We start from the raw sequence: 56,944 nt of genomic DNA on the forward strand, positions 1-56,944 counted from the left end.
ATCACCAGCTGGGCGATCCGGTCGCCACGGCGCAGCTCGATGGGCTCGACAGGGTCGAGGTTGACCAGGGCGACCTTCACCTCGCCGCGGTAGCCGGCGTCGACGGTGCCGGGGGCGTTGACGATGGAGAGCCCGTGCTTGGCGGCCAGCCCGGAGCGCGGGTGCACCAGGCCGACATACCCCTCCGGCAGCGCCATCGCTATCCCGGTGGGCACCAGGGCACGCTCCCCCGGCTTCAGGGTCACGTCGACGGTCGTGCGGAGGTCGGCTCCGGCGTCCCCCGGATGGGCGTACGCAGGTGGCGGCAGCTCCGCGTCGAGACGTACCAGGGCTACTTCGAGATCGGACACATCCCGCACCTTAGATGCTCACCCGATTCGTGGCCGGCTTGACCGGCGTGAAAAACTCACGATTCGTGAGCACCCCGGCGTACGACGAGCGACTGACCGTGCCGCTGAGGTGGTGGGTCCAGGGCGTCATGTTCCTGGCGACCCTGTGGATCGCGGTCATCCTGTGGGTGCCGGCCGCGCTCGCCTGGGGCATCACCGCCGCGACCGTCGGCCTCTTCGCGCTGGCCATGATCGTCTACGGCAACGCCCGGATCACGATCGCCGACGGTGTCCTGCGTGCCGGCCCCGCGCGGATCGAGGCGCGCTTCCTCGGCGAGGCGGTCGCGCTCGACGAGACCGAGTCGCACCACCTGGCGGGCCGCGACGCCGACGCCCGGGCGTACCTGCTTCTTCGCCCCTACCTCAAGCGCGCGGTGCGGGTCGCCATCGAGGACCCGGCCGACCCGACGCCCTACTGGCTGCTCTTCACCCGCCACCCGGTGGCGCTCGCGAAGACGGTCAACGCGCTCCGAGCGAGTCTCTGAGCGGCATCCCCGCGGGCATGGCCTAGGCTCGACACATGTCCAAGTCCAACAAGGCTGACAAGGGCGACAAGATCTGGGCGATCATGGCCCTCGTCAGCGGAATCGGGGCCGCCAAGGTCACCAACAAGGTCCTCTCCTCCGGCTGGAAGGCGTCCACCGGACGCAAGCCACCGGCCAACCCCGCCGACCCCGACGTACGCCTCGTGGAGGCCGTGCTCTGGTCGGCTGCCACCGGCGCCACCGTCGCGCTCGCGCGGATGTTCGCCCAGCGTCGCGCGGCCAACTACTACGTGAGGTCGGTCGGTCGGTTGCCTAAGCAGCTGGAGAAGGACGAGTCCTGATCGCCTGAGAAGCAGAAAGGCCGCACGGTTTGCCCGTGCGGCCTTTGCTTTCCAACCTGGCTTGCGCCGGGCTTTCGCCGAGTCGGCGCGTTTGTACAGAACGCTTGCTAGCACAAGCTATACAAACGCGCCGACTCGGCGCTTTTGACTGCGCTTACGCGCAGTCAAAGCAGATCATCTTCTTCTCGTCAGCCAGCTGGCTGCGGTGGTGGACCAGGAAGCAGCTCATACAGGTGAACTCGTCCTCCTGCTTCGGCTTCACCTCGACCGCGAGCTCCTCGTGGCTGAGGTCGGCTCCCGGGAGCTCGAACGACTCGGCCGCCTCGGCCTCGTCCTCGTCAACCTTGCCCGAGTTCTTGTCATGACGACGAGCCTTGAGCTCTTCGATGCTCTCCTCGGACTGGTCCTCTTCATTCTTACGCGGTGCGTCGTAGTCCGTCGCCATCTGCGCCACTCCCCTTCTCACTCATCTTCAGTCCCCCCGCGCGCCCCCGAGGGCAGCGGCACGGCCCGTGATTGTGCACTATTCACGTGCATTTCGCACACTCAACCGGAACCGCGTCGCCGAAACGTTCTGTCATCTGGCGGTATTCCCTATCACGGGGATAGATGATCAGTGAGTTTCGGGTGGGTGAACGCGGCTGCGTCCAGCGGGGCTCCGGGACCGTCCCGGCCGCTGGCCGTCATACATCTACATCAACCAGCGGCTTTCAGTCGGGTACGACACCCGGGACCGAGTCAACTGGCAGAAAACCGGCCTGAACTGCCGCTTCTCGTAGCTCGTCGTAGCCGTGGGCGGGTGCGACGACGACGAACCGGCGGCCACCGGCACCGGTCGTCGCCTCCCAACGGGCACCGGCCGCCTCGGCCACCAGGCAGGCGGCCGCGTGGTCCCAGAGGTGCAGGCCCTCCTCCAGGTAGCCGTCGAGGGTCCCCTCGGCCACGCCACAGATGTCCAGGGCCGCGGAGCCGATGCGACGAACGTCACGGACGACGGGCAGGAACCGCACCAGCGCCTCGGCCTGGACGCGACGGAGACCGGCGTCGTAGGAGAAGCCGGTGGCGATCAGGCGCTGGCTCAGCTCGGCCGGCGGACGCACCATGACGGGCTCGCCGTCCCTGACCGCGGCCGCCGATCCGTCCGGCTGGCGGAAGGCCGCGTAGAGGGTGCCTGCGGCCACGTCGACGACCGCTCCGGCGACGACTTCCCCGGCGTACTCCGCCGCGATGGAGACGGCGTAGCGCGGCAGGCCGTAGAGGAAGTTCACCGTGCCGTCGATCGGGTCGACGATCCAGCGGACACCGCTGGTCCCGCCGGTCTCCTCGCCCTCCTCACCGAAGAAAGCGTCCTCCGGACGCTGTTCCGAGATGAGCCGCCGGATCAGCGCCTCGGTGTCCCGGTCGGCCTGGGTGACGACGTCGGTGGCGGTCGACTTGGTGTCCGCCACCTCGACGACGCCGGCGGCCCGCTCACGGACCAGGTCGGCTGCTGCACGGGCGGTCGCCACGGCGAGCGCAAGCAGGTCTCCGGCCTTAGGAATCGGGCGCTGTGGGGCGGGCTGGGCAGACGGTTGCTCTGTCATGGGGCCGACCCTATGCCGCAGGTGATCACTCCGAGTACTGGGGCGAGTCCTCCCCGGCCAGGGTCGGCAGCTGGGAGCGCTGGTTGAAGCAGCAGCCCGCAGGGCATCGGTCCGGCACGGGGCCCAGACCGCCGACGGTGGGCCGCTCAGCGGCCTCACCACGCTCGACCGCGGCGCGCTCGAGGAGCAGGTCGCGTACGGCTGCCACGAAGCGCGGGTCCTCCCCCGCGGTCGGGCTGCGCCGGGCGTGGATACCGAGCTTCTCGGCGGTCGCCAGCGCCTCCGTGTCGAGGTCGTAGACGACCTCCATGTGGTCGGAGACGAAGCCGACCGGACACATCACCACGGCCATGCCCTCGTTCGACAGAGCCTTCTCCGCCAGCTCCTCGAGGTGGTCGTTCACGTCCGGCTCGAGCCACGGGATGTGCGGGGCGCCGGAGCGGCTGCAGTAGACGAGGTCCCACTCGTGGGTGACCCCGCGCCGCTGACCCACCTGCTCGGCGATCACGCCGGCGACGTCGAGGTGCTGGGCGACGTACGCGTTGCCGTCGGGGCCGGAGTTGTCGTTCATCGACGTCGGGATCGAGTGGGTGACGAACAGGATCCGCGCGCTGTCGCGGGCGTCCTCGGGAAGGTCCTCGATCGAGGCGACCACACCGTCCACGACGGGCGCCACGAAGCCGGGGTGGTTGTAGTAGTGCCGCAGCTTGTCCAGCACCGGCGCGCCCTCGACGCCGCCGGTCCTGTCGCACGCCTCGAAGAGGTTCTCGCGGTACTGCCGGCACGAGGAGTAGGACGAGTAGGCGCTGGTCGCGAAGACCGCCGCCCGCTTGATCCCGTCGGCCCGCATCTGCGCGACCGTGTCGCTCAGGTAGGGGTCCCAGTTGCGGTTGCCCCAGTAGACCGGCAGGTCGATCCCGTGCTCGGCCAGGTCGCTGCGCAGCGCCGCCAGGAAGGCGCGGTTCTGGTCGTTGATCGGCGACTTCCCGCCGCGGTCGAAGTAGTGCTGCCCGACCTCGACCAGGCGCTCCCGCGGGATCCCCCGCCCCCGGGTGACGTTCTCCAGGAACGGCACCACGTCCTCGGTCTTCTCCGGCCCCCCGAAAGAGACGAACAACAGGGCATCGTAGGGAGATACGTCCACCGGTCCATCGTATTTCACCGGGCTGAGACGCGGCTGAGCGGCTCTCCTACTCGACGACGGAGGAGTAGGCCACGACACCTCGCTTGAGGAGATCCATGGTCTGCCGAGCCGTACGCCTCAGCGGGATGTCGCCGGCGGCGTCGGCGACCTGGCCGCAGAGGTCGATGAGCTGCTTGACCCAGCGGACGAAGTCACCGGCGGCGAGCTCGACCTCGCTGAGCACGTCGTCGAGCTCGTCGCCCTCGGCCCAGCGGTAGGCGGCCCAGGCGAAGCCGAGGTCGGGCTGGCGCAGGAAGTCGAGCTTGTGGTCGCGCTCGAGGGCGTCGAGCTGGCCCCACAGGCGTACGGTCTCGGCGATGACGTCCTTGACCCGGCCGCCGGGGATGCGGGGCGGGGTGGCGTCGTCGGCGCGCCGGGCCTCGTAGACCAGCACCGAGAGCGCGGCCGCGAGCTCCGAAGGGGTCAGGTCGTCCCACAGGCCCTCGCGGAGCGCCTCGGCGGCGACCAGGTCCATCTCGGAGTAGAGCCGCATCAGGTGGGTGCCGCGCTCGGTGACGGTCTCGCCCTCGAGGTAGTCGAGCGCGACCAGCACGTCACAGACCCGGTCGAAGGTGCGCGCGACGGTGTTCGTACGCGCCTCCACCCGGCGCCGCAGCGTGTCGGTGTCGCGCGACAGCTTGAACCAGCGCTCGGCCCAGCGGGCGTGGTCCTCGCGGTCGGGGCAGTCGTGGCAGGGGTGCATCTTCAGCTCGCGGCGCAGCTCGGAGATCTGGGTCTCCGCCGAGCTCTTGCGCTCCTTGCGGGCGGTCGGCGAGCCCTCGTAGGGCACCGGACGCAGGTCGCGGGTCTTCTCCCGCAGTCGCGAGGCCATGTCGCGGCGCATCTGCGGGTTGCGGCCGTTGAACGACTTCGGCACCCGCAGCCGGGTCTGGGCGGCGATCGGCACGTTGAAGTCCATCATCGCCAGCCGCCGGGCCTGCCGGTCCTGGGTGACGACGTAGGGGCGCGGGCCGTCGGGGTCGAAGCCCGGGTCGACGATCACGGCGTAGCCGGCGAACTTGCCGGTCGGCACGTCGATCACGTCACCGACCTTCAGCTTCGAGAGCGACTCGATGATCTCCTCACGCCGGTCGGCGCGCCGCTCACGCGAGGACGACTTCTCGATGTCGGAGATCTTGCGGCGGATCGCGGCGTACTCCATGAAGTCGCCACGGTCGCAGGTCGCGGCCTCCCGGTAGCCGTCGAGGGCGTCCTCGGCCTTGCGCACCTGGCGGGCCAGCCCGACGACCGCCTTGTCGGCCTGGAACTGCGCGAACGACTGCTCCAGCAGCTCGCGCGAGCGCGCCCGGCCGAACTGGTGGACCAGGTTGACCGCCATGTTGTAGGACGGCTTGAAGCTCGACCGCAGCGGATACGTACGCGTCGAGGCGAGGCCGGCGAGCTCGCGCGGGTTGAGCCCCTGTTGCCAGAGCACGACGCCGTGGCCCTCGACGTCGAGGCCGCGCCGGCCGGCGCGACCGACGAGCTGGGTGTACTCCCCCGGCGAGAGGTTGACGTGGGCCTCGCCGTTCCACTTCGAGAGCTTCTCGATGACCACCGTGCGGGCCGGCATGTTGATGCCGAGCGCGAGCGTCTCGGTCGCGAAGACGGCCTTGACCAGGCCGCGCAGGAACAGCTCCTCGACGACCTGCTTGAACGCCGGCAGCAGCCCGGCGTGGTGGGCCGCCACGCCGCGGGTGAGCCCGTCGACCCAGTCGTGGTAGCCGAGCACGTGCCGGTCCTCGTCGGGCAGGTCGGCGCAGGCCTCCTCGACGTAGGCGAAGATCTCGTCGCGCTCGTCGGGGGTGGTCAGCCGCAGGTTGGCCTGGATGCACTGCTGCACCGCCGCGTCGCAGCCCACCCGGGAGAAGACGAAGTTGATCGCCGGCAGCAGGTTGTCGCGCTGCAGCGCGTTGATCACCTCGACGCGCGACGGGATCCAGACGCGCCGGCCGTTGCCCACGCGCCGGTTGCCGTTCCCCTTGCGCCTGTCCTTCGGCGTACGCCGGTCCGTCATCCGTCCGGCAGCCCAGTCGTCGCGCGCCAGCCTCATCAGCTCGCCGTTGACCGGGGCGCCCTCCTTGACGAACCCGGCCGCCGCGTCGACGTCGGAGGAGGCGAACAGGTCCATGATCCGGCGACCGGCCATCACGTGCTGGTAGAGCGGCACCGGCCGCTTCTCCTCGATGATCGTGGTGGTCTCACCACGCACCGTGGTCAGCCACTCGCCGAACTCCTCGGCGTTGGAGACGGTCGCCGACAGCGACACCACGGAGACCGACTCGGGCAGGTGGATGATGACCTCCTCCCAGACCGCGCCGCGGGAGCGGTCGGCGAGGTAGTGGACCTCGTCCATGACCACGAACCCGAGACCCATCAGGGTCTGCGAGCCCGCGTAGAGCATGTTGCGCAGCACCTCGGTGGTCATCACCACGACCGGCGCCTCGCCGTTGACGACGTTGTCGCCGGTCAGCAGGCCGACCTGGTCGGGGCCGTAGCGCTTGACCAGGTCGTTGTACTTCTGGTTGGAGAGCGCCTTGATCGGGGTGGTGTAGAACGCCTTCCGTCCGGTGGCGAGCGCCAGGTGGATGGCGAACTCGCCGACGATCGTCTTGCCCGAACCGGTCGGCGCGGCGACCAGGACGCCCTTGCCGTCCTCGATCTCCCTGCACGCCTCGACCTGGAAGTCGTCGAGCCCGAAATCGTAGAGCGCGGCAAAGTCCCGGAAGACGGGGTAGTCCTTGTCACGCTTGTAAGCGGCGTACTTCTCCGCTGGCGAGGCGTCCATGGTGCCGAGCCTATCGACCGACACCGACAACGATGCCCTGGGCTCAGGAGAGCGACGGCACCAGTACGCCGAGAGCGGACGGCACGCACTCGACCTCGAGCGGCAGCGGACCGAGGCGCTCGCCGTCGCTGTAGGCGATCACGCCGGGCGCGGCGGCGGTGATCCGGCGGGCCCGGATGCGCTCGAAGGCGGGGTGGGTGAGGTGCTTCGCGTCGCGGACGCCGGGGAAGACCCGGAGGAACTCCAGTCGGGAGACCGGCTTGATGAGGATGGCGTCGAGCAGGCCGTCGGCGGGGTCACAATCGGCCGCGATCCGCAGGCCACCCCCGTAGGACTCGGTGTTGGCGATCGCCAGGAGCATCGCCTCCTGCTCGCGCACCACCCCGTCGATCTCGAGCCGGTAGGGAACCGGCGTCCAGCTGCGGATCACCGACAGCGCGGCGAGCGTGTAGCGGAGGTCGCCGTGGGGCCACCGCATCGCGTTGGCGCGCTCGTTGACCGCCGCGTCGAAGCCGGCCGCCAGGACCGTGGCGAACCAGGTCTCCCCGCTGCGCCCGAGGTCGATGCGGCGGGGGTGATCACGTACGACCACGTCGGCCGCGGCCAGCGGATCGCCGGTCGGGATCCCGAGGGCCCGGGCGAAGTCGTTGCCGGTGCCGAGCGGGACGACACCGAGGTTCACCTCGGTCCCGGCCAGGGCCTGGACCGCGACGTGGACCATGCCGTCGCCGCCGAGGGTGACGACCGTGTCCACGCCTTCGGCAGCGGCCTTCCGCGCCAGCTCGAGCGCATGGTCGGCGTCGTCCCCGATCAGGTGGTCGACCGAGGCCCCCGAGGCCGTCAGCCGGGCGGTGACCGCGTCGAGGATCTGGTCGGCGTTGCCGCGGCCGGCGGTGGGATTGGCGAGCAGAGCGATCTGGCGCGTCACGGGTGAAGACTAGGGCATGTCTGGTAAAGACACGGCGGCCGCGAGCGACGTTTCGGGCCGATCTGGCAAGGCGTCCGCCGCGAAGGCATCCTGGCGGCTGTCGAGCGGCGGCAACGCAGCCAGATCGGATGCGAAACGCCGCGTAGCGGGCGTGGATTTGCCAGACATGCCCTAGTGGTCAGATCACCGATGGGACGTCAGGATCCCCGATCATGTCCTTGCGCTTGCCGGCCTTCCGTCTGTCGTGGGCTCTGGCGATGACCTCGGAGATCCCGAAGAGGACGACCATCGGGCCAGCCATGATCGTCATCGTGAACGGGTCACCCGATGGGGTCGCGACCGCGGCGAAGACGAACGAGCCGACGATGATCCAGGCACGGTACTTCCCCAGCGCTGCGCCGGGCAGGACCCCGATCCGGTTGAGCAGGATCACGAAGACCGGGATCTCGAAGGCGATGCCGAAGACCAGGAGCGTACGGCTGAGGAAGCTGAGGTATTCGCTGAACTCGACGATGTTGGTCAGGCCGTCGGGGACGAAGGCGAACAGGATCTCCAGGCCCTTGGGCAGCGTGACGTAGCCCAGCACGACGCCGACGAGGAAGAGCGGGCCGGCGACAGCCACGAAGATCCTCGACATCTTCTGCTCGTGGGCGTGCAGGCCCGGCATCAGGAACGCCCAGATCTGGTAGAGCCAGATCGGCGCGGTGCCGATCAGGGCGGCCAGGCCACACAGCTTCAGGTAGAGCATGAAGCCGCCCGCGGCACCGTTGACGGAGCTCAGCGAGGCGGCACCGCCCTCCTGGTCCATCATCTTGACGGCCTTGAGGTAGGGATCCATGACCAGGTCGAAGAGCTGCTCGAAGAAGAACAGCGACACGACGAACCCGACGACCAACGCCAGGGATGCCTTGATCACCCGCGCACGGAGCTCGCGCAGGTGGTCGGAGAGCGCCATCCGGCCGTCGTCGCCGATGGGGTGCTTGGGGGTGCCGCGGAAGACCGCGACAACACCGGCGATGGACAAGGTCGGCCTCAGTTGCCGGAGAGGCGCTCGCGCTCGGCCTTGATCTCGGCCTCACGACGCTCGAGCTCCGCGATGCGCTCCTTCTCGGAGGCGGTCAGCTCGGCCGGCTTCTCGACCTTCTCCTTCTCGTCGTCGTCGCGAAGACCCTTGGTCTCGGTCTTGAAGATACGCAGCGCCTGACCGGTGCCGCGGGCGAGCTCGGGAAGCTTGGCGGCGCCGAAGACGAGGATCACGATCGCCAGGATGATGAGCCACTCGGCTCCCTGCGGCATACCGATCATTGGAGTGAACATGAACTACCTCATCTACGTCATAGGGGGAACGTCAGAAGTCTACGCGTCCGAACGGTACAGGCCGAGGGCCAGCCGTGCAGTCGCAGCAAACGATTCCGTGAACTCTGTGCCTGTCTGCCCGCTCCGGGCGTCGTCGGTGCCGACGATCTCGGCGTAGGGAGCGAGCCGCAGCAGCAGCCGGGTGAGCCAGCGCTGGTCGTAGACGCGCAGGCCCACCTCGAGCCCGCCGCCCGGCTGCTCCACGGGGTCGATCACCGCGTAGTACTCACCGACCCAGCGGGCCTCGGGCGCGAGTCGTACCCGGACGACGACGCCGGAGTCCGTACGCAGCACCGACTCGCCCTCGCCGTCGAGATCCGCACCCTCGCCCGTCTCCGGAGCGACCACGATCGGCGTGTCCAGCACCTCGGCGCCCCGGATCCGGTCGAGCCGGAAGCTGCGCGGCGCCTCGGCCTGGTGGCACCAGGCGTCGAGGTACTCGATGTCGCGGATGGAGACCAGCGCACGCGGGTCCACGACCCGGGAGGACTCCTCGTCGCGCGCCGGGACCCAGTAGTCGATGCGTACCTGGCGGCCCTGGTCGATCGCGGTCGCGATCGCGGCATGGATCTGGACGAGCGAGGTGTCGACCGGCTCCTCGCCAGGATCCACGCTGCCCGCGGCACCCTCGGCGGCCGCCTGCTCCAGCTTGGCCAGCGTGCGGTCGACGACCTCCTTCGTCTCCGCGCTCACCGCTCCCCCGCGCAGCGCGCGGAGCGCGACGATCACGGCGGTCGCCTCGATCGGGGTGAGCCGCAGCTGGCGGTCGAGGTAGTCGGCGTTGGAGATCCGGATCACCCGGTCGCCGTCGGGCTCGGTGAGCGCGTCGATGTCGACGTCGATCAGGTCGTCGGGGTAGCCGCCCGGCAGGCCGCACATGAAGAGCACCTGCAGGTCCTTGACCAGCTGCTTCTCCTCGACGCCGAGGTCGGCGGCAGCCTTGTCGAGGCGTACGTCGTCATCCTGGGAGTAGAGGTAGGGCACCAGCGTCAGCAGCCGCCCGACCTGCCCCTTGGCCCCCGTGTTCGCGCTCATCGGGTGGCTCCGTCCAGCCGTGCGACCAGCCGCTCGAGACGGGTCGCGACCTCGCGGCGCAGGTCCTCAGGCTCCTCGACGTAGGCGTCGGGCCCGTGGCCCAGCACGGCCCCGACCAGGTCGGCGGGCACCCGGGTCAGCACGACCCGGTCCCAGCCGTCGCTGCCGTCGGGACCGGTCACGCCCGGCTCGGTGGAGTCGGCGGCCCTCCGGAGGCTGTACCCGCTCCCCTGCCGCAGCAGCAGCACGGCCTTTCCCGTCGGCGGAGCCGGCGCCAGGTCTCGTGCGATATCGCGTACGTCAACCTCGGCCGGCACCTCGAAGGCATCGAACTCACCGACCGCCCGGGCCTCCCCCAGGACACGGGAGAGCCGGAAGATGCGGGTGTCGTCGCGGTCGACGTCGTGGCCGACGGCGTACCACCGGCCCGAGTAGCGCACCACGCCCCACGGCTGCAGCCGCCGGTGGGACGGCTCGGTGGCCCGGGACCCGCGGTAGTCGAACTCGACCACCTGCCGGTCCTGGGTCGCGGCCACGAAGACGTCGAAGGAGCCCTCTTCCGCGGCCAGGCGCGGCTGCACGATCTCCAGCGCCGAGACGTCGGTCTCGAGGCCGGCGGCGTTGAGCTTGCGTACGGCTTCGGTGGTCGCCTCGGCCATCGAGGCGTTCTCCCAGACCTTGGTGGCCAGCGCGACCACCGCGAGCTCGTCGGCCTCGAGGGTGATCGGCGGCAGCGCGAACTGCTCGGGGCTGATCCGGTAGCCGATCTCGTCCTCGAAGAAGTTGTCGATCACCCCGGTCTCGATCGGCACCCCGAGGCTGCGCAGCTCCTCCTTGTCGCGCTCGAACATCTTCTCGAACGCCTCACCGTGGGACGACGGGTAGAGGACCTCGCGGATCCGCTCCTTCGACACGTTGTCGCGCTGCACGAGCAGCATGATGAGCAGGTTCATCAACCGCTCGGTCTTACCCGCCGCCACGGTGTGTTTCTCCCCCTAGAGACTCTGCTACGGCGTCGCCGGAGCGGAGCCGGCCTTGACGACGTCGATGACGAAGTAGAGCGTGCTGTTGGCCGGGATCCCCGGCGTGCCACCCTGGCCCGGCTTCTCCTCAGCACCGTAGCCCAGCTCCGGCGGGATCTGCAGCAGAACACGGCTGCCGACCTTGACGCCCTCCAGGCCGTTGGTCCAGCCCGCGACCACCTGGTTGAGCGCGAACGGCACCGGCTCCTTGCTGAAGCTCTCGTCGAAGGGCTTCTTGGCGCCGTAGGTCATGCCGAGGTAGTTGGCCGTGACCGTCTGGTCGGTGGTGATCTTCTCGCCGTCACCTTCGGTGACGATGACCCGCTTGAGCACGTCGTCGGCCTTCGGCTTGGCGATGCCGGTGAAGTCGAACCCGGTCGGCTTGCCGTTCTTCTCCACGACTTTCGGCAGCTCGGAGGGGTCCACGTCGTGCGGCGTCTTGTCGGCGGCCGCCTTGACCACGTCGACGACGACCAGCAGCGTGTCGTGGTTGCCGATGCCCATCTGCGGGTTGCCGCCCTCGCCGAGCAGGTCGTCGGAGGCGACGAGCGCCTCGATCCGGTCACCGACCTTGGCGCCCTTCAGGATCGTGCTCCACGGCTTGTCCGCCGGAAGCTCCTCACCCTCGGGTGCCTGGCTCTGGTAGGACCACTCCTTGTCGAGGGTGGTGGCGTTGCCGATGTAGATCTTCGCGAAGACACCGCGGTCCTCCGGGATCTCCTCGCCGTCACCCTCGGTCAGCGTCTTGACCTTCGGGTCCTTCGGGTAGGAGATCGCCGACTTCCACTTCAGCGTCGGTGCCTTCTTCGTGTCGGCCGAGACCGTGACCCCGTCGAAGCCGGAGACGGTCTCGTCGCCGTAGCCCGTCACCTTCTCACCACAGGCGACCAGGGCCGGGAGAAGCAGGAACACAGTCAGCGCGCTCAGCGCATGGCTCAGGCGAGGCCGAGGAGCAGTGGACACAGTGCAAACCTTCATGACGTGAAAGGGACGGACGACAGCGGAGCACACCATATCCGTACGGTGGTTGCCCGGCGGCGAAGCCACCCCGGCCGGTGTTTCACATGCCGTCGATGAGCCGCTGGACCCGCTCGTCGTAGGCGCGCAGCGGGTCCTTGCAGAGGACGGTGCGCTGGGCCTGGTCGTTGAGCTTGAGGTGGACCCAGTCGACGGTGAAGTCGCGGCGGCGCTCCTGCGCCTTCTTGATGAACTCGCCGCGCAGCCGGGCACGGGTGGTCTGCGGCGGCACCGACTTCGCCTCGAAGATCTTCAGGTCGGTGGTCGCCCGCTTGACCGCGCCCTTCTTCTCCAGCAGGTAGTAGAGGCCGCGGTTGCGGTGGATGTCGTGGTAGGCGAGGTCGAGCTGGGCGACCCGCGCGTGGCCGAGCGGGAGGCCGTGCTTGGCGCGGTAGCGCTCGATCAGCTTCCACTTGATCACCCAGTCGATCTCCCGGTCGACCAGGGACAGGTCGTCGGACTCGATCGCCTTCAGACCGCGCTCCCACAGGTCGAGGGCAGCGATCATGGTCGGGTCGGTGATCTCGCGGCGGTCGACGAACTCGCGCGCCTTGGTGAGGTATTCGTTCTGGATGTCCAGGGCGCTGGCCTCGCGGCCGTTGGCCAGCCGGACCTTGCGCCGGCCGGTGAGGTCGTGGGCGATCTCGCGGATGGCGCGGATCGGGTTCTCCATCGTCATGTCCCGCATGACGACGCCCTCCTCGATCATCCGCAGCACCAGGTGGCAGCTCGCGATCTTCAGCATCGTGGTGGTCTCGGACATGTTCGAGTCACCGACGATGACGTGGAGGCGCCGGTACTTCTCGGCGTCCGCGTGCGGCTCGTCGCGGGTGTTGATGATCGGCCGGGACCTGGTGGTCGCGGACGACACGCCCTCCCAGATGTGCTCGGCGCGCTGGCTGACCGCGAAGCCGGCGCCTCGCGGCGTGTGGGTGACCTTCCCGGCACCGACGATGAGCTGGCGGGTGACCAGGAACGGGATGAGCACGTCGGCGAGCTTCGAGAACTCCCCGGCGCGGCTGACCATGTAGTTCTCGTGGCAGCCGTAGGAGTTGCCGGCAGAGTCGGTGTTGTTCTTGAACAGGTAGATGTCGCCGGCGATGCCCTCGTCGTGCAGCCGCTGCTCGGCGTCGAGGAGCAGGCCCTCCAGGATCCGCTCCCCCGCCTTGTCATGCGTGACGGTCGAGATCACGTCGTCGCACTCGGGCGTGGCGTACTCGGGGTGGGAGCCGACGTCGAGGTAGAGCCTCGCGCCGTTGCGGAGGAACACGTTCGAGCTGCGGCCCCAGCTCACCACCTTGCGGAAGAGGTAGCGGGCCACCTCGTCCGGGCTCAGCCGCCGCTGGCCGCGGAACGTGCAGGTCACGCCGTACTCGTTCTCGATGCCGAAGATGCGCCTGTCCATACGGAAACCCTAGACGGTCGACGGTCACTCCGGAGCCGTTCAGAGGTACGACACGGCGAGCCGCGCCGCCCACCGGCACGTCAGTCCTCCTCGCGCCGCAGGATGGCGATGAACTCGTCCGCCATGGCCAACTGCCGCTCCAGCTTCTCGCGGCGTAGGCCCGCCTCGGCACGGACGGCGGCCAGGCGCTCACGGGCCATAGCGACGTCGGCGAGGTCGGGCTCGGACTGACGCAGGATCTCGATGTCGGCCATGACCGCCTTCATCTCCTCGAGACTGAAGCCGAGAGGCTTCATCCGGCGGATGACGAGGATCTTCTCGACGTCTGCCTCGGTATAGAGCCGGAAGCCGCCCTCGCTCCGTCCCGACGGCTTCAGCAGGCCGACCTCCTCCCAGTGGCGGAGACTGCGCAGCGACAACTCGGTGCGCGCCGCCACCTCGCCGATCTGCATCGCCCCCTCCCGGGCAGCACTGCGCGTCATGGTGTCCCTTCTCACATGGCCGGCGATCCCAACCCTTACGTAACGTGAGAGTACGGTTTCTCGCGTCCCGCCCATCCTGCCAGTCGCGACTGATCGGACCGCCTTCGTGCCTTCATCACCACCCGCCTCCACCCCGGCCGACGCCACCGTGCTGGCCGCGCTGCGATCACCTCGGTTGCTGCGTACCGAGGTGCTGGCCGGCCTCGTCGTCGCGCTGGCCCTGATCCCGGAGGCGATCTCGTTCTCGATCATCGCCGGGGTCGACCCGCGGGTCGGGCTGTTCGCCTCGTTCACGATGGCCGTGGCCATCTCGTTCCTCGGTGGGCGGCCGGCGATGATCTCGGCCGCCACCGGCGCGGTCGCGCTGGTGATCGCACCCGTGATGCGGGATCACGGCTACGACTACCTGATCGCAACGGTGATCCTCGGCGGGCTGATCCAGGTCGCGCTGGCACTGGCCGGCGTGTCCAGACTGATGCGGTTCATCCCCCGCTCGGTGATGGTCGGCTTCGTCAACGCGCTCGCGATCCTCATCTTCGAGGCGCAGATCGCGCACATGGTCGACGTGCCGTGGCTGGTTTATCCGATGATCGCTGTCGGTATCGCCGTCATCGTGGGTTTCCCGCGGGTCAACAGCGTGATCCCTGCCCCGCTCGTGGCGATCGTCGCGCTCACCGCCTTCACCTTGGTCGGCGGCCTCGACGTGCCGAACGTCGGGGACGAGGGCAAGCTGCCCGACAGCCTGCCGGCCTGGTTCCTCCCCGACGTACCTCTCAGCGTCGAGACGCTGAAGATCATCGCACCTTATGCCCTCGGTATGGCGCTGGTCGGCCTGTTGGAGTCGCTGATGACGGCGAAGCTCGTCGACGACATCACCGACACCCACTCCGACAAGAGCCGTGAGGCGCGCGGCCAGGGCATCGCGAACGTCGTCACCGGGCTCTTCGGCGGCATGGGCGGGTGCGCGATGATCGGCCAGACGATGATCAACGTGAAGGTCTCCGGTGCACGTACCCGGATCTCCACTTTCCTCGCCGGCACCTTCCTGCTCATCCTGGTCGTCGGGTTCGGCGACATCGTGGCACTCATCCCGATGGCTGCGCTTGTGGCGGTGATGATCATGGTCTCGGTGGGCACCTTCGACTGGCACTCCGTCCGTCCGGCCACCCTGCGGCGGATGCCACGCTCGGAGACCGCGGTGATGGTCGCGACCGTCGCGGTGACCGTCGCGACCCACAACCTCGCGATCGGCGTCATCGTCGGCGTCCTGGTCGCGATGACGCTCTTCGCGCGCCGCGTCGCCCACCTCACCGAGACCCACCGCGAGCTGGTCGAGTCCACCAACGGAAGCGTGACCGCGGTCTACCGGGTCACCGGCGAGCTCTTCTTCGCCTCCAGCAACGACCTCTACACCCAGTTCGAGTACGCCGAGGACCCCGACGAGATCGTCATCGACCTCTCCGACTCCCACATCTGGGACGCCTCGACGGTCGCCGCGCTCGACGCGATCACCCACAAGTACGCCGCCAAGAACAAGTCCGTACGCATCGTCGGGCTCAACCAGGCCAGCGCCGACCGGCACGAGCGGCTGACAGGTCAGCTCAGCGGCCACTGACCCCGCGCAGCGAGACGCGAGCCACCACGGGCCGATGGTCGCTGCCCGAGCGAGGGAGGACGCGCAGGTCCGTCACCTCGGCGCCACGCGCGAGGACGTGATCGAGCTGCACGACGGGCAGCGCCGAGGGGAAGGTGAGCCGGAACCCGTGCTCCTCGCGCGAGACCTGCTCCGTGACGGGTTCGAGCCCGGGATCCCGCAGGTTTCCGTTGAGGTCGCCGGCCAGCAGCACCCTCGGCGCCGGGTCCTCGGCGATCCTCTCCGCCAGCAGCTCGGCGCTCCGGTTGCGGCTGCTCGCCGCGAGCCCGCGCGTCCCCAGGCGGACCGAGGGAAGGTGCGCCACGTAGACGGTCACGTCGCCCTCGGGGGTCCGTACGACCGCTCGCAGGCACCGGTCCCAGGACGCGCCGATGCCCGAGGGGCGGATGTCGACACGCGTACTCTCCGCGATCGGGTGACGCGACCAGAGCCCGACGGTGCCTTGGGTCGCGTGATGCTCGAACCTCGGCCCCAGCGCCGCCTCGTAGTGCCGGAGGTGCTCCGAGGTGACCTCCTCCAGCGCCACGATGTCGGGGTCCTCGGCCAGCAGCGACTCGACGGCGCCGCCGACGTCGTGGTTGTCGTCGGCGACGTTGTGCTGCACGACCGTGAGGTCGTACGCCGCAGGCTCGGCAGGCAGCAGCTGCGGGCCGAACACCCCCACCCAGGCGGCGAGCGGAGCCAGCGCGAGGAGCGCGGCGATGGCCGATCGGCGTAGCGCTGCCGCGAGGACCAGCAGCGGAACCGCGACGACGAGCCAGGGCAGGAACGTCGCCACCAGGGAGCCCAGGTTTCCCCAGCGGTTCGGCACCAGGTCGTGCAGCCCGATGACCAGGGCGAGCAGCACCGCCGTGAGCGCGAGCAGCCTCCCCCGTCGCCACATCGAGCCCTCCGCGTTCACGAACAGCGACCCTAACAACCGGCCATGGCCGTGTAGAGAACGGTGGGCCGGCCTCGTTCTCCTCACACAGACACCCGACACCCACGAGGATGAGAGTCATGACACAGCTGTTGCGGTTCGACCACATCGGCGTCACCGTCGCCGACATCGACAGGGCCACCGAGTTCTTCGTCGGCCTCGGCCTGGAGGTCGAGGGACGTACGTTCGTCGAGGGCGAGTTCCTCGACACGGTCTGCGCGATACCCGGCGCCCGCTGCGAGGTGGTCATGCTGCGCCCGCCGGGCGGCGGCACCGCGCTCGAGCTCGCCCGCTTCGTACGTCCCGACCACGTGCCCGGCTCACCCGAGGCGATGGCCAACGAGCTGGGCCTGCGCAACGTCTGCTTCGAGGTCGACGACCTGGACGCGGTCCTCGAGCGGGTGGCCGCCGACGGCTACGGCCTCGTCGGAGGCGTCGGCGTCTACGAGGGCGTGGTTCGGATGGCGTACGTCCGCGGGCCGGAGGGCATCGTGATCTCGCTCAGCGACCGTATCGGCTGACCCGGCGCACAGGCTCGAAACTGCCAGGCGGGAGGGCTCGGGCCTGTGGCAGACTTCGGGCCATGACTTCGAAGCACCTCGGTCTGCTTCCGCCGCCGGTCGCCTGACCGGAGCGGCCTCGCCGACCTGCCTGAGTGCGGGATCGGCTCTCTTCGGCGTGCTCCAGACGCTGCCCATCTCGTCCTGTCGAACCTGGAGCACCTCTTCGATGTCTTCGTTCTCCGCCCGTCTCGGGCTCGTTCAGATCTGCCTCGCCGGAGTCCTGTGGGGCACCGGTGGCCTCGTCCTTCAGATCGTCCGCTCGATCACGCCGCTGTCGGTGCTCACGGTGAGCGCCTACCGGATGCTGATCGCCACGGTCGCTCTGCTCGCCGTCCTCGCCGTCGTCGGCCGCCTGCGCGACCTTCACCTCGATGCTCGCACGGTGGTCGTCGGCGCCGCGACCGGCCTCTACCAGGCGCTCTACTTCGCCTCCGTGGTCGCCGTCGGGGTGACGGTGTCCACCGTCGTCAGCCTGGGGATCGCTCCGGTGATCCTGCTCGTCGGTGAGGCGATCGCGGCCCGACAGCTACCGACCCGCCGACAGCTCGTGGTGCTGGCGACCGCGCTGACCGGGCTGGTCCTGGCCTCCGTCTACGCCGGCAGCGGGGCCGGAGGCGACCGGCCGGTGATCGGCGTGCTGCTCGCGATCGCCTCCGGCTCTGCGTACGCGCTCACCACGGCCGTCGGACGCCCGCTCGCCCAGCAGCGCAGCCCGCTGCTGGTGACGGCCGGCGCGACCGGGGTCGGGGCCGTCGTCCTGGTTCCGTTGGCACTGCTCGGCAGCGGACCGCTCGTCTCGTCCTCGGCGACGGTGTGGGCCTGGCTGGTCTACCTGGGCGTGGCGACGATGGCCCTGGCGTACGGGCTGCTCTACGCCGGGCTGCGGACCACCCGCAGCAGCGCGGCCACGGTGGCGAGCCTGATGGAGCCGGTCGCGGCCGCGCTCGCCGCCGCGGCGGTCCTCGGCGAGCGCCTCGCGGCACCGGCAGTGGCCGGGGTCGCGCTGATCCTGGTCGCGATCTCCGGCCTCTGATCGGCCAGGCACGAACCAAGCCGGGGAGTCTCAGGCGCTGCTGAAACTCCCCGGCTTCTGGTTTCTGGTGTCAGTCCAGCGGCGGGGCGATCGGCGGCTCGCCGTCGTCGTCAGCCGGAGGAGCCAGCGGGGCCTCCTCGGCGGGCTTCTCCGCCGGCTTCTCTGCCGGCGGCTCGACAGCGGCCGGGGCGGCCGCCCCCACCTCGGGCTTCGCGGTCGAGGAGCCCAGGATCTCGACCAGCGTCGCCGGCCGGATCCGGCGGAACTTGCGCGGCTGGGTGCGGGTGCGGTCGAGGACCGCGACCTCGAGGTTCTTCGCCTCGATCTCCCGATCCTCGGTCTCCGTGTGACCGAGGGCGGCGACGGCGAGCTTGATCGCATTCTCGAGCGTGGCGCCCTCGGTGTAGCGCTCCTTCAGGTAGCCACCGACCGCCTCAGCCGCACCACCGATGGCGGCGAAGCCGTGCTCGTCGACGACCTGACCGTCGTAGGTGAGCCGGTAGAGCTGGTCGTCCGCCGCGGTGTCACCGATCTCGCCGACGAACAGCTCGACCTCGTAGGGCTTCTCCCCGCCCGAGGAGAAGATCGTGCCGAGGGTCTGGGCATAGGCGTTGGCCAGACCCCGACCGGTGACGTCACGCCGGTCGTAGGCGTAGCCGCGCATGTCGGCCAACCGGACGCCCGCGATGCGAAGGTTCTCGAACTCGTTGTAGCGCCCGACCGCGGCGAAGGCGATCCGGTCGTAGATCTCGCTGACCTTGTGCAGCGCCGCCGAGGGGTTCTCGGAGGCGAACACGATGCCGTCGGCGTACTGCAGCGAGACCAGAGCCCGGCCGCGGGAGATGCCCTTGCGCGCGAAGTCCGCGCGGTCGCGCATCAGCTGCTCGGGACTGACATAGAACGGCGTGCTCATCGGCGTCCTCGCTTCGCTGCGGGCGCCGACGAGCCCAGATCAAAACTGCACTGGATTGTTCGCATGCTCACTTGGCACCCTCAATCTCGGCGATGGGACCGTCGGGCCGCTGGAGCCTCCCGGCGATGACGGACTCCGCGACAGCCGCGACCTCGGCGTCGGGCAGGGTGCGCCCGCCGTCGGCCGTGATCACGTGAACCAGCGGGAACAGCTTGCGGGACAGGTCGGGACCACCGGTGGCCGAGTCGTCGTCGGCGGCGTCGTAGAGCGCCTGGATCAAGACCGCGACCAGGGTGTCCTCGTCGAGGTCGGGCCGGTAGAGCTTCTTCAGGGCGCCCTTGGCGAACAGGGAGCCCGAGCCCACGCCGGAGTATCCGGTCTGCTCGTAGCGGCCGCCGGTCGGGTCGTACCCATAGATCTTGCCGACGCCCGCGTCGGGGTCGAACCCGACGAAGAGCGGCACCACGACCAGGCCCTGCATGGCCATCGCGAGGTTGCCGCGCACGAGCGCCGAGAGCCGGCTGGCCTTGCCCTCGATCGAGAGCGTGGTGCCCTCGATCTTCTCGTAGTGCTCCAGCTCGGTCTGGAAGAGCTTGACCAGCTCGACCGCGAGCCCTGCGGAGCCAGCGATGCCGACCGCGGAGTATTCGTCGGCCGGGAAGACCTTGCGCATGTCGCGCTCGGCGATCAGGTTGCCCTGGGTCGCGCGCCGGTCACCGGCGATGATCACGCCGCCGGGGAAGGTGGCCGCGACGATCGTGGTGCCGTGCGGGGCGAGGTCGCCGAGGTTGCCGGGGGCGGCGTTGTGTCCCGGGAGCAGCTCAGGTGACTGCGCCGTCAGGAAATCGGCAAAGGACGAGGTGCCCGGCGTCATGTAGGCCGCCGGGATGCGGGACTCCGACATCTACTACTGCCCGCCCTTCTGGATGAAGGACTTCACGAAGTCCTCGGCGTTGGTCTCCAGGACGTCGTCGATCTCGTCCAGGATGTCGTCGACGTCGGAGTCCAGCGCTTCCTTGCGCTCGTTGACGTCGGTCTCGGGCGCGGTCTCGACGGCCTCCTCGGTCTCGGAGGACTTCTTCGGCTGCTTCTGCTCCTGTGCCATGGCTCCAACCTATCCACTAGGACCGACAAACCTGAGGCAACATTGCACGATTTCGCTGAGGGAGGAAGACGTACGTTCGAACAGGCCGTCCTCCGGCACGGTGATGTTCAGGAACCGGTGAGCCGGTTGAACAGGTCCATCGCGGTGTCCGAGGAGTCGAGCAGGCCGCCGACGTGCTTCTTCGTGCCTCGCAGCGGGTCGATGGTCGGCACCCGCTGCAGCGACTCACGTCCGGGCAGGTCGAAGATGACCGAGTCCCAGCTGGCCGCGGCGACGTTCTCGGAGTACTTCTCGAGGCAGCGGCCGCGGAAGTAGGCGCGGGTGTCGGTGGGCGGGTCGTGCATCGCCTTCTCGATCAGGTCGTCGGTGAGCAGGCGCTCGATCCGCCCGGCGCGGACCAGACGGTGGTAGAGGCCCTTCTCGGGGCGGATGTCGGCGTACTGCAGGTCGATCAGGTGGAGCTTGGGGTCGTCCCACTCCAGGCCGTCGCGGTCGCGGTAACCGAGCAGGAGCTTGTATTTCGCCACCCAGTCGAGCTCGGTGGCGCACTCCATCGGGTCGCGCTCGAGCCGGTCGAGAACCGACTCCCAACGCTCGAGCACGTCCTTGGTCTGATGGTCCGCGTCGGAGCCGTAGCGTTCCTCGACGAACTTCTTGGCCAGGTCCAGATACTCCATCTGGAGCTGGACGCCGGTCAGCTTGCGGCCGTCCTTGAGCGTGATCAGGGTCTTCAGGGTCGGGTCGTGGGAGACCGCGCGCAGGGCCGAGACCGGGCCGTCGACGCTGAGATCGCGGGTGATGTAGCCGTCCTCGATCATGGCGAGCACCAGCGACGTACTCCCGACCTTGAGGTAGGTCGAGACCTCGGCCAGGTTGGCGTCGCCGAGGATCACGTGGAGGCGGCGGTATTTCTCCGGGTCGGCGTGGGGCTCGTCGCGGGTGTTGATGATCGGCCGCTTGAGCGTCGTCTCCAGCCCGACCTCGACCTCGAAGAAGTCGGCGCGCTGGGAGATCTGGAAGCCGTGCTTGGGGCGCTCCTGGCCGATCCCGACCCGCCCGGCGCCGGCGAAGACCTGCCGGGAGACGAAGAACGGGGTCAGGTGCTTGACGATGTCGGCGAACGCGGTGCTCCGGCGCATGAGGTAGTTCTCGTGCGCGCCGTAGGAGACGCCCTTGTTATCGGTGTTGTTCTTGTAGAGGTGGATCTGCGGGTTGCCCGGCAGCCGCGCGGCCGCGCGGGAGGCGTCGAGCATCACCTGCTCGCCGGCCTTGTCCCAGCGCACCGCGTCGAGCGGGTTGGTCACCTCGGGGCAGGAGAACTCCGGGTGGGCGTGGTCGACGTAGAGCCGGGCACCGTTGGTGAGGATCACGTTGGCGAGGCCCAGATCCTCGTCGGTGAGCTGGCTCGGATCGGCCACCTGCCGCGACATGTCGAAGCCGCGGGCGTCGCGCAGCGGCGACTCCTCCTCGAAGTCCCAGCGTGCTCTCCTCGCCTTCAGGGTCGAGGATGCGTACGCGTTGACGACCTGGCTCGAGGCCACCATCGGGTTGGCCTGAGGCTGTCCGGCCACGGAAATTCCGTATTCGACCTCCGTGCCCATCACCCGTCGTACGCTCATGCCTGCAAGGCTACCGGCCACGTGCGCGAAGGCACGTGAGCATCCACACGCCACGCTGAGGTTGCCCGAGGTTGTTCGGCTGGGCGGCACCGGGAGGAGACCGTTCGTGAAGGGCTGTGCGCCGGGTCCACGTCGGCGACGGGGGCGGGTCATGGTGAGGTTGGGTCATGGGCACTCCTGAGATCCGGCGGGCCACCGCCGACGACCTCGACGACCTGTTCTCGATCTGCCTGCTGACCGGGGCGTCGGGTGAGGACGCCACCGAGTTCTACGACGACCCGCGGCTGCCGGGGAACATCTACGCCGCCCCCTACATCGTGCTGCGTCTGGGCCTCGGTTTCGTGGCGGTCGACTCCGAGGGCGTGGTGGGCTACGTCGTCGGCACCCCGTTCACGCGTGCCTTCGAGAAGGAGTGCGAGGAGGACTGGTGGCCCGCGCTTCGCGTGGTCAACCCCGACCCGGGTCCCGACTTCGACCGCAACGACTGGAACGCGCGCCTGCGGTCCCTGATCCACCGACCGGTGCGGACGCCCGGAGAGCTGCTGAGCGAGTTCCCGGCGCACCTGCACATCAACCTGCTCCCCCGCGCCCAGGGCCAAGGCGTCGGCAAGGAGCTGATCGGGATGATGCTCGGCTCCTTCCACGTCGCGGGCGTTCGCGGCGCACACCTCGGCGTCAGCACCGCCAACACCCGGGCGATCGGGTTCTACCGGCGCATCGGGTTCACGACCATCGCCGAAACTGATGACACGCTGCTCCTCGGTGTCCAGTGGACCGGTGAGATGGAAGAGTGAGCTCACATGGGACTCATGGGGATCTGGGAATCGCGGGTGGTGCCGCGGATCGTCGACCGCACCTGCGGGATGGCTCAGCTCGACCCCATGCGCAAGGAGGCCTGTGAGGGGCTCCGCGGGCGGGTCGTCGAGATCGGCTTCGGAAGCGGCAGCAACATCGGGCTCTACCCGGCCGAGGTCACCGAGATCGTCGCCGTCGAGCCGTCCGACGTCGCCTGGGAGCTCTCCGCGCCCCGGCGCTCGAGGTCGTCGGTCCCGGTGAGCCGCGTCGGCCTCGACGGCGCCCAGCTCCCTCTCGACGATGCCTCGGTCGACACCGGACTGGTCACCTTCTCGCTGTGCACGATCCCCAACGTCGCCGGCGCGCTCGCCGAGCTGCGCCGCGTCGTGCGCCCCGGCGGCACCCTCGGCTTCGCCGAGCACGGCCTCTCCCCCGACCCCGCGGTCGCCCGCTGGCAGCACCGCCTCGACGGCTTCCAGCAGCGTTTCTTCGGCGGCTGCCACCTCACCCGCGACATCCCGAAACTCCTGGCCGACCAGGGATTTCAGTTCGAGCGCCTCCACCAGGACTACCTCCCCGGCCCGGCCCCCTCAAAGCCGTGGGGATACGTGTCCGCGGGGCGCGTTTCGGCGTGACGCGACGCACGTTCGCGTCACTTTGACGATACCCAGCCGCAGCGGTCAAGATTTCTACCAAGCGAATCTTCGCCGCAACTCGGGACCAGCGAACCCGGGCCACCGCATGCACGTTTGAGAAAGCCTTCGCACCCTCGTGACCGATCTCTGGTCCTATGCCTTGACCCTTCTCGGAGTCGCCGGAACGGCGCTCGTCGGCAGGAAGGTCTGGTGGGCGCAGCACTTCCTGCTCATCACCCAGATCCCCTGGACCGCCTTTGCCCTCGCCACAGGGCAGTTCGGCTTCCTGCTCGGCGTGGTCCTCAACTCCGCCATCTACGTGTCCAGCGCACGTGAGTGGCAGCAGCAGCGACCTCAGCGCACCCCGGCTCCCACCACGGCGCCCTGAAGGTCGCTCGGTCGGGCTGTCAGTTCGACCCCCGCATCAGCGCTTGCGCGTACGCAGCGCGTGGGCGACGTTGACGCCGACGATGCCGACCCAGGAGACGACCAGCGCGCCGAGGTTGTCGGTCACGCCGAGGGTGATGCTGATCGGGATGCCGGCGACGGCCGAGCCGGCGCCGAGGACGAACTGAAAGACCGAGGTGCGCGACTCGTTGCGCTCGGCCAGGGTGCGGGCGGCGGCGGTGGCACCGACGCGCTCCTGGACCGTCTTCTCGATGCGGTCGGCGAAGCCGGCGACCAGCTCTGCGTCGAACGCATCCCCCAGCTCATGGCGGGTCTCCAACCCTGCCTCGATGTCCTTGCGTCCCATCTCGTCTGCCACGTCGTTCAACCTTAGGTGATCAGAAGCTGGGGTCCGTGCCACCCGGCTTGACTCGACCGGAGAGCGCCCAGACCAGGGCCACAACGGCGACTACGACGACGAGTGCCGCTGCTCCAGCCAGGACCAACAACCACGCTGCCACGTCTCTCCGTCCACCCCGCGCGGGCGACCCCCGCGAATATCCGAAGATTAACGCCGCGGCCCCACCCGCGCAGCCGAAATGACGTCAGGCATCGAGGACGAACGAGCCGATGAGTTGAGTACGTGGGCTCACGCGCCGCTCCCCCGCGAAGCGCTGCAATGGGCACATGGACACAGACGTACGACCGGTCGCGCCGCGGCGGCTCGACTGGCTGAGCAACGAGGCCGACCGCTGGGTCGGCGACGGCATCCTCACCGAGGACGCCGCGACGAGGATCAAGCGACAGTACGTCGCCTCCCATGCAGGCTCGCTGACGCGGGTGATCTCCTATCTCGGCGGTGCGTTCCTGGGTGTCGGGCTGCTGTGGCTCGTGGCCACGAATCTCGACGAGCTCTCACCGCTGGTGCGCTTCGCCGGCATCGCCGTCATCTGGCTGGCCCTCACCGCGACCGCGGAGACACTCACGCTCCCGCGGCCCCTGCGCGGCGCGTTCCGCGGCGTTGCGGCGATGAGCCTCGGTGGGGTCGTCTTCCAGGCCGCGCAGAGCCTCCAGGTGCCGGCGCTCGAGCCCTCCCTGGTCGGGGTCTGGGGTCTCGGCGCGCTGCTCTACGCGTACGCGAGCGGCGGCCTGGCGCCGCTGGTCGTCGGCATCGTGACCGCGATGATCTGGTTCGACTGGCAGGTGGTGGCGAGCAGCGAGAGCACGTTCGCCGGCGTCTTCGCGGTCCTGGTCGGCGGCGTGGTCGCGACCGCGACGGCCGCACAGCACGACAGAGGGCGAGAGGCGTTCGCCCAGGCGTGGCGGCTGGCGGGCGGCGTACTCGTCCTGGGTGGTCTCTTCGTCGCCGCCATCCCGCAGATCGGAGACCGCGACCTTGCGTGGAGCCCGGTCCTCCTCGGTGCCCTGGCGGTCGCGGGGCTCCTCGTCGCGGCGGCGGTGATCCTCACGGACGGGATGTCCCGGTGGGAGGTCCTGGCCTCCGCGCTCATCGTGCCGATCGGCCTTGCCCTGGTGGCCTGGGATCCGCAGGTGGACGACCTCGGCGCCGTGTCGGGCGAGGCGTGGCTGTCGGCGTTCGTGAGCATCGCGGTGTACGTCGTGGTGGCCGGTGCGGTCGCCATCGACGGCTCCGTACGCGACCGGCCGCTGCTCGTCGTGCTCGCCACCGGTGCGCTGATCGTCTTCACGACCGTGCAGAGCTTCGCGGTCTTCGCGCCGATCATGTCCGGCGCGACCCTGTTCCTGTTGCTGGGCGTGCTCCTGCTCGTCACCGGGTTCGTCTTCGACCGCGCCCGGCGAGGCGTGGCCGCCAACCTCAGCGAGGCCCTCTCATGAAGAATCGCACCTGGGTGGCGCTCGTCTGCGTCCTCGACCTCGGCCTCGTCGGCCTCGCGGTCGCCGACCAGCTCTCCGCGCGCCTCACCGGCGAGGAGATCCGGCTCCGCGTCGAGCCGGTCGATCCCATCGACCCGTTCCGTGGGGCGTACGTCGACCTCGGCTATCCCGACATCAGCCGGCGTACGACCGGAGAGGCCGGGGACGTGTACGTATCGCTCGCACGACGCGGCCCGGTCTGGACGGCCACCGGCGTCTCGACCGACCGGCCTGCCGAGCGGCCGTTCCTGAGGTGTCACGACGACGGCTGGCGCCTCAGCTGCGGCATCGAGAGCCTCTTCGTCCCGCAGGACCGGGCCCGTGAGATCGAGACCGAGGTCAGCGACGGTGATGCCGTCGCGGTGGTGAAGGTCGACTCCCGCGGCAACGCTGCCCTCGTCTCCGTCCTGACCGGCTGACGCACGTCCACACACACCCGGGCCCGCTGCCGCAACGGCAGCGGGCCACTTCCTCACGTGCGCCGAAGGAGGGGTGAGCGAACGCTCAAGAGCCGTTGACCGCCCATTTTCGGGCGACCTAGCCTCGATCGATCCCGGCCACACAGTCGCCGCCACGGCCTCGGCCACCGCCACTCGACACGAGAGGAACCCCGATGTCCCAGCAGTCCCCCGGCGTCGCGCGCCGAACCCTGCTCGGCGCAGGCATCAGCACCGCCGCCCTGATCGGCCTCGCCCGCTTTGCGCCGGAGAGCGCCGCCCTCGAGGGAGGCGACCAGTTCGACGCCCTCCGCGTGAAGTGGGTCGAGCAGCTCACCGGGGGCGACTTCGACCCCACGGTGCCGCAGATCGCCGCCCGGCTGGCCGCGATGAGCACCGCTGCCAGCGCCTCCTTCGCGGCGATGCACCAGGAACCCGGACGTACGACCCTGTGGGACGACCTGCCCATCACCGGCGGCACGGTCACCCGCAACGTCGAGTGCGTCGGCAACAGCTTCGTTCGGCTCTACGACCTCGCGCTCGCCTGGGCGACGAAGGGCTCCGCTCTCCACGACCGGCCCGAGGTGGCCGCCGCCCTGGTCGGCGCGACCCGCTTCCTGGCGGACACCGGTTACAACCCCGGCTCCACGTGGGGCGGCAACTGGTGGTGGTGGGAGATCGGGAACCCGAAGCGGCTGGGCGACCTGATGGCGCTCCTCCACGATGTCATGCCGGCCGAGGACCGAGACTCCTATGTGGCGACGCTGCGGCACTTCGTACCGGACCCGGCGAAGCGCAAGAGCCTCAACAACAGCACCTTCCGCGAGACCGGCGGCAACCGCACCGACAAGTCCCTGGCCTGTGCCATCCGCGGAATCCTGGCCAAGAACGGCGACGAGATCGCTCTGGCCCGCGACACCCTCAGCGACAAGGAGCTCGACGGCCGCTACAGCCTCTTCCAGTACGCCACCTCCGGCAACGGCTTCTACCGCGACGGGTCCTACATCGACCACAGCTACCTTCCCTATGTCGGCACCTACGGGAACGTCGCCATCTCCGGGATCGCCGCACTCCTGGCGCTGCTCGGCGGCTCGACGTGGGAGGTCACCGACCCCAACCGCACCATGATCCTCGACGCCCCGGAGAAGTCGTTCGCCCCGTTCATCTGGAACGGGCTGATGATGGAGACCGTCCGCGGCCGGGCCGTCTCGCGCCAGCGCGAGCGGGACACGCACGACGGGTTCAGCACGATCAGCTCGGTCATCCTGCTGGCGACCGGCATGGCCTCGTACGCCCCTCGCTATCACGAGCTCGCCAAGGGCTGGCTGGAGCGGACTCCCGGTGACTACCTCGCCAGCGCCACGATCCCGCAGATCAGCCGTGCCCTCGCGGTGATCGACGGGCCGGTCGCCCCGGCACCGGAGCCGGTCGGCTTCAGCTACTTCCCCGAGCAGGAGCGGGGCGTGCACCGCCGTCCCGGGTGGGCGTTCACGGTCTCGACGACGAGCCATCGGATCGGCCGATACGAGTGGGGCAACCGGGAGAACAACCTCGGCTGGTACCAGGGCGACGGGATGACCTATGTCTACGTCGACGACGACCGCGACCACTTCACCGACGAGTTCTGGCCCACCGTCGACCCCTACCGTCTCCCCGGCACCACAGTGGACCGTACTCCGCGGGCGAACGGTGAGGCCGACGGCACCGGGATCCCCCGGGGGTTCAAGGCGTGGGCCGGCGGCCTCTCCCTCCTCGACCGCTTCGGCGTCCTCGGCATGGACCACCTCGACCACGACAAGAACCTGAGCGCGAAGAAGTCCTGGTTCGCGCTGGGCGAGTCGGTGGTCGCGCTCGGTGCCGGCATCACCGGCACCAGCGGCCACGCCGTGGAGACGACCGTCGAGAACCGCAACCTCGGGGACCGACCCTCGGCGCGCATCACGGTCGACGGCAACACCCTTGTCCCCGCCGCCGGCGACACGACGGTGACCGAGGCGACCTGGGCCCACGTCGAGGGCGTCGGCGGCTACCTCTTCGACGGTGCCCGCGTGCAGGTGTCGCGTACGCCTCGCACGGGCACCTGGCGCGCGATCAACTCGGGCGCCGACACCGGCGGCGACACGGTCGAGCGGCAGCGCACCTTCGCCACCCTCGTCCTCGGCCACGGCGTGAACCCGACCGACGCGAGCTACGCCTACACGCTCCTGCCCGGAGCCTCCGCCGAGCGCACCCGCGACCTCGTCGCCGAGCCGGAGACCACGGTGCTCGCCAACGCCGCCGCCGTGCAGGCGATCAAGGCAGACGCCAAGCCCGGGGTCGTCGTGCTCGCCAACTTCTTCGGCGAGGCCACCACCTCCGCGGTCACCGCCTCAGCGCCGTGCTCGGTCGGGTTCCTGGCCACCAGCGACACCGTCGAGGTCGCGGTCTCCGACCCGAGCCGCACCACCGGCATGGTCGAGATCGTGCTTCCCGAGATCACGGTGCGCTCGGTGGCGGCCAAGGACGACCGGATCGAGGTCACCCGTCTCCGCGGCGTACGCCTCTCGGTCAACCTCCTCGGCACGCGCGGCGCGGCGCAGCGGGTGACGCTGCGCCGCTGATCTGCGGCTGGTCTGGGCTGCTGATCCGAGCGGCACGAGCAGGACGCAGCTCGTGCCGCTCAGATCAGCGCCACACCCGCTCGGGCCGCAGGACGGGAGCGGCCGCACCCACGTCGTCGAGCTCGAGCAGCACGACGGTGTTGAGGCCGGGGACGACCACCGGCCGCGGAACGTACAGGCTCAGCTGCGGGCCGACGGACCAGTAGCGCCCGAGGCCGAACCCGTTGACCCAGGCGTACCCCTTCCCCCACCCCGACAGGTCGAGGTAAGAGTCCCCGGGGGCAGAGGCGGAGAAGGTGAACGTACGGAACCCGGCACCGTCGCCGGCGATCTCGCCGACACCCGACAGATCGGGCAGCTCGCCCAGCTCGAGCGGCGTCATCGCCCACCCGTGCACCTCCTGCCGCTCGTGCAGCACGGCACCGGTGATGCCCTTGCGCTCCCCCACCAGACGGCCGTAGTTGACCCGGCCCATCGACTCCACGATCAGGTCGATCGTGCGGCCGGAGGCCGGGACCTCCAGGTCGTACGTCGTGGGGTGGTTGCGATCGAAGACGTGCTCGACCCGGCCGTCGATGACCAGCTGGGCCCGGTCGGCGAGCCCGTCGACGCTCAGCGGCAGCGCCGTGCGCGGCCCGCGCACGGTGGCGCGGTAGCGCACCAGGCCGTGCGAGAGCCCGAGCTCCTCGAAGCTCAGCGGGCCCGGCGCCGTCACCTCGCGACCAGCGGCGGCGAGCACGTCGAAGACGCCAGCCAACGGCACCACGGTGCCCTCCCCCAGCAACGTCGTCTCCGGCAGCAGCGGCTCGTCGAACTCCTCGAGCGCCGGCACGTCCCGGTGCCGCGCGATGACCTCGCGATAGGCGTGGAACTTGGGAGTCGGCGCGCCCCGCTCGTCCAGCGGCGCGTCGTAGTCGTAGGAGGTCACCGTCGGCTGGAACGAACCACCGGCGACCGCCCCCGGCGGCTCGTAGTTGGCGCCCGCGGTGACGCCGAAGCTGGTGCCACCGTGGGCCATGTAGAGGTTGACCGAGGCTCCCATGGTGAGCATCTCGTCGAGCACGGAGGCGGCCTCGGAGGCGTCACGGGTATGGCGGGTGTCGCCCCAGTGGTCGAACCACCCGTTCCACCACTCCATGCAGAACGGCGCGTCGTCGGGGCGGTGGCGGCGCAGCTCGGCGAAGGCCTCGGCCGGCCGCGACCCGAAGTTGGCGGTCGCTCTCGCTCCGTCCACGGTGCCGCCGGTGAACATGAAGTCCTCCGGGCCGTCCGAGGTGAACAGCGGCACGTCGATCCCCTGCTCGACCAGCAGATCGCGCACCCACTCCAGATGGGTCGTGTCCGAGCCGTAGGAGCCGTACTCGTTCTCGACCTGCACCATCGTGATCGGCCCGCCGCGGGTCTCGAGGTGGTCGAGGACCCGCGGGAGCAGCTCGCCGAACCACCGCTCGACCTCGGCTTGGTATCCAGGATCAGAGGTACGCAGCCGCAACCCGGTCCGTCCGGTCAGCCAGGACGGCAGCCCCCCGTTGTCCCATTCGGCACAGATATAGGGGCCGGGCCGCAGGATGACCCCGAGCCCCTCCTCCGCCGCGAGGCGGAGGAAGAGCTCCAGGTCGGCGATCCCGTCGAACCGGAACTCCCCGCGGGACGGCTCGTGGAGGTTCCACGGGACATAGGTCTCCACCGTGTCCAGGCCCATCAGCCGGAGCCAGTGGAGCCGGGTGCGCCACTGGTCGGGGTGGGTCCGGAAATAGTGGCAGGCGCCGCTGATGATCACCTCAGGCCGACCGTTCCAGCGCGTCGTAGTCCACCGGGTGCTCGAACGGCTGCCCGTTGACGAAGCGCTCGAGCTCGTCGATGGCGGCGCTCCCCATCCGGCGCAGCTCGTTGCCCTGCGAGCCGGCGATGTGCGGGGTGAGCACGACGTTCGGCAGCCCGTAGAGCACCGACCGCGTCGGGAGGATCTCGGGCTCGGTGTGATCGAGCACCGCGTTCAGGCGACCGCTGACCAGTTCCTCGGTGAGCGCGTCGGTGTCCACCAGGTGACCGCGGGCGGTGTTGATCAGCGTGGCACCGTCACGCATCAGCCCGAGCCGGCGCGCATCGAACATGTGGCGCGTGCTGGGCAGGGCCGGGGCATGCAGGCTGACCACGTGGGACCGGGCACAGAGCTGGTCCAGATCGACCAGCTCGACGCCGAGCCCCGCTGCCTGGGCCTGATCGACGTACGGATCGTGCAGGATGACCTCGAGGTCGAAGGGGCGTAGCAGCTCGATCACCCGGCGCCCGATCAGGGATGCCCCGACGATGCCCACGGTCAACCCGAAGTTGCCGACGCTCTCGGGCACGACGCGCGGGTGCCAGCCGGCTCGCATGTCGCGGTAGGTCCGCGCCAGCCAAGGCACCCGCTTGTTGGCGAGCAGGATCATCGCCAGGGTGTATTCGGCGACCGGGAGGGCGTTCACCGAGGCGGCCGAGGAGACCTCGATCCCGCGCTCGCGGCAGGCGGAGGTGACGATCCCCTTGACCGACCCGGCGGCGTGCACCACCGCGCGCAGCTTGGGCAGGGCATCGAGCGCGGCGACGTCCAGCTGGGGGGCGCCCCAGCAGGTGAGCATGACCTCGGTGTCGGGGTCGACCGCGTCGCGGTCCAGGACGCCGTGCTGGAGCTGGCCCAGCTGGATCGTGGTCAGCCTGTTCAGCCGCGCGATCGACGCCGCGTCGAAGAGCGCCGCGACGAGGCCCGGTTCCATACCCAGCAGCGCGACCGGGCGCGCATCCGTGCCGGTCACTTGACGCTCCCCGCGGTGAGACCAGCCTTCCAGAAGCGCTGCAGGCTGATGAAGATGATGACCAGGGGCAGGACGGCGATGAGCGAGCCGAGCATGACCACCGGCAGGAACTGCGGCCCTTCGGAGGGCAGCGAGGTGTTGAGCTCGTAGATCCCGAGGCTGACCGGGAACAGGTCCCGATCGGTCAGCATCACCAGCGAGAGGTAGAAGCCGTTCCAGATCGCGGAGAACTGATAGAGCAGGATCGTGGTGTAGCCCGAGCCGAGCATCGGCAGTCCGAGGTTCCAGAACATCCGCAGCTCACCGGCACCGTCGATGCGACCGGCCTCGAGCGCCTCGTCCGGGACGTAGCCCGACGCGAAGACCCGGGCGAGATAGACCCCGAACGGGTTGACCAACGACGGGATGAGCACCGCCCAGTAGGTGTTGACCAGGTCCGCCTTGGACGCGAGCAGGTAGAGCGGCAGCGTCGTGGCGGCCTGCGGCACCAGGACGCCGAGCAGCACCAGGCCGAACAGCTTGTCCTTGCCCCAGAAGTGGTATTTGTCGAAGGCGTAGCCCGCAGCCACGCAGATCAGGGCTCCGAGGCCCGCGCCGACACCTGCGTACAGCAGGGAGTTGACGAACCACCGCAGGTAGACGCCGTCGTGGTAGTCCCAGATCATCGCGACGTTCCCGATCGGGTCGAAGCCGTTGAGGCTGAACACGTCACCGGTCTGGATCGCGCCGGCGTTCTTGAAGGCGGCCAGCGCCGTCCAGGCGAGCGGCAGGAACGTGTATGCAGCCGTGATGATCAGCAGCGTGTTGACCCCGATCTTCGACGGGTTCCAGGTACGCCGCGGCCCGGCGGCCGCTCGGTGGGGCGTCGGCGCCACCTCGGTGGTCTCGACGGGACGTGTCTTGGTGGCGTTCATGCTTTCTCCCACGGGGAAGCGAACCGGGTGACCACCCAAGAGAGCCCAGCGGCGAGCAGGGCGAGCAGCAGCGAGGCCGCGGCGGCCGCGCCGAACTGACCGCTCTTGGTGAACGCCGCGGTGTAGGCGTACAGGTTCGGGGTCCAGTCGGAAGTCACCGAGCGGGCGCTGGCCTTGGCCATCATCAACGGCTCGGCGAAGAGCTGCAGGGCGGCGATCGCGGCGAAGATGGCGGTCAGGGCGACCGCGGACCTGATCAGCGGGACCTTGATGTGCCATGCGACCCGGAACTCGCCGGCGCCGTCCATGATCGCAGCCTCGATGACCTCACGCGGCACCGCCTGGAGCGAGGCGTAGTAGATGATGATGTTGTAGCCCAGGCCCATCCACAGCACGATGTTGATCAGCGCCGGGTACGTGAACGTGTGGCCGAGCAGGTCGATCTCGAAGCCCATCCCACCGAGCACCTTGATGATCGGGCTCACCTGCGGGGTGTAGAGGTAGACCCAGATCATCGCCGCGATCACGCCCGGCACCAGGTGTGGGATGAAGAGTCCGAGCTGCAGGAAGCGCTTGGCTCTGGCGTAGGCGGTGTCCAGCAGGAGCGCCACGAACACGCTGAGCCCGAGCATCAGCGGGACGCCGACCACTGCGAAGATCGCGATGTGCAGGTAGCTCGACAGGTAGCGGTCGTCGGAGAGCACCTGCTTGAAGTTGTCCAGCCCGACGAAGACCTGCTCGGTGCCCCCGAAGCCCAGTCCGGAGGATCGCTCCGCGAACAGGCTCAGGTACGTGGCATACCCGATCGGCGCCAAGGTGGCGACCACGAACAGCAGGAAGAACGGGCTGATCAGGGCGAGAGCGGCGCCGGTGCGGCGCCAGCCCCCGGGCACCGTCCTCCGCTTGGAGGACGCCGCCCGGAGGTCGGCTCGTTGAGGGAGGACAGACATCGCAGGATCAGTCCTGTGCCTCGACGTTGAGCCCCTGACCCGACATCTCCCGCTGGGCGCTGGCCTCGGCCGCCGCGATCGCCTCGGCGAGCGTGCCGCCGTGTCCGAACTTCTTCAGCTCGTCACCGAGCGTCTTGTTCATCGAGAGCATCGTGGGCCCGAAGGTGACCGGCTGGAGGCCGGACGCACTCTCCTCGAAGATGCCGTACACGTCGAGGTCGCCGTAGTAGTCAGCCTTGAAGGACTTCTTGGCCACCTCGCGGGCGTCCTTGTTGACGACGTACGCGCTCGAGGTGCCGTCGCCCATGCGGGGCGTGATCGCGTCCTCGTTGCTGGTCATCCAGGTCGAGAACTCGACGGCCGCGTCGACGTCGGCGGCCTCCTTGGAGACTGCGTAGGTCGAGCCACCGAAGACGCCACTGGCTGGCTGGCCGTCCCAGCTCGGCATCGGGGCGACGCCCCACTTGCCGGAGTGGTCCGGGAAGGTGTCGGCCTGGTAGGCCGCCTGCCACGAGGCCAGCAGCATGGTCAGCACCTTGCCCTTGGAGGCCTCGGCGTTGAAGCCGGTGCTCCAGCTCGCTGCGGTGGAGAGCGCCTTGTCGTCGGCGAGACCCTGCCAGTACTTCTCGACCTTCTGGGTGGCCTCGTCGTTGAACCCGAGCTTCCAGGTGTCACCGGAGGTGGAGAACCACTGGGCGCCGGCCTGCTGGGTCATCGCCTCGAGGTTCGCCGGGTCGTCGACAGTCAGGTTGGCGAGCTTCACGCCGGGCTGCTCCTTGGCGACCTTGCGGGCCGCCGCAGCGAAATCGTCCCAGGTCTTCGGCACCTCGATGCCGTACTTCTGGAAGAGGTCCTTGCGGTAGAACATGGTCTGGACGCCGACGTCGTACGGCACGGCCCAGAGCTTGTCGCCCAGTGTGGCGAGCTCGACGGCCTGCTCGTCGTAGCCCTTCAGCGTGTCCTCGTCGACCTTCTCGGTGATGTCGGCGACGTTTCCGGCGGCCACGAAGCTGGGCAGCGCGACGTACTCCGCGTTGAAGACGTCCGGGCCGTTGCCGGCCTTCATCGCGTCGCTGATCTTGGAGTAGCCACCGTCGACGCCGCTGGGGATCTCCTCGAAGTTGACCTGGATGTCGTCGTGCGACTTGTTGAACGCCTCGACCGCCTCGGCGCTGCCCTTGGTCCACGACCAGTAGGTCAGCTCGGTGACTTCGCCGGATTCGGACGAGGTACCTCCGCCACCGCAGGCGGTCGTGGCGGCCAGGGCCAGAGCGCTGAGGGCCAGGGCGCCGGTGCGAAGAGCGGCCCTGCTGCGTGCCCGGCGCTCCGCACCGGTGGAGCTGTTCGTGTCTGTCATCTGGTTCTCCTTCGAAAGCTGCCGACCTCGTCGGCCACACCCGCCGCGCCGTGCGCCGGGCTCGTGCACCCGAAACGTGGCCGTCATCCTGAAACTGATCGAATAACCGGGTCAACGGACATCGATCGATCGATCATGATTTGCGTGTCGGCGGTCACATCGAGCGGGTCACCGCCGCACGACTCGCGCACCCGCAGCTCGGGAAGCAGCTCGATGTGGTGCCGTGGCGAGAGGGGAAGCCCCGCGGAGGCACGCCGCATCTCGGCGAGACGACGCAGCGCCATCCGCGCCGCCGCCTGACCGACGGCGAACTTCTGCGGCGCTACCGCGGTGATGGCAGGATCGGCCAGACCGGCGATCTCGTCGTCGTACGCGATCAGGGAGACGTCCTCCGGGACCTGCAGCCCGCGCCGCTGAGCCAGCTGCAGGAACTGCACGGCGTCGGCATCGGAATGCACCAGAGCGCCGTCGATCCTGCCCTCGACCACATGATCGAGGGCGCGGTTGAGCGCCTGCTCGACCTCGGCCGGTGTCGCTGTCGTGGGTGAGGTGAGCACCAGCTGCGACTCCTCGGCGACGCCGAGATGCCGCAGCGCCGACCGTGCCCCGGCCTGAAGCTGCGCGGCCGTGGGCGACTCACGGGCGACAACGGCGATCCGCTGCCGCCCCAGGGACGCGAGCCGGCGCACGGCGAGGTAGCCGCCGTGGGCATGGGCCGAACAGACACGATCGAGCTCGTCCACACGGAACCCCAGCTGGCCGCGCCGCTCGACGAGCACGGTCGGCACGCCCAGCATCGCCACCCGGTCGGCCTCTTCCTCCGGCGCCATCCCGGTGGGCCACGCCGGGGTCAGCAGCAGCGCCTTGGCACCCCGCGACTGGAGCTGCCGGATCTGCTCTCGTTCCTCGGCCAGGTCGTAGTTGGTGAGCCCGATGAGGAGCCGGCCGCCGACGTCCCCGACCGCCGCGCGCGCTCCCCGGATCACGTCGGCGTAGTAGTAGGTGGCGCTCGGCACCACCATGCCGACCACCGGGCCCCTCGGCCTGCCGTTGCCCTGCCGTACGTCGGCGCGGGCCCGGGCCGACCTGGCCGGCGCGGCCCCGGCATCGAGGGCGTACGCCACTCCATGGCGGCGATGCAGCGCGCCATGCCGCTCGAGCAGCTCGACATCCCGGCGGGCGGTCACGGCCGAGACGCCGAGCTCGTTCGCCAGGTCGCTGACCCGCATCTGGCCTCGCTGCCCCAGCAGCTCGATGATTCGTTCGTGACGTTCGGTGATCGACGTGCGCATGAGAGGGATCATCGCGCCGTGATGATCATTCGGTCAATCGCTCTTCAAACGAAAACTCCAGGTTGCTACCGTGCCGTCCATGACCGACGAGACCGATACCGAGCGCAACGGGTGGCTGCGCGGATTCTCCACGTTGGGCTGTCTCGAGCTCTCGATCGACGACCTCGGCCGGCTCGCCCGCGCCCACGGCGTCTCCGGCATCGAGCTACGCACCGGCCTGGTCCCCCTGCCTGATGCTCACGTGGTCAAGACCACGCTCGCGGCGTACGACGTCGAGACATTCTCGATCGCCTCCTCGGCGCGCCTCACCGACCCGGAGTCGGCCGAGGAGCAGCGCCGGGTCCTGCGCTCGGACCTCGCGTTGGCTCACGACCTCGGCGCGGCCTACGTCCGGGTGTTCCCGGGCGGCACCAGCGTCGAGACCGCAGCGACCCATCTCGAGGCCGTCGCCGACCTTCTCGACGCCGACGACTCCCCCATCGTCGCCCTCGAGACCCACGACCATCTACCCACCGGACGCGCGATCGCCGAGGTCATCACGACGCTCGGCCACCCGCGTCTCGGCGCCGTGTGGGACGTCCTGCACCCATGGCGCCATGGCGAGCCGATCGCCGCCTCGGCCGAGGCGCTGCTCGGGCTGCCGGGCTACGTCCAGGTGAAGGATGCGGTCTCGCTCGACGACCCGACGCCCTGCCTGCTCGGCACCGGCGCCGTGCCGCTGCACGAGTTCCGCACGCAGCTGGGGGCACATGCGTACGCCGGCTGGGTGAGCCTCGAGTGGGAGCGGGCCTGGCACCCCCACGTGCCGCCGTTGGACGTCGTGCTCGAGTCAGCACACGACTGGTGACCGTCAAGAAATGAACTGATCCGGGTCGAGCTCCACCGGCAGCGGAGCGTCGGGATCCAGCGGCTCACCGCTGAGCACCACGCACGTCACGAAGACTGATTCCCCTCCCGACGTCACCCCACGAAGGAACGGGACACCGGAGCGGCCGCCCAGCGCGTCGCAGTCGTCGTCGAGGTCGACGCCCGCCTCGGCATCGGCCCAGCCGTGCAGCGGCGAGATCGCCGTGGACCAGCCGCGCCGGTCGACGTACGCCGTCCAGTGGCGACCGCTCTCGGCGCTCCCGGCCGCCGCGCCCGAGAGGTTGTATCCGGTCTCGGTCACGATCCAGCCGCGCGGTGCCCTGATCCGGTGCACGCGGACCTCGAAGCGGCCCCGCACGTGCACGCTGCTCAGGATGTGGACCTCGGGAGCGGGCTCGTGCCAGGAGGAGCTCGAGGTCAACGGGTGGATCCGGCCGCGGCCGGTCATCACGCCATCGGGAAGCGTCACACCGACATGGTTGTCCGGAAGTCCGGACGTACGCGGGACCACCGAGGTGGAGTACGCGAGCCGGGCGTAGTGCGGGTCGTCGGTGACCTCGCTGTCCCTGATCCCGTCGGAGCCGTGGTTGTGCACGCGGACGATCCCGTCCGCCGCGGTCCCCTGGACCAGCCAACCAGCCGGCCGGATCTCGTGGGCCATGTCGCCCTGCTCGACCGGCAGCGGCAGCTCGGGTTCGGTCCAGACCGGATGGTCGGCCGACAGCAGCAGGCCGAGGAAGCCCTTGCTGGCCCAGAGCGGCGAGGCAGGGCCGGAGTAACGCTGCACGGTCCCCCGGTGCGGGTGCAGCCAGCCCAAGCTCAACAGCCCACTCTCGTCCGGGACCCCGCGGTCCATGAACGAGTGCAGGATCCCGTTCGCCGCGCGACGCGTGAGCCCGGGCGGAAGAGGCGTGGCCTCATAGAGAGCTCCCATCCACAACGGCGCCGCCGAGGCCATCCGGTAGATGAGGGAGCGCCCTTGGTGCAGGGGCGCCCCGTCCCCGCCGATCAGATGTACGTAGTCGGCCAGGAAGGCCCGCAATCTCGCGCGGCAACGCTCCGACACCTCCTCGGCCAGCGCCGCGCGCGGCCCGCCCGCGGCCAGGTCGGCCCACAGGTGGGGGTAGAAGTGCAGGGCCCAGCCGTTGTAGTGGTCGATGTGACGCCCGTCGCCGTCCGTGTACCAACCACCGCCGAGGTGCCAGTCCTCGATCCGGCGCAGGCCGGCGACGATCTCGTCCGGCGAGTGCGGACCGCCGACCGACGCGAGGAACTCCCCCACGATCGACTTGAAGAGCACCCAGTTGTTGTCGGGGATGTCCCTGCCTACGACAGCACCGAACCAGTCGACCAGATGCCCTCGGGTGGGCTCATCGAGCCGGTCCCACAGCCACGGGCGGGTCAGATGCAGCCCGATCGCGATCGACGCGGCCTCCACCACCGGCTGGCCGATGGCGCCGTCGGCTCGAGGCCAGGCATCTGGATGCCGTGGGTCAGACCCCGCCGCGAGTCCGCCCGCATACCGATCCACGAGCCCTTCGGCTTGACCCCGGGAGCCTGCGATGCGGATCGCGGCGAGCAGGAACGACCGGGCGAAGCCCTCCAGCGCGTCGCTGTCCGCACCCGACCAGGACGCCTCGCCAGGTAGCGCGATCCGCGCATACGACGCACTCGCATAGGGCCTACATGCGTCCAGGAGCCGGTCGGCGTACGCCTCCCAGTCGGAGCGGGTCAGCCCGGTCGCAGCCATCGGCCGACGATCGCTCTTGGGTAGGGTCACCAGATCATCCCCTCGTTGGAAAGCGCTTGCCAAGGCACTGTACCAACGCCCGTCTCCAGGCAGGTCGCCGCCCGTGGCTACGGTCCAATCCGGGCGCGATGGTCGCCACAACACCCAGGATCCCCGCCACGACAACGACAATCCGCCCGTGACCCAGAACTCCAGGTCACGGGCGGATCATCGAGCAATGTGCTTACAGGTACTGGCCCGTGTTCGACACCTGCTCGATCGAACGGCCGGGCTCGGTGCCCTGCTTGCCGGTGATGAGCGTGCGGATGAAGACGATCCGCTCGCCCTTCTTGCCGGAGATGCGGGCCCAGTCGTCGGGGTTGGTGGTGTTGGGCAGGTCCTCGTTCTCCTTGAACTCGTCCACGCAGGCCTGGAGCAGGTGCTGCACCCGCAGGCCCTTCTGGGCGTTGTCCTCACCGGAGTCCAGGAAGGACTTGATGGCCATCTTCTTGGCCCGGTCGACGATGTTCTGGATCATCGCGCCGGAGTTGAAGTCTTTGAAGTAGAGGATCTCCTTGTCACCGTTGGCGTAGGTGACCTCCAGGAAGCGGTTCTCCTCGGACTCGGTGTACATCCGCTCCACCGTGGTGCGGATGAGCTCGTCGACGGTGGCCTGCTTGTCGCCGTTGAACTCGGCCACATCGGTCGGGTGCAGCGGCAGGTCGGGGACGAGGTACTTCGAGAAGATGTCACGGGCACCCTCGGCGTCGGGACGCTCGATCTTGATCTTCACGTCCAGACGCCCCGGGCGCAGGATCGCCGGGTCGATCATGTCCTCGCGGTTGGAGGCACCGATGACCAGCACGTTCTCCAGCGCCTCGACGCCGTCGATCTCCGAGAGGAGCTGCGGGACGATGGTGTTCTCCACGTCGGAGGAGACACCGGTGCCACGCGTACGGAACAGCGAGTCCATCTCGTCGAAGAAGACGATCACCGGGGTGCCGGCCGCGGCCTTCTCACGAGCACGCTGGAAGACCAGGCGGATGTGGCGCTCGGTCTCACCGACGTACTTGTTGAGGAGCTCCGGGCCCTTGATGTTGAGGAAGTAGGACTTGCCGTCCGCTCCCGTCTTCGCGGCGACCTTCTTCGCCAGCGAGTTGGCGACGGCCTTCGCGATCAGGGTCTTCCCGCACCCCGGAGGCCCGTAGAGCAGCACGCCCTTCGGCGGCTTGAGCTGGTGCTCGATGAAGAGCTCCGGGTAGAGGTAGGGCAGCTCGACCGCGTCCTGGATCTGCTCGATCTGGCCACTGAGGCCACCGATCGACTCGTAGGAGATGTCGGGCACCTCCTCCAGGACGAGCTCCTCGACCTCGGACTTGGGGACCTTCTCGTAGACATATCCCGAACGGGGTTCGAGAAGCAGCGAGTCGCCGGCACGGATGGCGTCGTGCAGGAGCGGCTCGGCGAGCCGCACGACCCGTTCCTCGTCGGCGTTGGCGATCACCAGGGCGCGCTCGCCGTCGGCGAGCAGCTCCTTGAACATCACCACCTCGCCGACCTTCTCGAACTCCATCGCGGCCACGACGTTGAGCGCCTCGTTGAGCATGACCTCCTGGCCATAACGAAGCTCGTCCAGGTCGACGTTGGGCGATGCGGTCACCCGGAGCTTGCGCCCGCCGGTGAAGACATCGATCGAGTCGTCCTCGTTGCGCCCGATGAAGGTGCCGAAGCCTGCCGGCGGCTGGGCCAGCCGGTCGACCTCCTCCTTGAGCTTGATGATCTGGTCTCGGGCATCCCGAAGCGTGACGGTGAGTCGCTCGTTCTGCGACGTCACCGCGGCCAGGGAGCGCTGCGCGTCTGCGAGCCGCGCCTCCAGGCCACGCGAAGATCCGGGCATCTCGGCCAGTCTGTGCCGCAGGTCGGTCACCTCAGCTTCGAGGAAACGGACATGACTCTCGAGCTCCTCGGGGCTGCGCCCCTCGGAATGGAATCCATCGGATGTCGACATCAGCACACCTCCTCTACTCCTTCGACCCTACAAGGCGGAGGGGTAGGAGCGGAGAAGGATTTATCGGTGTTGGACACTATTCGGTCGACTTCGACCGGTTCGTGTCGACCCGTGGCACGGCACATATCGCCGGACTTCCGCTCGGGGCCGGTCGATCCTCAGCGGCGGATGGTGTCTCGACCCGCTTCGCGGGTTCGCAAGCTCACCCGCTGCGCTCGCTCGACCCCTTCGCGTTGCCACCCTGCTCGTCCCTCGCAGGGTCGGCAGGCTCAGGCATGTCGGCCGGCCGCGGCCCCGTGTAGTCAGGTCCGTACGCCCCGGGAGCAGGTCGCCGCGTCTTGCGAGGCGCGCGCTCGCCCGGTGCCAGCCGCCGGGCCGTGACCAGGAAGGCGGTGTGGCCGATCATCTTGTGGCCCGGCCGGACCGCAAGCCCCTCGACGTGCCAGTCGCGAACCAGCGACTCCCACGCCTGCGGCTCGGTGAAACCGCCGTGGGCGCGTACGGTCTCGACGAAGCGGGACAGCTGGGTGGTGGTCGCGACGTAGGCACAGACCATGCCGCCCGGGTAGAGCGCGTCGGCTGCCGCGTCGATGCACTCCCACGGGGCGAGCATGTCGAGGATCAGCCGGTCGCACCGGATCTGCTGACGTGGGAGCTCCTCCTGGAGGTCGCCGAGGTTGAGGGACCAGTTGGGGTGGGACTCCCCTGCCGGGGTGCCGAAGAACTGGTCGACGTTCTTGCGGGCGACCTCGGCGAACTCCTCGCGGCGCTCGAAGGAGGTCACCTTGCCGAAGGGGCCGACCGCGCGCAGCAGCGAGCAGGTCAGGGCACCGGAGCCGACCCCGGCCTCGACCACGGAGGCACCCGGGAAGATGTCGGCCATGGCGACGATCTGGGCGGCGTCCTTGGGGTAGACCACGGCGGCCCCCCGCGGCATGGAGACGACGAACTCGCTCAGCAGCGGGCGGAAGACCAGGTATTCGCCTCCGGTCGAGGCGGTGACGGTGAAGCCCTCCTCGCGGCCGATCAGCTCGTCGTGGTCGATGTGGCCCTTGTTGGAGAAGAAGCGCTTGCCCGCGACGAGCTCGAAGTTGTGGCGGCGACCTTTGGTGTCGGTCAGCCGCACCCACTCGCCCTCACGAAGCGGCCCGCGGTGCACACCTGCCCGGGCCTCGGCCGGAATGTCTGGGATCTCAGCGCTTGACACCCGCCGAGGCTACCCGTTTCCCCTGCCAACCCGGCAAACCACGACGCGGCCGGGCCCAGGCTCGGGCTCAGGCTCCTGCGCGGAACGCGGCGTCCACGTCGGAGGTGACCAGCACGCCGAAGATCGAGCCGTCGGGCTCGACCAGGAGGTATTCGGGCGCCGGCTTCTTCGAGATCGCCTGGATCAGGGCCTCCCCGTCGATGTCGGCGGGAAGCGTGAGACCCTCCTCGAGCCGGCGGGTGACCGTCGAGGTCGCCATCCACGGGCGGCGGTCCTCCGGTGTCGCCAGCAGCGCGGTCTCGTGCACGAGACCGATCGGCTCACCGCCGCTGGTCACGGTGACGATGCTGCCTGCCTCGGCCTCCTGGGCACGGCGTACGGCCTCGGCCAGGGGGAGGTCGGCAGGCACGGCGAGGGTGCGGCGTGCGAGGTCTCGGGCGACGAGGAGCGGGAGCCGGAGGCGTACCTTCCCGGACATGATCGCCGCGGACGCGCCGCTCCAGAGGAACACGCCGATGATCACGGCGAGGACGTAGTCCGTGAGATCCGGCCGGCCGCCGAGGACCTGGCCCAGGACGAACGGCCACAGCAGCACGATGACGGCGAGCACCCGGCCCGCCCAACCGGCGACGATGCTGCCGCGGTTGGGGTTGCCGGTGCCGGCCCAGACGCCCGCTTTGAGCAGCCGGCCGCCGTCGAGGGGCAGGCCGGGGACGAGGTTGAGCACGCCGACGAAGAGATTGGTGGCGCACAGAGCCATGACGAGCAACCCGATGAGCCCGCCGGGGGTGACGAAGGTGGCCCCGTAGGCGGCGGCGCCGACGGCAAGCGAGACCAGTGGCCCGACGACGGCGATCCAGAACTCGTCGCGAGGCCGCTTCGCCTCCTTCTCCACGGCGGTCGCGCCGCCGAGGAAGTGGAGCATGATCACGCCCACCGGATAGCCCAGGCGCTTGGCGACGATGGCGTGGGCCGCCTCGTGCAGCAGCACCGCACCGTAGAGCACGATCGCGAACACGAAGCCGGCGACGTACTTCAGCCAGCCCAGGCCCGGCTCCACGGCATCGATCGGCTCACCCATCCACCAGGCGATCAGGGCCGCGATGAGGAACCAGGACGGCGTCACCAGGACATCGCTGCCTGCGATGGAGCCGACCTTGATCGTGCCCGGGGCTCGGGAGGTCGGCGCCGCCTCTTCGGCCGGCTTGTCGCCGCCGGGGCGTGGGTCAGGGTCTGCCACGTTCCGAGGGTACTTGAGCGGCGGTTGCCATGACGTGGGTGCCCTTGGTCTCGACCCGCTTCACGGCTTCGCAAGCTCAGCCGTTGCGCTCGCTCGACATCCGAGCCTTGCCCGACGCAAGCGCCGGGCAAGGCTCGGATGTCGGTGCCTGCGCATAGTGTCGGTCCCATGAGCACCTCACCAGCCGACGCGCGGTCGACACCTGTCGACGGCGTCGACGTGCTGGGGTCGCTCTCGCCCAGCCGTGCCAGCGACTTCACCGCCTGCCCGCTGCTCTTCCGGTTCCGCACCATCGACCAGCTCCCCGAGCCGCCGTCGGAGTCGGCCGCCCGCGGGACGGTGGTGCACAAGGTGCTCGAGGACCTCTTCGACCTGCCCGCCCCCGAGCGCACTCCGAGGCAGGCGAGGTCGATGGTGGAGCAGGCCTGGGAAGACGTACGCAGCCTCGACCCGGCCCTGGCGACGCTGTTCACCACCGACGCCGGCGAGGCGGAGGCCGACTGGCTGGAGTCGTGCCGCCAGGTGCTGCGCCGCTACTTCGACCTGGAGGACCCGCGTCGCCTGGAGCCCGCCGAGCGCGAGCACTACGTCGAGGCCCTGCTCGACTCCAAGCTGCTCCTGCGGGGCTTCATCGACCGGGTCGACGTCGCCGCCGACGGCCGGATCCGGGTGGTGGACTACAAGACCTCGCGGATCCCGAGCGAGGCCTACGAGGCGAAGGCCCTGTTCCAGCTCAAGTTCTACGCCCTGGTGATCTGGCGCACCCGCGGCGTGGTGCCCGCGATGCTGCAGCTGATCTACCTCGGCTCCGGCGACATCCTGCGCTACGTGCCCGACGAGGCCGACCTGCTCGCGACCGAGCGCAAGGCCGAGGCGATCTGGCGCGCCATCCGCACCGCCCAGGAGACCGGCGACTGGCAGCCGAACCCGGGGCGGCTGTGCAGCTGGTGCGCCCACAAGTCGCTGTGCCCTGCCTTCGGTGGCACTCCTCCCCCACTTCCCCGGATTCCGGGCCCTGTGACCGCCGGCGACGACCTCGATCTCGACTAGCGTGCTAGGCGCGTCTACCAGGATCGGCAGGTTACGGGAGTTATCGTCGCGACGAATGTGACGGATGCGCTTGGCTGAGGGAGGTGGGCTGCCCGTGAGCTCGACAGGCCCGACGACCGGGAGCTCGACCTCGTCTCGGCACCGCCCCGACATCCAGGGCCTGCGTGCGATCGCGGTGCTCGCCGTCGTCGCGCTCCATGTCGGATTCGGCTCGCTGACCGGTGGTTTTGTCGGCGTCGACGTCTTCTTCGCGATCTCGGGCTTCCTGATCACCCAGCAGCTGATGCGCCAGGTACGCACCGAGGGCCGGGTCAGCCTGCTCGGCTTCTACGCGCGCCGGGCCCGCCGGATCCTGCCCGCGGCCACCCTCGTCCTGCTGGCGACGGTCGTCTACGCGGCCGTCTTCCTCGGTTTCGTACGCACCCGCGAGATCGCCCTCGACGCGCTCTGGTCGGCGGCCTTCGCCGCCAACTTCCGGTTCGCCTCGCTGGAGACCGACTACTTCTCGGCAGCCCTGCCACCGTCACCGTTGCAGCACTTCTGGTCGCTCGCGGTGGAGGAGCAGTTCTACCTGGTCTGGCCGCTGGTGATCCTCGGCTGCCTGTGGGCGTTGAGGCGACGCAGCGAGAACGCCGAGCCCGACCAGCGCCGCCGCAGGCGCGTGCTGGTGATCGCGCTGGGCGTGGGCATCGTGGCCTCGCTGCTGGCCTCGGCGGTGCTGACCCGCACCAGCCCGGAGGCGGCCTACTTCTCGCCGTTCACCCGGGCCTGGGAGCTCGGCCTGGGTGCGATCGCGGCGATCGCGTTCCGTGACGACGGGCCGCAGGACGCCACCGCGCGCTGGCGGGCGCAGGTGCTCTCCGCATTCGGGATGTTCTTCATCGTGTGCGCGTGCCTGCAGTTCAACGACGCGACCCCGTTCCCCGGCACCCCGGCGCTCGTGCCGGTGCTCGGCAGCGTCTTCATCATCGTGGCCGGCACCCTGTGGCACGGGCCGACGGTGGTCGGCCGGCTGCTGTCGGTGCCGCCGCTGCAGGTGATCGGCAACTGGTCCTACTCGCTCTACCTGTGGCACTTCCCGGTGCTGGTCCTCGCCGAGCTGCAGCTGGGCCGCGAGCTGCGCTGGTGGGAGCAGGTGCTCCTGGTGGCGCTGGCGTTCGTCCTGGCGGGACTCTCCTACCGCTACGTCGAGGAGCCGTTCCGGCGCGGTGTGCTGTGGCGTCGCCCGGTCCTCGCCAGGGCCGGAACGCTCGGCCCGGTCGCGCTCTACCCGCTGAGCATCACCCTGGTCGCGGTGACCTGCTTCGGGGCCAACTCCTACGCCACCGGCGCCGCCCGCGACGACTACCAGCCGGCCATCACGCTCGCCGAGGCCGACTCCTCCGGCTCGGCGGAGCAGTCGAAACAGCCCGACCGGCCGGCCTCGAGCGACGCACCGCCCGCCGCCAAGGTGCAGCCCGACCCGCTCCCGGCCCTGCTGAAGGCGTCGGTGCTCGCCGCCCGCAAGAACCAGGCCATCCCCACCAACCTCAAGCCGGGACTCACCAACCTCTCGGACGACGTGGAGACGGTCGGCGCGTGCAACTACTACTCCACCAACGTACGCAAGCTGTGCCCGCGCGGTGACGCCGATGCCGAGAAGACGATCGTCGTCATCGGCGACTCCCACGCCCGCCACTGGACGCCCGCGGTCGAGGAGATCGCCGAGCACTCCGGCTACCGCGCCTACATGCTGGCGATGCCGCAGTGCACCGTCTCGCTGGTCACGCCCGACAAGATCGACAGCACCGAGCCGATGACCTCGTGCGACGACTTCCACGACTTCATGCTCTCCTCGGTCAAGAAGCTCCAGCCCGACCTGCTGCTGATCGCCTCGCGTCCGATCAGCGCCGCCTACCACGACTCCTCGGGCCGTCACACCGACCGCGAGGACGTACGCCGGGCGGTCTATCGCGGCTACCAGCGGCTGCTTGCCCAGGTGAAGCCCGCGGCGAAGCGCACCGTGTGGCTGCGCGACGTACCTGCGCTCGAGTTCGACCCGGCCACGTGCCTGAGCAGCAACAAGACGCTCTCGCCGTGCACCTACAAGCCGCTGGCGACCCAGCAGGACGGCGCCGATCTGCAGATCCAGGCGGCGAAGTCGGCTCGCGTCGAGACCCTCGACCTCGACGACATGTTCTGTGACAGCGTCGGCATCTGCACCACCGTCGTCGGTGACACCATCACCCACCGCGACGGCCACCACCTCACCGCCACCTATTCCAAGGAGCTCGCCCGCACGCTGGGCGAGCGGCTCAAGGTCTGGTGACGCTCACTCCTCGTCGGGAGGCGTCTCGGCGCCGTCGCGCTCGTCGCGCTCGGCCCACTCCAGCAGCGGCTCGATCGAGAACGGATGGTCGTCGATGTCGGCGTGCAGGTCGCCGATCTCCGCGAACCGAGCCGGCACGGTACGCATCGTGAAGTCGCGTGGGTCGACGTCCTTGGCCTCCTCCCAGGTGATCGGGGTGGAGACCCGGCCGTCGGCGACGCCCCGGATCGAGTAGGCGCACGCGATCGTGTGGTCGCGGGTGTTCTGGTTGAAGTCGACGAAGAGCTGCGCGGGGTCGCGGTCCTTGCGCCACCACGCGGTGGTGACCAGCTTCGGTGCCCGGCGCTCGACCTCGCGGGCGAAGGCGTGCGCGGCGCGGCGTACGTCCTGGAAGCCGTGCTCCGCGGGGATCCGCACGTAGACGTGCATCCCCGAGCCGCCGCTCGTCTTCGGGTAGCCGACCGCGCCGAGCTCGTCGAGCAGCTCGCGGACCACGCCGGCGACGGTCTGCACCGTCGAGAACGGGCACTCGGGGCCGGGATCGAGGTCGATGCGCCACTCGTCGGGCTTCTCGGTGTCCTCGCGGCGGCTGTTCCACGGATGGAACTCGACCGTCGACATCTGGACCGCCCAGATCACCGCGCCGAGCTCGGTCACGCAGAGCTCGTCGGCCGTGCGTCCCCAGCGCGGGAAGTAGAGGCGTACGGTCTCGACCCAGTCGGGAGCCCCCTGCGGCAGCCGTTTCTGGTGCACCTTCGGCCCCGCCAGCCCCTTGGGGAACCGGTGCAGCATGCACGGCCGCTCCCACAGCGCGTTGACGATCCCAGGGCCGACAGCGAGGTAGTACTGCGCCACGTCGAGCTTCGTCGCACCGGTCTCGGGGAAGTAGACGCGATCGGGGTTGGAGATCCTGACGACGCGGTTGTCTGCCCCAGAATCCGGCAGAGTGATCTCCACCGACGGCGATGCCTTGGCCATGGTCGCCAGCGTAGGCCACGGATCCTGCGATGACTCGGCGATCGACGTGCCGCTCTCTATATTCGGGGCATGGACTTCGACCAGCCTCCCGTCGTACGCGTCGAGGCGGGCCCCGAGCGGGAGCGGCTGGTGCCGGGCGAGTGGCCGATGACGATCCCTGCCGTCGCGCAGGTCGTGGAGAAGGGGCTGGATCTCGCCGACGGCGTCACGTTCCTGGTCGGGGAGAACGGCTCGGGGAAGTCGACGATCGTGGAGGCGGTCGCGATGGCGTACGGGCTCAATCCGGAAGGCGGGTCGCGCAACACCAGGCACTCGACACGGGCGTCGGAGTCTCCGTTGGGCAGCGCCCTGCGCCTCCAGCGCGGCCTGGGCGCCGGTCGCTGGGGGTTCTTCCTCCGCGCGGAGACGATGCACGGCTGGTACACCTACATGGAGGATCTCGGCGGCCCGCCCGCGGGCGAGCCCGCGTTCCACGAGATGAGCCACGGCGAGTCGTTCCTCGCGGTGCTGCGCCAGCGCTTCGACTCCCCCGGCTTCTACTGCCTCGACGAACCCGAGGCGGCGCTGTCGTTCATGTCCACGATGGGGCTGATCTCCACCCTCGACGGGGTCGTCCGCGACGGCGGGCAGGTGCTCTGCGCCACCCACTCACCCGTGCTCGCCGCGATGCCCGGCGCCACCATCATCGAGGTCGGCGACTGGGGTCTGCGCGAGACGACCTGGGAGGACCTCGAGCTCGTCCGCCACTGGCGCAGCTATCTCGACGACCCACGCCGCTACCTGCGGCATATCCTCGACTGACTGCCTTACGCGGGTGTGCGGCGCAGCAGCGCCAGGAACATCGCATCGGTGCCGTGACGGTGCGGCCACAGCTGAACGGTGCCCTCGATCGGTCCGGCGCTGTCCGGGACCTTGCCAGCGGTGGCGACGATGGGCTCGAGGCGGACGTCGGAGCGATCCGCGAGCACGGCCTGCACCACGTCCCTCGTCTCGGCGAGGACCGGTGAGCAGGTCGCGTAGAGCACCACACCTCCCGGCCGGGTCAGGTCGATGGCCCGGTCAAGGAGAGACCGTTGGAGGCCGACGAGTACGTCGAGGTCTGCCGTGGCTCGCCGCCACCGGGCCTCCGGCCGGCGCCGCAGCGCACCGAGGCCGGTGCACGGGGCGTCGACGAGGATCCGGTCGAAGGTGGCGTCCTTGAACGGCGGCTTGGCGCCGTCGCCCGCGACGACCCCCGAGACTCCGTCGACCGGCGATCCGGCCGACCGGTCGGTCAGGTTGGCGAGGACGAGCCCGGCGCGGTGGGGCTGGCGCTCGTTGGCGACAAGTGCGGCGCCCTGGTGCGCTGCCAGGGCAGCCAGCAGCGCCGACTTCCCGCCCGGGCCGGCGCACAGGTCGAGCCAGGACTCTGCCCGGTCGCCGTCGCGCTCGACGGCGGCCTCGGCCAGAGCGATGGCGACGAGCTGCGAGCCCTCGTCCTGCACGCCCGCACGTCCCTCGGCGACGGCGGCGATCGCCGCCGGGGAGCCGGCATCGAGGGTGACGCCGTACGGCGAGTAGGACGTCGGCGTGCCGCCGAGCTCATCGACGGTCGCACGCCCGGGACGGGCCACGAGGGTGACCGACGGCGGCACGTTGTCGGCCTCGAGCAGCGCGTCGACCTGGTCACGGCCGACGGCCTCGGCGAGCCGCTCGACGACCCAGCGCGGATGGCTGAAGGCGACCGTCGCCCAGCCGTCATGGTCCTGCTCCCGCGACGGCGCGACCTCGGCGACCCACTCGTCCAGGGACTTGCGGGTGACCTTGCGCAAGACGGCGTTCACGAAGCCCGCCGGGCCCTGGCCCACCTTCGCGCGGGTCAGGTCGACGCTGGTCGAGATCGCGGCGTGGTCGGGGACCCGCATGGAGAGCACCTGGTGTGCCCCGAGCCGAAGCACGTCGAGCACCTTCGCCTCGACCTTGGCCAGCGGCCGGTCGATGCAGGCGGCCAGCACCGCGTCGTACGTCCCCTGCTGTCGCAGCGTCCCCGAGGCGAGCTCGGTGGCGAAGGCCGCGTCGCGACCCTCCAGACCGAGGCGGCCGAGGACGTGCGGCAGCACGAGGTTCGCGTACGCCTCGTCGACCCGCACCGCCTTGAGCACCTCGAACGCCGCCAGCCGAGCCGGGTCGGCGGGCCGGGTGCCGCCCCGCTCGCCCGGTCGCCGCGGTCCTTGGGGCCTCCGGCCGGGGCGCCTCCTATTCGAAGGCGACACCGGACTCCAGACGTACGCCGCGGGCCCAGTCGGCCGCCGGCATCTCCTTCTTGCCGAAGGCCTTCACCCGGCCCAGGCGTACGGCGGTGGTGCCGGTGCCGACGAGCACCTCGTTCTTGCGGACGACGAGCTCTCCCGGGGGCGCGGTGTCCTCGGTCACGGTGACCGGGCCGACCTTGAACCGCTCGCCGTCGAGGAGGGTCCAGGCTCCGGGCGCCGGGGTGCAGGCGCGGACCTGCCGGTCTATGGCCACCGCGTTCTGCGTCCAGTCGATCCGAGCGTCGTTGACGGTGATCTTGTCGGCGTAGGAGACGCCGTCGGTGGGCTGCTCACGAGCCTCCAGGGTGCCGTCCTCGATCCCGTCGAGCGTGGATACCAGCAGGCCCGCGCCACCAGCGGTGAGCTTCTCGAAGAGCGACCCCGAGGTCTCGTCGGGTGCCAGCGCCTGGGTCATCGTGCCGAACACCGGGCCCGCGTCCATCGCCTTCACGATCCGGAAGGTGGTCGCGCCGGAGATCTCCTCGCCGGCCCAGACCGCACGCTGCACCGGAGCGGCGCCGCGGTAGGCGGGCAGGAGCGAGAAGTGCAGGTTGACCCAGCCGTGGGGCGGGATGTCCAGCGCCGACTGCGGCAGCATCGCGCCATAGGCGACGACCGGGCAGCAGTCGGGCTCCAGCGCCTTCAGCGCGGCCTGGAACTCGGGCTCGCGGGGGTGCTCCGGCTTGAGCACCGGCACCCCGAGCTCCTCGGCCAGCTGGGCCACCGGAGAGGGCACCAGGCGCTTGCTGCGGCCCTGGGCGGCGTCGGGCCGGGTGACCACGCCGACGAGCTCGTGGCGGGAGGCGGCGATCGCGTCCAGGGAGGGTACGGCGACCTCGGGCGTACCGGCGAAGACGACCCTCATCAGAAACCGAACCCGTTCGTCGCGTGCGGCGAGATCTTCACGGTCGGCTTCTCCAGGCCGAACCACTCCGACTCCCGGATCTCCTTCATCGCCGCCTTGCGGGCGGCCTCGTCGAGCCGGTCGATGAACAGGATGCCGTCGAGGTGGTCGGTCTCGTGCTGGATGGCGCGGGCGAGCAGCTCGGAGCCCTCGATCGTGACCGGCTCGCCGTGCATGTCGAAGCCCTTCGCAACGACCGACATGGCCCGGCGGCAGTCGAAGGTGATGTCGGGCAGCGACAGGCAGCCCTCTCCCCCGTCCTGCGTCTCCTCCGACAGGGTGAGGTCGGGGTTGACCAGGTGACCGACCTGGCCGTCGACGTACCAGGTGAAGACCCGCAGGCTCACGCCGATCTGCGGAGCGGCCAGTCCGGCGCCGGGCGCCTCGAGCATGGTGTCGGTCAGGTCGGCAACGAGCTTGCGCAGCTCCTTGTCGAAGTCGACGACCTCGATGGCTGGCTTGCGCAGCACGGGGTCGCCGAAGAGTCGGATGGGCTGGACTGCCACTGTTCTCCTAGGTGGTCGAGCGTGTCGGGTCCACAATACGTGGGCTGAGCCGTGGTCAGAGCGTCGGCGGATCCACCTGGACGCGCACCGGGTCGAGCTTGCGCGCCGACCGCACCCGCTGGAGCTCCCCGAGCGCCTCGGTGAGCTTGCCTCCGAGAGATCTGGGGACGCGTACGACCGCCCGCAGGCGTGGCTCGCCGGTGGAGGTCGGCTCGGCGGGGACGGGCCCCAGGACCTCCGCACCCGGCGGCAGGGCGAGCAGCGTGAGCGCGTCGTCGAGCGCACCGGGCGTGGCGGTGATCGTGGCCATCCGCGAGGCCGGCGGAAGGTGGGCCTCCTGCCGCGCCGACGCCTCCCGCTGCGCGAACCCGGGCTGGTCCCACCGCACCAGCGCCTGCAGCACCGGCAGCGCCGGGTCGCCGACGACCAGGACCCGTCCACCGGGCCGCACGAGCCCGGAGGCGTTGCTCCAGCGGCGCAGCGCCTCCTCGTCCGTACGCAGGTCCGGCCGCCCCAGCAGCAGCCAGGTGTCGAGCAGCAGCACGGCCGCGTAGCCGCCGTCGGCGACGGGCTCGGCGCCGATCGTCGCGACGACGATCGCCGGTGTGCCGGGCACCGTCTGCTTGACCGCCCCCGCCGAGGAGGTGATCACCCGCACCCCCGGGAACGAGCGTCCCATCTCCTCGGCCGTGCGGGCCTCGCCGATGATCGGCGCCCGCAGGCCGAAGCCACCGCAGGCTCCGCACGCCCACGCCGCCTCGACATGGCCGCACCAGGCACACGTCGGCGGCGCGGCCGGTCCGCCGAGCTGCAGCGGCCCCTGGCAGGCAGAGCACCTGGCCGGCGTACGGCATCGGTCGCAGGCCAACGAGGCCGCGTAGCCGCGGCGCGGGGTCTGCAGCAGGACCGGTCCGGTGGCCAACGCGGCCCGGATCGCCTCGTGGGCCTCGCGGGGCACGCGGGAGGCCCGGGTGAGCGGGTCCTTCTCGAGGTCGAAGTCGGTGTCGCCGGTGACCTCGACGCTCACCCGCTCGCGCGCCAGTGCGCGGGTGGGCCGGATCTCCTGAGCCCAGCCGGTCTCGGCGAGGAACCCGGCCTCGACGGTCCGGGCGAAGCCACCGACCAGCGCGGCCGCCTGCTCCTGCTCGGCCCGCAGCAGGAGTACGTCGCGGGCGTGCGGATAGGGCGAGCGCTGCTCGGCCAGCAGGTCGTCGCCGTCGTCCCAGACGACGACGAGCCCGAGGTCGCGTACGGGCGCGAAGGCGGCGGCGCGGGTGCCGATCGCCACCTTCACCGCGCCCCGGGCGACCCGCAGGAACTCTCGGTAGCGCGGCGCCGGGCCGGCGTCGGCGGCCAGCACGGCATGCTGGCCCTCGCCGAGCACCTTGGTCATCGCGGTGTCGAGGCGGGCGAGGTCCTTCCAGTCAGGCACGACGACCAGCGCGCCACGTCCGGAGGCCATCGTCGCGGCGGTGGCGTGGGCGATCAGGTCGGCATGGTCCGTGCCGGCCGCGGCGTGCCAGACGGCGCGCGGGGAACCCCCGGTAGCCAGGTGTCGCAGGAACGCGGCCGCGGGCTCGTGGCCGGCCCAGGCCGCGGTCGCGGCGGCGGGGTCGAACGTGCGAGGTGCCGGGGCCGCCGCTGACGGGTCCTTCTCGGTCGAGGCGTGCCGGGGCGGGACGGCGAGTCGGAGCACGTCGGCCCGGGGACCCGCGTAGCGCCGGGCGACCGCCTCGCTCAGCGCCGCCACCTGAGGCGTGAGCACCACCTCGGGGCTGACGACCCGTTTGAGCGGCTGCAGCTTCGTGTGCTCGGAGGCCTCCGCGCGCGCCACGACGAACCCGTCCACGTCCTTGGGCCCGAACCGCACCTTGACCCGCACGCCCGGCCGCGCCTCCTCGGCCATCGAGGCCGGAACCGCGTAGTCGAACGGCCGGTCCAGATGGGCCATCGGCAGGTCGACCAGGACCTTGGCGACCGGGTCCACCTCGGCGGTCTCCGCTTCGGCGGCCTTGCGCGCTCGCGTCGCCGCGGCCTTGGCGCGGCCCTCCTTGACCCGGTCGCGAACCAGCCCGGGCAGCTCCAGCTCGGCTGCCCCGGCTGCCTCCTGCGGTCCCCGGCTCACAAGGGCCATTACTACCAGCAGCCACCGACGAAATGCCGAGTCGGCCCGTCTTGACCAAAAGCATGCCGAGTCGGCCCGTCAAGACGGGCCGACTCGGCAGCAGGCGGTGCTGTGGATCAGGCGCCGGCAGCAGCCTTCAGCGCCTCGGCGCGGTCGGTGCGCTCCCAGGTGAACTCAGGAAGCTCGCGGCCGAAGTGACCGTAGGCAGCGGTCTTGGCGTAGATCGGACGGAGCAGGTCGAGGTCGCGCAGGATCGCGGCGGGGCGGAGGTCGAAGACCTCGAGGACGGCCTTCTGGATGTTGGCCTCGGGCACCGTGTGGGTGCCGAAGGTCTCCACGAAGACACCGACCGGCTGGGCCTTGCCGATGGCGTAGGCGACCTGGACCTCGGCGCGACGGGCCAGGCCCGCGGCGACGATGTTCTTGGCCACCCAGCGCATCGCGTACGCAGCCGACCGGTCGACCTTCGACGGGTCCTTGCCGGAGAAGGCGCCGCCGCCGTGGCGGGCCATGCCGCCGTAGGTGTCGACGATGATCTTGCGACCGGTCAGGCCGGCGTCCCCCATCGGGCCACCGACGACGAAGCGGCCGGTCGGGTTGATGTGGAGCTTGTAGCCGTCGAACGGGACCGACGACTTGAACTGCTCGAGCACCGGCTCGATGACGTACTTCTTGATGTCGGCGTGCAGCTGCTCCTGGCTCGTGTCCTCGGAGTGCTGCGTCGAGAGGACGACGGTGTCGACGCGGACGGCCTTGTTCTCGTCGTCGTACTCGATGGTGACCTGGGTCTTGCCGTCAGGGCGGAGGTAGTCGAGCGTGCCGTCCTTGCGGACCGCGGTGAGCTTCTCGGCCAGCGTCTGCGCCATCTTGATGGGCAGCGGGAACAGCTCCGGGGTGTCGTCGCACGCGTAGCCGAACATCAGGCCCTGGTCACCGGCACCCTGCAGGTCGAGCTCGTCGACCGAGGAGTTGAGGCGGTGCTCCTCGGCGGTGTCGACGCCCTGGGCGATGTCCTGGCTCTGGGCGCCGATGGCGACCTGGACACCGCAGGAGTGGCCGTCGAAGCCCTTGAGGGACGAGTCGTAGCCGATGTCGAGGATCTTCTGGCGCACGAGCTGGGCGACCGGCGCGTAGGCGTCGGTGGTCACCTCGCCCGCGACCACGACCAGGCCGGTGGTGAGCAGGGTCTCGACGGCAACCCGGCTCTTGGGGTCGTGCTCGAGCAGGTAGTCGAGCACGGTGTCGCTGATCTGGTCGGCGATCTTGTCCGGGTGCCCCTCGGTCACCGACTCCGACGTGAAGAGACGTCCGGTCACGTGTAGCTCCGTTTCACAGGTTCGTGTGGGTGTTCAGGTGGTGAATCGTCAATCGTTCTGGTCGACAAACATAGACCCCGAATCCCAGGACTGCTGCGCTGGTCCTCATCGTGGCGCGTGGCGTGTCGTCAGTTCGTGCGTTGTTCATCCAGGCGTAAGGCGATCTGGTCCCAGATCACCTCGGCGAGGGCGGACTTCGCCCCTTCCTGCACGTCGACGTGGCCTCCGTCGGCATCCAGGATCACTGCCTTGTTGACCTCGCTGCCGAAGACCGCGCCGCCGCTGACGTCGTTGACTACGAGCAGGTCGCAGCCCTTCCGCTTCAGCTTGGCGGCGGCCAGCTCGAGCACCGACCCGGTGTCGTCGCCGGTCTCGGCCGCGAAGCCCACCACGACCTGACCGGGCTTGGTCCGGTTGTGGGAGATCTCGGCCAGGATGTCGGGGTTCTGCATCAGCTCGATCGTCGGCGCAGACCCGTCGGAGGCCTTCTTGATCTTGGCCTCGCTCACCCCGGTCGGACGGAAGTCGGCCGGGGCCGCCGCCATCACGATCGCGTCCGCGCCGACGGCCGCGGAGACCACGGCGTCGCGCAGCTCGGCGGTGGTGCCGACACGTACGACCTTGAGGCCGGCCGGGTCGGGCAGGGTCACGTTGGCGGCGACCAGGGTGACCTCGGCGCCGCGGGCGGCCGCCGCACGGGCGATCGCGTAGCCCTGGAGCCCCGAGGAGCGGTTGCCGAGGTAGCGGACCGGGTCCAGGAACTCCCGGGTGCCACCGGCCGAGACGACGACGTGACGACCGGTCAGGTCCGCACGGGCGCCGTGGGCGAGCACCGCACGGCACAGCTCGAAGATCTCGCTCGGCTCGGGCAGGCGGCCCTTGCCGGTGTCCTTGCCGGTCAGCCGGCCCTCGGCGGGCTCGATGACGATGTTGCCCCGCTCGCGCAGCGTGGCCACGTTGGCCTGCGTGGCCGGGTGCTCCCACATCTCGGTGTGCATCGCCGGGGCGAACACGACCGGGCAGCGTGCGGTGAGCAGCACGTTGCTGAGCAGATCGTCCGCGAGGCCGTGGGCCGCCCGCGCGAGCGTGTTGGCGGTCGCCGGGGCGACCACGACGAGGTCGGCCTGCTGCCCGATGCGTACGTGCGGGACCTCGGTGATGTTCTCGAAGACGCCGGTGGCGATCTCCTTGCCCGACAGCGCCGCCCAGGTGGGGGCGCCGACGAACTCGAGGGCGGAGGCCGTGGGGACCACGGTCACGTCATGGCCGGACTCGGTGAACCGGCGCAGCAGCTCGGCCGCCTTGTAGGCGGCGATGCCGCCGGCGACCCCCAAGACCACTTTCGGCCGCCGCTCGTCGTGAGCGGCGGCCGGGGTGGTGCTGTTGGTGGACAGCGAAGTGCCTAGATCAGGCGTCGGCGGCGGGCGCCTCGGCGGCAGCGGCCTGAGCAGCGGCAGCCTGGGCGGCCAGCTCGGCCGGGTCGATGTCCTCGCAGGTCAGCAGGTCCTCGTTGATCTCGCGCAGCGCGATCGAGAGGGGCTTCTCCTGAACGTGGGTGTCGACGAGCGGGCCGACGTACTCCAGCAGGCCCTCGCCGAGCTGGGAGTAGTAGGCGTTGATCTGGCGAGCCCGCTGGGCGCTGTAGAGAACCAGCTTGTACTTGCTGTCGGTCTTCGTCAGCAGGTCGTCGATCGAGGGGTTGGTCACGCCCTGGGCGTCGATCTGAGGGGCAGCCACGTGAGCCTCACTTGTCGGCTTGGTCGGATTTCTTGCTCGGGAGCCCGAGCGTCATCAAGGTTACCAACTCATCGGCTGCCTGATGAACTTCGTGGTTCACGATGGTGACGTCGAACTCCTTCTCCGCCGCCAGCTCGACCCGCGCCGTCTCGAGGCGTCGCTCCCGCTCGGCCTCGGTCTCGGTGCCACGACCGACCAGGCGGCGTACGAGCTCCTCCCAGCTCGGCGGAGCGAGGAACACGAAGATGGCCTCGGGCATGGTCTCGCGCACCAGCCGGGCGCCCTGCAGGTCGATCTCGAGCATCGCCGGGCGGCCCTCGGCCAGCGCCTCCACGACGGGGCGGCGCGGGGTGCCGTAGCGGGCCATGTTGTGGACGGTCGCCCACTCCAGCAGCTCGCCGCCGGCGATCATCGCGTCGAACTCCTCGTCGGAGACGAAGAGGTAGTGCACCCCGTGGACCTCGCCCTCGCGAGGCTTCCGGGTCGTCGCCGAGACGGACAAGAAGACCTCGGGGTGGTCGTCGCGGACCGCCGCGGAGACGGTGCCCTTGCCGACCGCGGTCGGGCCGGCCAGGACCACCAGTCGCTTCTCCTGGCTCTCGCCGGCGCCGGTCGGGGCCTTCTCGTCCGTCATCAGACTCATCGGCGAGCGAACTCCTCGACCAACGCGGCGACCTGCTTGGGGCCGAGGCCCTGCACACGTCGGCTCATCGCGATGCCGAGACGCTCCATCATCTGGGTTGCCCGCACCTCACCGAGGCCAGGGTGGGAGGTGAGCAGGTCGATGACCTTCATCTTGC

General features: G+C 69.8%; 54 protein-coding genes (2 of these 54 only partly in view). 15 read left to right on the top strand and 39 right to left on the bottom strand.

Annotated features, from left to right (window positions below):
- Positions 1-350, bottom strand: partial view of a dUTP diphosphatase gene (gene dut, locus G5C66_RS13380; protein ID WP_338144165.1) — the 5' portion only. Its footprint begins 103 nt before the window's first position; the window shows 350 of its 453 coding nt (coding positions 1-350); it begins with the start codon at positions 348-350; its stop codon lies off the left edge, out of view.
- Between the two features lie 65 nt (positions 351-415).
- Here dut and G5C66_RS13385 point away from each other — a divergent pair, with 65 nt between their 5' ends.
- Both G5C66_RS13385 and G5C66_RS13390 read left to right on the top strand, forming a co-directional pair.
- The gene (locus G5C66_RS13385; RefSeq protein ID WP_165111466.1) at positions 416-874 is read left to right on the top strand and encodes a DUF3093 family protein; all 459 of its coding nucleotides are present in this window, start codon (positions 416-418) and stop codon (positions 872-874) included.
- Positions 875-909: 35 nt separating this feature from the next.
- Positions 910-1,215 (top strand): DUF4235 domain-containing protein, encoded by a 306-nt coding sequence (locus G5C66_RS13390; RefSeq protein WP_165111467.1) that lies wholly within the window; start codon positions 910-912, stop codon positions 1,213-1,215.
- Positions 1,216-1,369: 154 nt separating this feature from the next.
- Here G5C66_RS13390 and G5C66_RS13395 read toward each other — a convergent pair whose 3' ends face one another.
- The 12 genes from G5C66_RS13395 to G5C66_RS13450 form a co-directional block, all read right to left on the bottom strand.
- Positions 1,370-1,660 (bottom strand): DUF4193 domain-containing protein, encoded by a 291-nt coding sequence (locus G5C66_RS13395; protein WP_040755057.1) that lies wholly within the window; start codon positions 1,658-1,660, stop codon positions 1,370-1,372.
- Positions 1,661-1,925: 265 nt separating this feature from the next.
- Positions 1,926-2,798 carry an inositol monophosphatase family protein gene (locus tag G5C66_RS13400; RefSeq protein ID WP_165111468.1) on the bottom strand — a complete coding sequence of 291 codons (873 nt, stop codon included), beginning with the start codon at positions 2,796-2,798 and terminating at the stop codon, positions 1,926-1,928.
- Between the two features lie 25 nt (positions 2,799-2,823).
- Positions 2,824-3,942 (bottom strand): ferrochelatase, encoded by a 1,119-nt coding sequence (locus G5C66_RS13405; RefSeq protein WP_165111469.1) that lies wholly within the window; start codon positions 3,940-3,942, stop codon positions 2,824-2,826.
- Between the two features lie 46 nt (positions 3,943-3,988).
- The gene (locus G5C66_RS13410; protein ID WP_165111470.1) at positions 3,989-6,769 is read right to left on the bottom strand and encodes a DEAD/DEAH box helicase; all 2,781 of its coding nucleotides are present in this window, start codon (positions 6,767-6,769) and stop codon (positions 3,989-3,991) included.
- Positions 6,770-6,812: 43 nt separating this feature from the next.
- Positions 6,813-7,697, bottom strand: a complete 885-nt coding sequence (locus tag G5C66_RS13415) for a YegS/Rv2252/BmrU family lipid kinase (RefSeq protein WP_165111471.1) — start codon at positions 7,695-7,697, stop codon at positions 6,813-6,815.
- 178 nt (positions 7,698-7,875) lie between these two features.
- Positions 7,876-8,721, bottom strand: coding sequence for a twin-arginine translocase subunit TatC (gene tatC, locus G5C66_RS13420; protein WP_165111472.1), 846 nt, complete (start codon positions 8,719-8,721; stop codon positions 7,876-7,878).
- An 8-nt stretch (positions 8,722-8,729) separates the two neighbouring features.
- Complete coding sequence (gene tatA / locus G5C66_RS13425; protein ID WP_165111473.1) at positions 8,730-9,014, bottom strand: twin-arginine translocase TatA/TatE family subunit; 285 nt, start codon at positions 9,012-9,014, stop codon at positions 8,730-8,732.
- A 39-nt stretch (positions 9,015-9,053) separates the two neighbouring features.
- Complete coding sequence (locus G5C66_RS13430) at positions 9,054-10,088, bottom strand: helix-turn-helix transcriptional regulator (protein ID WP_165111474.1); 1,035 nt, start codon at positions 10,086-10,088, stop codon at positions 9,054-9,056.
- Positions 10,085-11,068, bottom strand: a complete 984-nt coding sequence (locus G5C66_RS13435; protein WP_165111475.1) for a WYL domain-containing protein — start codon at positions 11,066-11,068, stop codon at positions 10,085-10,087. The genes G5C66_RS13430 and G5C66_RS13435 overlap by 4 nt, the downstream gene beginning before the upstream one ends.
- A gap of 27 nt (positions 11,069-11,095) precedes the next feature.
- Positions 11,096-12,073 (bottom strand): FKBP-type peptidyl-prolyl cis-trans isomerase, encoded by a 978-nt coding sequence (locus G5C66_RS26840; protein ID WP_165111476.1) that lies wholly within the window; start codon positions 12,071-12,073, stop codon positions 11,096-11,098.
- A gap of 97 nt (positions 12,074-12,170) precedes the next feature.
- Positions 12,171-13,532 carry a Pup--protein ligase gene (pafA, locus tag G5C66_RS13445; protein ID WP_165111477.1) on the bottom strand — a complete coding sequence of 454 codons (1,362 nt, stop codon included), beginning with the start codon at positions 13,530-13,532 and terminating at the stop codon, positions 12,171-12,173.
- 80 nt (positions 13,533-13,612) lie between these two features.
- Positions 13,613-14,014, bottom strand: coding sequence for a MerR family transcriptional regulator (locus G5C66_RS13450; protein ID WP_165111478.1), 402 nt, complete (start codon positions 14,012-14,014; stop codon positions 13,613-13,615).
- Positions 14,015-14,120: 106 nt separating this feature from the next.
- Here G5C66_RS13450 and G5C66_RS13455 point away from each other — a divergent pair, with 106 nt between their 5' ends.
- Entirely contained in the window at positions 14,121-15,629 is a 1,509-nt protein-coding gene (locus G5C66_RS13455; RefSeq protein WP_165111479.1) for a SulP family inorganic anion transporter, read from the top strand.
- Here the strand turns inward: G5C66_RS13455 and G5C66_RS13460 are convergent.
- The gene (locus tag G5C66_RS13460) at positions 15,616-16,569 is read right to left on the bottom strand and encodes an endonuclease/exonuclease/phosphatase family protein (RefSeq protein ID WP_206444080.1); all 954 of its coding nucleotides are present in this window, start codon (positions 16,567-16,569) and stop codon (positions 15,616-15,618) included. The two genes, G5C66_RS13455 and G5C66_RS13460, sit on opposite strands and share 14 nt — an antisense overlap.
- Positions 16,570-16,667: 98 nt before the next feature.
- On the opposite strand from G5C66_RS13460, the gene G5C66_RS13465 reads away from it, so the two are divergent.
- Positions 16,668-17,108: a VOC family protein gene (locus G5C66_RS13465; protein ID WP_165111480.1), complete on the top strand. Its 441-nt coding sequence runs from the start codon at positions 16,668-16,670 to the stop codon at positions 17,106-17,108.
- A gap of 208 nt (positions 17,109-17,316) precedes the next feature.
- Positions 17,317-18,183: a DMT family transporter gene (locus G5C66_RS13470; RefSeq protein ID WP_165111481.1), complete on the top strand. Its 867-nt coding sequence runs from the start codon at positions 17,317-17,319 to the stop codon at positions 18,181-18,183.
- Positions 18,184-18,253: 70 nt separating this feature from the next.
- Here G5C66_RS13470 and prcA read toward each other — a convergent pair whose 3' ends face one another.
- The 4 genes from prcA to dop form a co-directional block, all read right to left on the bottom strand.
- Complete coding sequence (gene prcA / locus G5C66_RS13475; RefSeq protein ID WP_165111482.1) at positions 18,254-19,096, bottom strand: proteasome subunit alpha; 843 nt, start codon at positions 19,094-19,096, stop codon at positions 18,254-18,256.
- A 67-nt stretch (positions 19,097-19,163) separates the two neighbouring features.
- Positions 19,164-20,000 carry a proteasome subunit beta gene (gene prcB / locus G5C66_RS13480; protein WP_165111483.1) on the bottom strand — a complete coding sequence of 279 codons (837 nt, stop codon included), beginning with the start codon at positions 19,998-20,000 and terminating at the stop codon, positions 19,164-19,166.
- 3 nt (positions 20,001-20,003) lie between these two features.
- Entirely contained in the window at positions 20,004-20,201 is a 198-nt protein-coding gene (locus G5C66_RS13485; RefSeq protein WP_045550810.1) for a ubiquitin-like protein Pup, read from the bottom strand.
- Positions 20,202-20,308: 107 nt separating this feature from the next.
- Entirely contained in the window at positions 20,309-21,820 is a 1,512-nt protein-coding gene (dop, locus tag G5C66_RS13490) for a depupylase/deamidase Dop (RefSeq protein ID WP_165111484.1), read from the bottom strand.
- 167 nt (positions 21,821-21,987) lie between these two features.
- Here dop and G5C66_RS13495 point away from each other — a divergent pair, with 167 nt between their 5' ends.
- The 3 genes from G5C66_RS13495 to G5C66_RS13505 all read left to right on the top strand — a co-directional run bounded on the left by G5C66_RS13495 (position 21,988) and on the right by G5C66_RS13505 (position 23,638).
- On the top strand, positions 21,988-22,614 hold the full coding sequence (locus tag G5C66_RS13495; protein ID WP_165111485.1) for a GNAT family N-acetyltransferase: 627 nt from the start codon (positions 21,988-21,990) through the stop codon (positions 22,612-22,614).
- 15 nt (positions 22,615-22,629) lie between these two features.
- Positions 22,630-23,250 carry a class I SAM-dependent methyltransferase gene (locus G5C66_RS13500; RefSeq protein WP_165111486.1) on the top strand — a complete coding sequence of 207 codons (621 nt, stop codon included), beginning with the start codon at positions 22,630-22,632 and terminating at the stop codon, positions 23,248-23,250.
- Positions 23,251-23,410: 160 nt separating this feature from the next.
- Positions 23,411-23,638 (top strand): hypothetical protein, encoded by a 228-nt coding sequence (locus tag G5C66_RS13505; protein WP_165111487.1) that lies wholly within the window; start codon positions 23,411-23,413, stop codon positions 23,636-23,638.
- A 36-nt stretch (positions 23,639-23,674) separates the two neighbouring features.
- Here G5C66_RS13505 and G5C66_RS13510 read toward each other — a convergent pair whose 3' ends face one another.
- Positions 23,675-24,016, bottom strand: coding sequence for a hypothetical protein (locus G5C66_RS13510; RefSeq protein WP_165111488.1), 342 nt, complete (start codon positions 24,014-24,016; stop codon positions 23,675-23,677).
- Positions 24,017-24,324: 308 nt separating this feature from the next.
- Between G5C66_RS13510 and G5C66_RS13515 the strand changes: the two genes are divergently transcribed.
- The 3 genes from G5C66_RS13515 (at position 24,325) to G5C66_RS13525 (ending at position 28,570) form a co-directional block, all read left to right on the top strand.
- Positions 24,325-25,494 carry a DUF2157 domain-containing protein gene (locus G5C66_RS13515; RefSeq protein WP_165111489.1) on the top strand — a complete coding sequence of 390 codons (1,170 nt, stop codon included), beginning with the start codon at positions 24,325-24,327 and terminating at the stop codon, positions 25,492-25,494.
- Positions 25,491-25,952 carry a GDYXXLXY domain-containing protein gene (locus G5C66_RS13520; protein ID WP_165111490.1) on the top strand — a complete coding sequence of 154 codons (462 nt, stop codon included), beginning with the start codon at positions 25,491-25,493 and terminating at the stop codon, positions 25,950-25,952. The genes G5C66_RS13515 and G5C66_RS13520 overlap by 4 nt, the downstream gene beginning before the upstream one ends.
- A 194-nt stretch (positions 25,953-26,146) precedes the next feature.
- Entirely contained in the window at positions 26,147-28,570 is a 2,424-nt protein-coding gene (locus G5C66_RS13525) for a polysaccharide lyase 8 family protein (protein WP_165111491.1), read from the top strand.
- A gap of 64 nt (positions 28,571-28,634) precedes the next feature.
- Here G5C66_RS13525 and G5C66_RS13530 read toward each other — a convergent pair whose 3' ends face one another.
- From G5C66_RS13530 to G5C66_RS13555, 6 genes are all read right to left on the bottom strand, one after another.
- Entirely contained in the window at positions 28,635-30,350 is a 1,716-nt protein-coding gene (locus G5C66_RS13530) for a beta-galactosidase (RefSeq protein WP_165111492.1), read from the bottom strand.
- A 1-nt stretch (position 30,351) separates the two neighbouring features.
- Positions 30,352-31,365 (bottom strand): hydroxyacid dehydrogenase, encoded by a 1,014-nt coding sequence (locus G5C66_RS13535; RefSeq protein ID WP_338144166.1) that lies wholly within the window; start codon positions 31,363-31,365, stop codon positions 30,352-30,354.
- Positions 31,362-32,279: a carbohydrate ABC transporter permease gene (locus tag G5C66_RS13540; RefSeq protein ID WP_165111493.1), complete on the bottom strand. Its 918-nt coding sequence runs from the start codon at positions 32,277-32,279 to the stop codon at positions 31,362-31,364. Before G5C66_RS13540 ends, G5C66_RS13535 begins: the two co-directional genes overlap by 4 nt.
- On the bottom strand, positions 32,276-33,229 hold the full coding sequence (locus G5C66_RS13545) for a carbohydrate ABC transporter permease (protein WP_165111494.1): 954 nt from the start codon (positions 33,227-33,229) through the stop codon (positions 32,276-32,278). Before G5C66_RS13545 ends, G5C66_RS13540 begins: the two co-directional genes overlap by 4 nt.
- Before the next feature lie 7 nt (positions 33,230-33,236).
- On the bottom strand, positions 33,237-34,586 hold the full coding sequence (locus tag G5C66_RS13550; RefSeq protein WP_165111495.1) for an ABC transporter substrate-binding protein: 1,350 nt from the start codon (positions 34,584-34,586) through the stop codon (positions 33,237-33,239).
- A gap of 83 nt (positions 34,587-34,669) precedes the next feature.
- Positions 34,670-35,878: a substrate-binding domain-containing protein gene (locus G5C66_RS13555; RefSeq protein ID WP_165111496.1), complete on the bottom strand. Its 1,209-nt coding sequence runs from the start codon at positions 35,876-35,878 to the stop codon at positions 34,670-34,672.
- 79 nt (positions 35,879-35,957) lie between these two features.
- Here G5C66_RS13555 and G5C66_RS13560 point away from each other — a divergent pair, with 79 nt between their 5' ends.
- Positions 35,958-36,725: a sugar phosphate isomerase/epimerase family protein gene (locus tag G5C66_RS13560; protein ID WP_165111497.1), complete on the top strand. Its 768-nt coding sequence runs from the start codon at positions 35,958-35,960 to the stop codon at positions 36,723-36,725.
- A 3-nt stretch (positions 36,726-36,728) separates the two neighbouring features.
- On the opposite strand, the gene G5C66_RS13565 is transcribed toward G5C66_RS13560, so the two are convergent.
- The 4 genes from G5C66_RS13565 to G5C66_RS13580 form a co-directional block, all read right to left on the bottom strand.
- The gene (locus tag G5C66_RS13565; RefSeq protein WP_206444081.1) at positions 36,729-38,495 is read right to left on the bottom strand and encodes a DUF2264 domain-containing protein; all 1,767 of its coding nucleotides are present in this window, start codon (positions 38,493-38,495) and stop codon (positions 36,729-36,731) included.
- Positions 38,496-38,718: 223 nt separating this feature from the next.
- The gene (gene arc / locus G5C66_RS13570; protein ID WP_165111498.1) at positions 38,719-40,482 is read right to left on the bottom strand and encodes a proteasome ATPase; all 1,764 of its coding nucleotides are present in this window, start codon (positions 40,480-40,482) and stop codon (positions 38,719-38,721) included.
- Between the two features lie 202 nt (positions 40,483-40,684).
- Positions 40,685-41,689: a tRNA (adenine-N1)-methyltransferase gene (locus G5C66_RS13575; RefSeq protein WP_420901741.1), complete on the bottom strand. Its 1,005-nt coding sequence runs from the start codon at positions 41,687-41,689 to the stop codon at positions 40,685-40,687.
- A 67-nt stretch (positions 41,690-41,756) separates the two neighbouring features.
- On the bottom strand, positions 41,757-42,929 hold the full coding sequence (locus G5C66_RS13580) for a site-2 protease family protein (RefSeq protein WP_165111499.1): 1,173 nt from the start codon (positions 42,927-42,929) through the stop codon (positions 41,757-41,759).
- A 168-nt stretch (positions 42,930-43,097) separates the two neighbouring features.
- Between G5C66_RS13580 and G5C66_RS13585 the strand changes: the two genes are divergently transcribed.
- Entirely contained in the window at positions 43,098-43,979 is an 882-nt protein-coding gene (locus G5C66_RS13585) for a RecB family exonuclease (RefSeq protein ID WP_165111500.1), read from the top strand.
- A 94-nt stretch (positions 43,980-44,073) separates the two neighbouring features.
- A complete protein-coding gene (locus G5C66_RS13590) occupies positions 44,074-46,287 on the top strand; it encodes an acyltransferase family protein (protein WP_165111501.1) in 2,214 nt (737 codons plus the stop codon).
- 3 nt (positions 46,288-46,290) lie between these two features.
- Here the strand turns inward: G5C66_RS13590 and ligD are convergent, their stop codons facing one another.
- The gene (ligD, locus tag G5C66_RS13595) at positions 46,291-47,265 is read right to left on the bottom strand and encodes a non-homologous end-joining DNA ligase (RefSeq protein ID WP_165111502.1); all 975 of its coding nucleotides are present in this window, start codon (positions 47,263-47,265) and stop codon (positions 46,291-46,293) included.
- Positions 47,266-47,334: 69 nt separating this feature from the next.
- On the opposite strand from ligD, the gene G5C66_RS13600 reads away from it, so the two are divergent.
- On the top strand, positions 47,335-48,066 hold the full coding sequence (locus tag G5C66_RS13600; protein WP_165111503.1) for an AAA family ATPase: 732 nt from the start codon (positions 47,335-47,337) through the stop codon (positions 48,064-48,066).
- Positions 48,067-48,071: 5 nt separating this feature from the next.
- On the opposite strand, the gene G5C66_RS13605 is transcribed toward G5C66_RS13600, so the two are convergent.
- The 9 genes from G5C66_RS13605 to mihF form a co-directional block, all read right to left on the bottom strand.
- Positions 48,072-49,517, bottom strand: coding sequence for a transcription antitermination factor NusB (locus tag G5C66_RS13605; protein ID WP_165111504.1), 1,446 nt, complete (start codon positions 49,515-49,517; stop codon positions 48,072-48,074).
- A complete protein-coding gene (fmt, locus tag G5C66_RS13610) occupies positions 49,501-50,421 on the bottom strand; it encodes a methionyl-tRNA formyltransferase (RefSeq protein ID WP_165111505.1) in 921 nt (306 codons plus the stop codon). The genes G5C66_RS13605 and fmt overlap by 17 nt, the downstream gene beginning before the upstream one ends.
- Positions 50,421-50,966, bottom strand: a complete 546-nt coding sequence (gene def / locus G5C66_RS13615) for a peptide deformylase (protein ID WP_165111506.1) — start codon at positions 50,964-50,966, stop codon at positions 50,421-50,423. The genes fmt and def overlap by 1 nt, the downstream gene beginning before the upstream one ends.
- 55 nt (positions 50,967-51,021) lie before the next feature.
- Positions 51,022-53,091: a primosomal protein N' gene (locus G5C66_RS13620; RefSeq protein ID WP_338144167.1), complete on the bottom strand. Its 2,070-nt coding sequence runs from the start codon at positions 53,089-53,091 to the stop codon at positions 51,022-51,024.
- Positions 53,092-53,207: 116 nt separating this feature from the next.
- Complete coding sequence (metK, locus tag G5C66_RS13625) at positions 53,208-54,407, bottom strand: methionine adenosyltransferase (protein WP_165111508.1); 1,200 nt, start codon at positions 54,405-54,407, stop codon at positions 53,208-53,210.
- Between the two features lie 128 nt (positions 54,408-54,535).
- A complete protein-coding gene (coaBC, locus tag G5C66_RS13630; RefSeq protein ID WP_338144168.1) occupies positions 54,536-55,747 on the bottom strand; it encodes a bifunctional phosphopantothenoylcysteine decarboxylase/phosphopantothenate--cysteine ligase CoaBC in 1,212 nt (403 codons plus the stop codon).
- Between the two features lie 67 nt (positions 55,748-55,814).
- Positions 55,815-56,144, bottom strand: a complete 330-nt coding sequence (rpoZ, locus tag G5C66_RS13635; protein ID WP_183550534.1) for a DNA-directed RNA polymerase subunit omega — start codon at positions 56,142-56,144, stop codon at positions 55,815-55,817.
- A 7-nt stretch (positions 56,145-56,151) separates the two neighbouring features.
- Positions 56,152-56,787 carry a guanylate kinase gene (gene gmk, locus G5C66_RS13640; protein WP_241248496.1) on the bottom strand — a complete coding sequence of 212 codons (636 nt, stop codon included), beginning with the start codon at positions 56,785-56,787 and terminating at the stop codon, positions 56,152-56,154.
- On the bottom strand, positions 56,784-56,944 hold the 3' portion of the coding sequence (mihF, locus tag G5C66_RS13645) for an integration host factor, actinobacterial type (protein WP_008356752.1). Its footprint extends 160 nt past the window's final position; 161 of the gene's 321 nt are visible here — the last part of the coding sequence; its start codon lies beyond the right edge, outside the window; the stop codon is at positions 56,784-56,786. Before mihF ends, gmk begins: the two co-directional genes overlap by 4 nt.

The sequence above is a fragment of the Nocardioides turkmenicus genome (assembly GCF_011045035.1).
GTDB classification, from domain to species: domain Bacteria; phylum Actinomycetota; class Actinomycetes; order Propionibacteriales; family Nocardioidaceae; genus Nocardioides; species Nocardioides turkmenicus.

What these genes read in the sequence shown, in the direction of transcription:
- G5C66_RS13600 (WP_165111503.1), top strand. Translation starts at nt 47,335, where the DNA reads ATGGACTTCGACCAGCCTCCCGTCGTACGCGTCGAGGCGGGCCCCGAG.
- prcB (WP_165111483.1), bottom strand. Translation starts at nt 20,000, where the DNA reads ATGTCGGAGTCCCGCATCCCGGCGGCCTACATGACGCCGGGCACCTCG.
- G5C66_RS13515 (WP_165111489.1), top strand. Translation starts at nt 24,325, where the DNA reads ATGGACACAGACGTACGACCGGTCGCGCCGCGGCGGCTCGACTGGCTG.
- G5C66_RS13560 (WP_165111497.1), top strand. Translation starts at nt 35,958, where the DNA reads ATGACCGACGAGACCGATACCGAGCGCAACGGGTGGCTGCGCGGATTC.
- G5C66_RS13400 (WP_165111468.1), bottom strand. Translation starts at nt 2,798, where the DNA reads ATGACAGAGCAACCGTCTGCCCAGCCCGCCCCACAGCGCCCGATTCCT.
- G5C66_RS13540 (WP_165111493.1), bottom strand. Translation starts at nt 32,279, where the DNA reads ATGAACGCCACCAAGACACGTCCCGTCGAGACCACCGAGGTGGCGCCG.
- G5C66_RS13545 (WP_165111494.1), bottom strand. Translation starts at nt 33,229, where the DNA reads ATGTCTGTCCTCCCTCAACGAGCCGACCTCCGGGCGGCGTCCTCCAAG.
- G5C66_RS13470 (WP_165111481.1), top strand. Translation starts at nt 17,317, where the DNA reads ATGTCTTCGTTCTCCGCCCGTCTCGGGCTCGTTCAGATCTGCCTCGCC.
- G5C66_RS13520 (WP_165111490.1), top strand. Translation starts at nt 25,491, where the DNA reads ATGAAGAATCGCACCTGGGTGGCGCTCGTCTGCGTCCTCGACCTCGGC.
- gmk (WP_241248496.1), bottom strand. Translation starts at nt 56,787, where the DNA reads ATGAGTCTGATGACGGACGAGAAGGCCCCGACCGGCGCCGGCGAGAGC.
- G5C66_RS13485 (WP_045550810.1), bottom strand. Translation starts at nt 20,201, where the DNA reads ATGGCACAGGAGCAGAAGCAGCCGAAGAAGTCCTCCGAGACCGAGGAG.
- G5C66_RS13525 (WP_165111491.1), top strand. Translation starts at nt 26,147, where the DNA reads ATGTCCCAGCAGTCCCCCGGCGTCGCGCGCCGAACCCTGCTCGGCGCA.
- G5C66_RS13500 (WP_165111486.1), top strand. Translation starts at nt 22,630, where the DNA reads ATGGGGATCTGGGAATCGCGGGTGGTGCCGCGGATCGTCGACCGCACC.
- G5C66_RS13465 (WP_165111480.1), top strand. Translation starts at nt 16,668, where the DNA reads ATGACACAGCTGTTGCGGTTCGACCACATCGGCGTCACCGTCGCCGAC.
- G5C66_RS13555 (WP_165111496.1), bottom strand. Translation starts at nt 35,878, where the DNA reads ATGCGCACGTCGATCACCGAACGTCACGAACGAATCATCGAGCTGCTG.
- pafA (WP_165111477.1), bottom strand. Translation starts at nt 13,532, where the DNA reads ATGGACAGGCGCATCTTCGGCATCGAGAACGAGTACGGCGTGACCTGC.
- G5C66_RS13550 (WP_165111495.1), bottom strand. Translation starts at nt 34,586, where the DNA reads ATGACAGACACGAACAGCTCCACCGGTGCGGAGCGCCGGGCACGCAGC.
- prcA (WP_165111482.1), bottom strand. Translation starts at nt 19,096, where the DNA reads ATGAGCACGCCGTTCTATGTCAGTCCCGAGCAGCTGATGCGCGACCGC.
- G5C66_RS13410 (WP_165111470.1), bottom strand. Translation starts at nt 6,769, where the DNA reads ATGGACGCCTCGCCAGCGGAGAAGTACGCCGCTTACAAGCGTGACAAG.
- ligD (WP_165111502.1), bottom strand. Translation starts at nt 47,265, where the DNA reads ATGGCCAAGGCATCGCCGTCGGTGGAGATCACTCTGCCGGATTCTGGG.
- arc (WP_165111498.1), bottom strand. Translation starts at nt 40,482, where the DNA reads ATGTCGACATCCGATGGATTCCATTCCGAGGGGCGCAGCCCCGAGGAG.
- fmt (WP_165111505.1), bottom strand. Translation starts at nt 50,421, where the DNA reads ATGAGGGTCGTCTTCGCCGGTACGCCCGAGGTCGCCGTACCCTCCCTG.
- G5C66_RS13430 (WP_165111474.1), bottom strand. Translation starts at nt 10,088, where the DNA reads ATGAGCGCGAACACGGGGGCCAAGGGGCAGGTCGGGCGGCTGCTGACG.
- dop (WP_165111484.1), bottom strand. Translation starts at nt 21,820, where the DNA reads ATGAGCGTACGACGGGTGATGGGCACGGAGGTCGAATACGGAATTTCC.
- G5C66_RS13585 (WP_165111500.1), top strand. Translation starts at nt 43,098, where the DNA reads ATGAGCACCTCACCAGCCGACGCGCGGTCGACACCTGTCGACGGCGTC.
- G5C66_RS13395 (WP_040755057.1), bottom strand. Translation starts at nt 1,660, where the DNA reads ATGGCGACGGACTACGACGCACCGCGTAAGAATGAAGAGGACCAGTCC.
- G5C66_RS13450 (WP_165111478.1), bottom strand. Translation starts at nt 14,014, where the DNA reads ATGACGCGCAGTGCTGCCCGGGAGGGGGCGATGCAGATCGGCGAGGTG.
- G5C66_RS13495 (WP_165111485.1), top strand. Translation starts at nt 21,988, where the DNA reads ATGGGCACTCCTGAGATCCGGCGGGCCACCGCCGACGACCTCGACGAC.
- G5C66_RS13390 (WP_165111467.1), top strand. Translation starts at nt 910, where the DNA reads ATGTCCAAGTCCAACAAGGCTGACAAGGGCGACAAGATCTGGGCGATC.
- tatA (WP_165111473.1), bottom strand. Translation starts at nt 9,014, where the DNA reads ATGTTCACTCCAATGATCGGTATGCCGCAGGGAGCCGAGTGGCTCATC.
- G5C66_RS13565 (WP_206444081.1), bottom strand. Translation starts at nt 38,495, where the DNA reads ATGGCTGCGACCGGGCTGACCCGCTCCGACTGGGAGGCGTACGCCGAC.